Below are 46,029 nucleotides of genomic sequence, written 5' to 3'. Positions count from 1 at the left end.
GTCGTGGGCCGCTGCTGCTCTAATTTCGCAAGCTGATTTTTTAATTGTTCCAGTTGGACGCGACTTTGCTCCAGCGCCAATTCGCGCTTCTGATTTTCTTGAGCACTGAATAGGCTGACAATCGCTAGTAAAACTATAAACGCGACCAATCCCCAAAGCATTTGAACACTGCGCAGTGGCTCGCGATTAGGCTGAAACTCAGGTAGATATAAATTGATCTGCTGCATATCAACCCTGCCCCACTTGATCTTGGCGCAATGCGGCGCCTATCGCGTGTAGTGACAACGAAAGAATATGCTCAGGGATTGACTCATCGATTTGCACACCGGAATTGAGATCCAATACATTTATCGTCACAGCTAATGCATCGCGGATATCCGGTGTTAATTTATCGGGAGTTACGTTTTCACCGCAGAGATAAATATTACTCGGTGGAACCTGACGCATTTGCCGCTCGAAATAATCCAGCGAGCGCTGCAGTTCAAGCACGAGCGCTTCGCCGGGTAGATCATCCAATAAGCCAGCGTTGTATGAGAGGGAAAACTGACGCGATAAATACAAATTGCCGTCGCGGATAATTTGCAAGCTACCGCCGCCTTGCTGCAATTTGACTAAAGCGACGCCGCGTTTAGTGTCGCAGCATGCTTCAGCGACATTGCGCAAAACCAACTCGGGAATATCGATATTTTTTAAAGTAAGTCCAGTGATTTTGGTTGACGCAACCAGCGCCTCAACATTCTTACGCTGAGTGGCAACAGCGTAAGCCATACGATTAGTGCCGCGTGCACTGTCTTCCGGCAGTAAGAACGCATCAACCACCGCTTCGCTGATTGGAAATTGCACCAGATCTTTTATCCGCCACCGCAGGGCTTCGGCCAACTCTTCTGCGGGAACCTTCGGGGCTTCACCCAAAATGAGTTGATAGTTACCAGCACCCATTACCAGATTGCAGGGAGCGCCAGTCAGCCCTTGTTTAACCAAACGAGCACGCAACAATTCAGCGACATCAATGCCCGTTTCGGCGGGAATAAAATCGCAACTGACAAGATAAGGTTGTTGGGTCGCAGGACGACGGATGTGGGCAAACGCAACTCCTGCGGTGCTGAAATCCACACCGACAATTTCATTTTGGCGTTTACCACCGCGCAAGACGTTGGTTACTTTTTCAACAAGCTGTTTCAAGTCTGGGCTCTCGAATCCTGGTTTCTGAGATAATTTTGTCGCTATAGATTCCTAGCGGACTAAAAATATTTTGCAGAACAGCTAATAACTCTTGCTTATAATTGCCGCCAGAAACATAACCGTTCACAAAAACATAGACCATAAAGGTGCAAAACGCCAAATGCTGCACATAGTTCTTTTTGAGCCTGAAATCCCACCCAATACCGGGAACATTATTCGGCTGGCGGCAAATACCGGCTGCCAGCTTCATTTGATCGAACCACTGGGTTTTAAATTGGATGAAAAGAGCGTAAACCGCGCAGGCATGGACTATGCGGAATTGCAGGATTTACGCCTGCATCCCAATTGGGAGACGTTTTTGGAGAGTGAAAAACCCGCGCGGATATTCGCCCTGAGCACCAAAGGCACCCAATGCCACAGCGAGGCAAAATTTGAAGCGGGAGATTACTTATTGTTCGGCCCGGAAACGCGCGGCCTGCCTGCGTCGATTAGGGAGTCATTACCCAATGGACAGGTCTTGCGCATTCCTATGGCACCTAATAGTAGAAGCATGAACTTATCCAATGCGGTGGCGGTAATGGTTTATGAAGCCTGGCGCCAATTGGGGTATGCTGGCGCGCTTTAGATTCAGGCAAATCGCACGTCGGACAAGGGGCATCCTATGAGCAAAATCCAGATTTTTATCGGCACCGTGTATGGCGGAGCCGAGCAAGTAGCCGAAATCCTCAAGGATGAGCTGGAAAAGCTCGGTCAAGAGGTCAGTTTGAACACCTACGCTCGCGCGGAAGATCTGGCACGGGACACGGATGAAATCATCCTGCTGTGCCATTCCAATACCGGCTCAGGCGAATTACCGGACAATATCCAACCACTTTATCTTCACCTGACCCGCGACTACCCGCGCATTGCCGGCCGCCGTTATGGCGTAGTGAATCTGGCCGATAGCAGCTACACCACCTTCAATGAAGGTGGAAAGATGTTGGATGCGGCGTTTGAAGACTTGGGCGCTGTACGCGTTGGTGAGCCATTGGTGCTGGATGCCTGCACCGGTGACGACGAAGATGCAATGTCGCGCGAGTGGGCGCAGCAATGGGTGAAATTGCTGTAACAGGACTCGCGTTCAGTTACTCCACGATTAACTGCTTTATCCAAATACCCGAACACCAATATCCGAACAGTAAGTACCGCTTATGACCGACGCAAAAACCATCGGCCTGTTTTATGGCAGCTCCACTTGTTACACCGAAATGGCGGGCGAAAAGATTCGCCAAACAATCGGTGAAGCGCGTGTGGACTTTTTCAATATCGCCGATACCCCATTAGTCCAAACCCAATTTTATGACTACCTGATTTTTGGTATTCCCACTTGGGACTACGGCGAGTTGCAAGAAAATTGGGAAGAGGTTTGGGAGGAATTGGACACACTGGATTTAAGCGGCAAAAAAATTGCCGTTTACGGCCTCGGCGACCAGATCGGATACCCTGAATGGTTTTTGGATGCGATGGGTTATTTGCACAGCAAGCTTGTACATCGCGGCGCGACACCATGCGGTTATTGGCCGCGCGCGGGTTATCAATTTGAAGCATCAAAAGCACTCACACCGGATGGCAATTATTTTGTCGGTCTCGCATTAGATGACGAAAATGAATTCCAACTGACTGATGCACGCATCCAACAGTGGTGCGCGCAAGTACTGCAAGAATTTGGCTGTGAGTGACTCCCCTTCAATTGATCACGCCCAATTACAATGGGATGAAGATGGTCAACCGGTTTCCAGCGTATTTGGCGATGTGTATTTCTCCCGCGCAAACGGACTGGAAGAGACTCGCCATGTGTTTTTGCAGCACAACCAACTCGCTGAACGCTGGCAACAATTAGTATCAGGCGAGCATTTCACCATTGCCGAAACAGGTTTTGGCTCAGGCCTGAATTTTTTAGCCGCATGGCAACTTTGGTTGAAGATCGCACCGGTAGATGCGCAATTGCATTTTGTCAGCGTCGAAAAATTTCCGCTGACCAAAACCGATTTGCAACGCGCGCTAGCACTGTGGCCTGAACTTCATGAATTGGCGACAGAATTAATAAGCGCTTATCCGGTTTTTGTTGGCACTGGTTTTTATCGCTTGGGTTTTATGGACAACCGCATTCAACTTACCCTGATTATCGATGACGCCGCCGCAGGTTTTGCACAACTGCTTGCCACCTCACATCCCGCATTCGCTCATCACTGTGCAAAAGTAGATGCCTGGTTTTTAGATGGATTTGCCCCTTCCAAAAATCCGCAAATGTGGAGCGACCAATTATTTACCGCCATTCGCCAACTTAGTCATGTAAACACCACAGCTGCAACATTTAGTGCAGCAGGAATCGTTAAACAAGGATTAAAACTGGCAGGATTTACGATCCAAAAAGTACCTGGCTTTGGGCGCAAACGCGAAATGGTAAAAGCGCATATGGCGCAAGAACCAAGCATAGATAATGAAGATCTCTCGCAATATCGCAGTTACTCCCCCCACCCTGTTCCTTGGACAATTAATAACTCCGCGATTATTCCCGCAGAAAAACATGCATTAATTATTGGCGGCGGTTTAGCCGGCTGCACCAGCGCGCGGGCACTTGCCGAGCGCGGCTGGAAAGTGACATTAGTGGAGCGTCATGCTGCACTTGCGCAAGAAGCATCGGGCAATCCACAGGGTGTGCTTTACGCCAAGTTATCGCCAAAAAATGAAGCGCAAGCGGAATTTAATTTACATGCATTGCAATTTGCACAGCAGTTTTATCGCGCGCGCTGGAATCAGATAGGTGAAGCTTGCGGTGTATTACAACTAGCGCACAGTGAATCCGAGCAACAACTCCACGAACAATTACGCGAAAAATTTTCTTCCGCTGATGAGTTAGTGCAATTTGTATCCACTGAACAGGCAAGCGAGATTGCCGGAATAAAACTGAATCACACCGGGTTATATTTTCCGCAAGCTGGCTGGATTAATCCGCGTCGACTTTGCGAACATTTAACAAATCATTCCGCCATCAAGGTGATTACCCATTGCGACGTAGTGGCACTGGAAAAAATAGCAGATACATGGCAAATCAATAACGACGAAAATCTGCGTGCACCGGTCGTGATTATTGCCAGCGCGCAGGACGCAAAAAAACTCACTCTTACCAACCACCTACCAATTAAATCGATTCGCGGGCAAATTACTTATCTTCCCGAAACTGAGCGAAGCCGTAATTTGAAAACACTGGTATGCAGTGAGGGATACATCGGGCCAGCAGTCGATGGCCAACATTGCACTGGCGCGACTTTTAATTTGAAAGATGACGACCGGACTGTGCGCGTAGAAGATCACCGTACCAACCTCCATAATTTGCGTGCGCCCATGCCAGAGCTGGCACAAGAATGGGATCAAATCGATCTGGAAACCCTGCAAGGTCGCGTTGCCTTTCGCTGCACCCTGCCCGATTATTTACCTTTGGTAGGTGCAGTGCCGGATGAACAAGTGATGCTGACCGATTTCGCCCCACTGCGAAAAAACGCACGCGCAGCCATTTCAAAAACAGGAACTTATCACCCAGGCCTGTTTATCAATATCGGCCACGGCTCACGCGGCCTCGCCTACACACCCGTGTGTGCGGAATTGCTTGCAGCGCAAATTAACCAGGAAATCCAGCCACTACCACGCGAATTGGCAAATGCGCTAAACCCCGCCCGCTTTTTAATCCGCGATCTGATTAAAAATAAACGCTGAGACTATTGTTTCAGCATTCGCGCAGCGCTTTGCCAACAATTGTCTATACTCCAAGGCATTCCATGAAAAGAGGTAATGCCATGCTGACCAACCGCACCTATGTTTTGGCCGATGAAGTCGACTTTCTGCACAATTATTATGAGCGTCTGGTGGTGCAGGAAGTGCATGACCAAAGTGAACGCGTCCAGCAGGGCGACCGGGATTTCCTCGCGGATGTAGCCTGTGTTGCATTGAACCGGTTGCCGCCGCGCTATATCCGCCACGATGTGGATATGACTTTTTTCATGTCCCCGCAAGATATGGTGGAGATCGAGCGCAAAGTTAGCCAAGCCGTGACCGATGCGCTGAGTTATGTGGAGAGTCGCGAGCGTGGCGAAACACCTCGCTTGCCGCCGGTTGAGGTTTCACTGATCTCCACTCGCGGTGATAAACCGGCAAAAGCGGCCAAGGCAGAAAAAGCTGCTGAAGAACCAAAACCCGCCAAAGCTGCCGCCAAAACAAAAGCGCCCAAGAAAAAATCCTGAGCGCTTTAAAGGCAGATCCAAATCGATCCAATAAAAGAGGCCAGCAATGGCCTTTTTTATTTTATTTTTTGGCAGTTGTACCTGTTGGCGGGATTTCGGAAATAACCTGCGAGCCGCTACCGCAGGCGATTACCGTACGCATCGCCTCTTCCACACTGACATGGGGCAAGAGATCCACACACTCGGCGGATAAGTGATACACGAAACCTGACGTTGGTATAGGGGCGGTGGGTGCATAAACGGTGTAATCGCCGTTGGAATGTTTTGCAGTGACAATCGCGGTTACCGACACGCCGGCTGCACGCCCCATCAAATACGCGCGACAAACATCCCCTTTTAGCAGTGAAGTATTGCCCTCACCACCCAACAATTGCGACACCACTTCGCGGATAGTCTTATAGCCCGGAGCAAGGCGCGTCAGCCATGCATCCAGTTGGTCGTGAACCCACTCACCGACCGTAGTTTTGATAAATAGGCCGATCATAAAACAGCCGGTCAGCAACAAGAACACGCCCAATAAATCGGCCATGATATTGGTGAATGCCGTTTGCTCGATCAACCAATGGCTGAGCGGTTGGATCATCGCGCGCACCAGTCCCAGCAGCCATTCCACCAACCACAGGAAAATCGCAATCGGCAGGATTACCATAAATCCACCGAGCAAGGTAATACTGACAAACGAACGCAAACGCTTCATGATGACGGCCTTTCAAAATAAAGATGGACAGACAGAGTGAACCAGTTTCTTTACGCACTATTGTGCACCAGCTTGGTATTTATAGCGAACCTCTCGCCAGCACCGGCACAAGCTGCTGCGCCTATCACATACAAAGTGCTCGCGGAGCGCACGCACAAACCAACCTTGTTTACCCAGGGTTTATTGGTCGATGGCGATCATTTTTATGAAAGCAGCGGGCTATACAACAAATCACTGCTGGTGAGCTATCCCATCGCTGAACCAGAAAGTAAGTGGGCAAAAATTTCTGCACCATTTACCAAAAAACAAACAGTTCCTGCACGCTATTTTGCTGAAGGGTTGGCACTACATAACGACAAACTTTATCTGCTGACCTGGCAAGAAAAAACCTTGCTGATTTACGACAAAGCCACGCTGAATTTTCAAAAAAGTATTAGTTATGAAGGCGAAGGCTGGGGCTTAACCAGCGATGGTAAACAACTCATCCGCAGCGATGGCAGCGACAGCTTGTACTTTCACAATCCTGATAGCTTTGCCGTCACCAAAACACTGAAAATCACGCTTGGCGACGCTCCCCTATCCAAGCTTAATGAGCTGGAGTTTGCGCAGGGTTTTATCTGGGCCAATATTTGGTACGACGATCGAATCGTTAAAATCGATCCGGCAACCGGCAAGGTAGTTGGCGAACTCAATCTTGCGCCGCTCAAACAACAGCTAAAGCTCAATGACAGCGAGCAAGTGTTGAACGGTATCGCCTGGGATGAAAAACAGCAGGCTTTCTGGATTACCGGCAAAAACTGGCCAACGATGTTTTTGATTCGCTTAGCCCAACAATAATCCTCCCTCTCCTTACCTTCCGATAATTGCCTGCAGTTCTGCTGCGGGCACAGCTCTCTACTGCCTTTCCCACGCGTTTTTCCCGCCGTTCTTACCCAAAATTGTCGCAACCCAACTCTGTGACATCAGTCTCACTACGCCTTCTCGATCCCGTTAATTGCACTTTATGTATTACCTATTCGTTGACACACCACCCTCAAAAATCTATATTTGGTAAAAATACTACCAAATATAGAAATTAACCATCAAAGTCAGAAAAGAGGTAACGACTATGAACTACGCAAAAATCTCTCCTTTAATGCTCAGCCTGCTGTTAGCCGCATGCGGTGGCGGCGGAGGTAGCGATAAATCATCCGGTAGCCCAACTGGCACCAATAACAGCAGCAGTAGCGCAATCGCCGCTAAAACCGAGGTGACACAAGGTATGGTGACCGGCTTTGGCAGCGTGATCGTCAACGGGATTCACTACGATATGGCGGGTGCGGATATCAATGTCGATGGTAAAGCGAGCCTGGAATCGGACCTGAAAGTGGGCCAGATCGTGCGTATCACCGGCACCGTAAATGCCGATGGCAAAACCGGTAAAGCCACCAAGCTGGAAAGCGAGTCCCAACTTGAAGGGCCAATCAGCAGTATTGATCTCGCCAGCGGCACTCTGGTCGCACTGGGCCAAACACTGCTGCTGACAGCAGACACTTTCTATGACGACAACCTGACCGCTGCACAATTGAAAGTGGGCGATGTGATCGAGGTAAGCAGCTATCTCAACAGCAACGGCGTGCAAGTCGTAACGCGTATTGATCTGGAAGATGACAAAGACGAAAAATTCCAGCTCGCTGGCAACATCAGCAATCTCGATACCACCAACCGCACCTTCTCCATCAACGGCACCCTGGTGAATTACAGTGGTTCAAATCTGGCGGCGTTAACCCTCAGCAATGGCCTGAGAGTACGTGTAGTCGGCAATTACGATGGCAGCGTTTTTACCGCCCAGGGTAATTTGCACGCGAGTAATCTCGGCTTTAAACATAATGATGACGATGATTTCGAAATCGAATTGAGCGGCACCGTTGCCAATCTGGTTGCTGGTACCAGCTTTACGCTGGATGGCATTACTGTATTGATCAACAACCGCACTGAGTACGACGATGGCGTTGCCGCTAATCTCGTCGATGGCATTCAAGTGAAAGTAGAAGGCCGTTTGGACGCAAACCAAAATCTGGTCGCGGAAGAAATTGACCTCAACCATCAAGCCAAAATCAGCAATAAAGGCCTGCTCGAATCAGTCAATCTCACCACCAATACCATTGTTGTAAACGGCCTGACTTTTGAAGTTGATGCCAACACCAGCTTCAACGACCGCAGCAAAGCCAAGGTACGTTATTTCGATATCGCCGATTTAACCACCGGCGATACCTTGCACGTTCGCGGCTACAAAGTTGCTGCCACTGCCAGCTCACCCGAGCGCAACATCGCAACGCGCATCGAACGCCACAACCCCCATGCATTTGGCAACGATGACTGGAAACTGGAAGTGGAAGGTTTTGTTGAAGCCATTGGTACCGGCACCATTACCGTCGCTGGCCAAGTTGTGCAAGTAAACGAACTCACGCGCATTGAAGGTGTCAAGACACTGGATGCATTCCTGGCAATCGCCCTGGGATTGGAAGTTGAAGTGAAAGCCGTAACTCAAAATGGCGTAGCTACCGCCGTTGAGATTGAAATCGAAGACGACCGCTACGACGATTAATTGTTGCGCAGCCCTCTGCCCCATTAACAAGTTGCAGAGGGTTTTTTCCGCCTGATTCTGGTAGATTTCGCAGCCGCACACGAACCCGACTGTTAACAACTACCCAGTAGAGCAATTATGAGCACACCAAAAGACACAGCCTTATCTGCGTGTCGGCAACTAATGGAGCCGATCATAGGAATACTGCTGCGCAACGGTGTGACACACAAAGACCTCGCACTGATTTGCAAACAGCTTTATGTGCAAGTCGCCACCGACGAATTTGGCATTCGCGGGCGCGATACCAACCTTTCCCGCGTTGCAATGCTCACAGGGATTGACCGCAAAGAAGTTGCGCGGATTAAAGAATCGCTGCAACGCAACGAACAAAGTGAGCAGAGCCAACAACATCAGGATCGCCTGACCCGACTCCTGTCGGCTTGGCATCAGGATAGCGACTTTTGCACTGCCGACAACCAACCACTGCCACTCGCCATCGAAGGTGAACAAAGTTTTGCATTGCTGGTGCGCCGCTACGGCGGTGATTTTCCGGCCAGTGCTTTATTGAAAGAATTAAAGTTGGCGGGTGTAGTTGAAACACTTGAGGGCAACCGTGTGATTGCCACCAAACGTTATTTTGTTCCCGCCCAATCTGACCCGGGCGCGCTGCTGCGTGCAGGCAGCGTGTTGCAAGATATTGGCAGCACCTTGCATCACAATATTTACAAAGCCAATACCGAAAAATTATCTGCACGTGCGCCAGCGCCTTTGCGCGCGCAGCAAGCCTTGCGTTTTGAACGACGTGCAAGCAACACACGCATGCCGTTAGAAACCGCTGCTGCGTTTCAACAATTTGTTGAACAGCAAGGTCAATCTTTTCTTGAGCTTGTCGATGCCTGGCTCAGCCAACACGAACAAGCCGATCTCGCTGCCGATGCGCCTCACTGGCGCCTCGGTGTGGGCGCTTATTTATTTAGCAATCTCATCGCTCCCGAGCCGCCAATAGAAGGCGCACCTAACGATGAAGGAGAAAAACCATGATGCGAACCACAATGATACAAACAACACTCTCCCGTTTATTCGCCCCGCTTTTTGCGCTGATTACTGCCGCAATCCTGATCGGCTGCGGTGGTACAGGTGGATCACAAACAGCCGGCATTGACGGCAGCGGCGCGCCCGTTGCAGGCAACAATAGCAACGGCACCATTAGCGGTTTTGGAAGCGTGATCGTTAACGGTGTGAAATATGAATCCGATAAAGCGCAAATTCTTATCAATGGCCAAACGGCAACTGAAGATGACCTGCGCGTGGGCTATCAAGTCAGCATTACCGGTAGCATCGCCAACGATGGAAAAACAACCGCAGAAAAAATTGAATTTGTGCCGACACTCATCGGCGAAATTACAGCGATTGATGTCGATAACAAACGGGTCACCGTATTGGGTCAAACCGTATTGATTACTAACAACACTATTTTTGATTCGGCGATCAAACCATCCAACATAAATGGCTTGGCGGTTGGACAGCGTATATTAGTAAGCGGGGCTGTAGCGAGCGACGGAACCATCAGCGCCACACGCATTGAACTCGCCACCGATAAAGCGCAACAAATCATGGGGCAAGTTGCTCACCTCACCAGCAACAGTTTTACTTTGAATGGCACTACGGTCGTTTACAGCGGCGCACAGCTAATTAATCTGGATAACAACCGTTTAATCAATGGCGCCACAGTGACAGCTATTGGCGCGCTGACTGACAATCAATTGCAGGCGACCCAGGTTATCGGCGTTAATAAAACCCTGCGCAATCGCGATAAAGTGGATATCGAAGGTTTTGTAACCCGCTTTGTATCTGCTACGGATTTTGATGTAGCCGGTATCAGCGCTACCACAACCAACCAAACCAAATTTGAAGATGGAACAATCGCTGATTTGCGTTTGGGTGCGCAAATTGAAATTGAAGGCAGTGTTAACGCGAGCGGAATTCTGGTGGCAAATGCCATCGAATTCGAGCAAGACGTCAACAATAAAATTAGCGGTCTAGTCAGCAGCATTAACCTCACCAATACCACTGGCATTATCAGCGGTGTAATTACTATTGATGGTATTGCCATCACCACCAATCACCAGACACGCTACGAAGACAAAAAACTCGATTTGAAACGCTTCAACCTAAGCAGCTTGGTGCAAGGGGATTTGGTGGAAGTTACCGGTTACTCAACTGCAGCGGGTTTTATCGCCACGAAAATTGAACGTGAGGGAGAAGATGACGATGATGAGTCGGACGAACGCGAATTTGAGGGTGTCATCAGTGCCATTGGTGTAGATCATTTCATCCTGTTCGGACGAAAAATCTACGTCACCGAATCCACTGAAATTAAAAATGAAGACGATGAATCTATTTCGCTCGCCGCCTTCTATTTACTCGCCGCTAATCGACAAATAGAAGTGGAAGCGCTTGAAATTAACGGCGAGCTCTATGCAACAAAAATCGAGCTGGAAGATGAAGACGACTAATTAGCGCGAGCTATGACAAAACATTGATCCATACAAGCTAATGAACCTGAAAAAGCCCTGCATAGTATGCGGGGCTTTTTATTTACCGTTTATTTACTGACAAACACTCCCTGCCACAACCGGCACACTCGCCGTTGCTGCAGTTTTGCTTCCCTGAAAACCAAATTCTATCGTCTGACCGGGCTGAATCACTGCATTCCAATCCAAATTACCGGCTGCATAACTTCCTGGAATTCCACTATCCCAAAGCTGGGCATTCCACAAATTAGTCACTTTAGAACCATCGCTATATTGCCAATTGATCGACCAACGATTAATCGCGCGAACACCGGTGTTTTTAATGCGAATCGCTGCCGTAAAACCGTTATACCATTGGCTATTCACAACGTAACTGCAAACTGCAGTAGGTACCAGAGAGCTTGAAGAGCTGCGCGAAGAACTGGAGAGACTGGAAGATCTTATCGAACTCGATGAAACGACGGACGGCACAGATGAGCTGGATGACCTTATCGATGAGCTTGAACTTGAACTGATGCAATTATCGGAATATGAGTGCGACAATTGTTTTGTTGCCGTACTGGTTCCACCTTTACCGTCATCAATATACAAAGAGAATGAATAATCGATAACTGGACTCATGTAAAAATTAATTTCTTTACCGTATTGATACTCATAAGTGTAATTTCTCGAATTATATATCTCCCATTTATAGGTCAATGTATCGCCGTCGGCATCCGTCGATTCTGCACCGCTGAGTTGTGCGTACACAGAGCCACAGCGTTCTTGAATTACGCGCGACGAAATAATCGCATAGGGTGCACGATTTTGTTGGCTACTGGAGCTACTACTATTTGAACTGGCGTTGGATGAGCTGCTGGCAGAAGAATAATGTGTTGCCAATTTTGCCGTAGCCTTGACACCATTTTCGCTGTGGATAAATTTATTGCCCCAAGAGGTTACCTGGTCGGGATTAAAATCGGTCACTATATTTAAATCAGTGAAATTGGTCGGAGCGCCGCTCCAAGTCCAACCTAGATAACCCACTCCCAACTCCTGGCTGATTTGCATAATCGCATCTTCATCAACCTCTTTATTTAGATAGGGTGAGCGTGTTTCGTTAAGGCGATTTCTACGGACGGGGGCAAATTCACCGATGATAATCGGTAAATTACGATCAATATAAGAATTGAGATAATTACGGATTACAGCAGGCTCATTGTAGGCTTCGTACATATGCACGGAGAAAACGAGATTTCTGAGCGGGTCTTGTGTCTGTAAATACTCCGCATTCGTGCGCATGGTATTTTCCCAATCCTGTCCCCAATTTGCACCACTAATAATCAACTGGTTTTTTATTCCTACAGTGCGCAAAATGAAAATGCCGGTCGCGGTAAATGCCAAATAATTACTCGTAGCCACATTACCTGTCGGTGCACTGGTAATATCAATCACTGCAAAATCTTCATTTCCTTTCAAGACATCAGCAAGGCCCGCCCAGCTTTGCCAAGGATCAGAATAAGTATAAGCACCAACATTGTCGCCATAACCATAGGTGCTTACATCAGTCAGCACACACAATAAATTGTACTGCTTACACAATGATATATACCTTTGAACACGTTCTTTAGAACTGAAAATCGGGACGGGAATGCGGACCGCATTTGCGCCGGTGGCCGCAATATCGCGCATGACAAATGGCAATGAAGCATCTGCCGGTAAAACCCCCAAGTTCACACCGCGATAAACAAACGGAGCACCATTGGGGTCCAGTATCTGGCTGCCCTGTACACTCCAGTCACAAAATGCAGGTTGAGCAACAGCGAAAGTAGCGACGCCGAAACCAATACATTTCAGTATTTGTAATGACTTTTTTAATGAAAAGTTCATGAGCTATCTCCTTTAATTACTACAGACAAAAAAGCCCTGCTTATGCAGAGCTCAACTAAACCTACGCGATTATTTATTGGCAAATATTTCCGGTCACTAGTGGTACTGAAGCCGCACCCGCCGACTTGCTGCCCTGGAATCCAAACTCCACTGTTTGTCCTGGTTGAATCGTGGAATTCCACGATAGGTTTTTAGCGTTATACGGATTGCTGCCCGTGAGTGAAGCATTCCAAAGATTAGTCACTTTTGAACCATCAACATATTGCCAGTCTACATTCCAACCATTAATCGGCTGCGCACCCGTATTTTTGATACGAATCACTGCTGTAAAACCATTATTCCATTGGCTATTCACTACATAACTACAGGATGCTGTAGTCGCTTGGGAGCTGGAAGAACGAACTGAAGATGAGCTTGATGGAACTGAACTTGGAGGCACTGAAGAACTGGAAGAACGAATGATTGGTGTGCTCGAAGAAGATCTTGAACTGGAACTCACACAATAATCGGAATAGGAGTGACTTAACGTTGTACTGGTGGTAGCTATGCCTCCTTTGCCATCACTTACGATCAATTTCACCGTGTAAATACGCACAGCCTCCATACCAAACCTCAACGATGGGCCAGATGCTGTAAAAATATAACTATTACTAAAATTATTTGTAACCTCCCAGTTATAAGTTAATACATCACCATCTGGATCACTCGCCCCTTCTGCAGAAGCAACACCATCAACTATTCCACAACGCTGATAATTGACCGATGCGGTTAACGCAGCAATTGGAGGAAAATTTGATGTTGAAGAACTACTGCTCGAACTACTGTTTGAAACACTGCTAGCACTGGAGCTAAAAATGCTGGCAATCTTTGCAGTTGCCTTGATGCCATTAGCGTCGTTAAAAAGCAGATTACCCCACTGGGTTAAACTATTTATATCCCAGTTATTTACTACATCAAGTGCAGGGTTTTGGTTTCCACTCCAGCTCCAACCAAAATAACCTGCACCATATTGCTCAGCATATTGCATTATCGATTGCGCGGGTAAGTTGAGTACAACCGTTGGGCGAGGCACAATGTTATGCGTATGATAATAAGTGCTAGGAGCAAAACCACCCACAACCAATGGCGCCCCCACTTGAGCAAAGCTAGCGATATAGTCGCGAGCCTTTACCGGGTCCGTGTAGGCATCAAACATGTCGATGGAATAAATAAGGTTGCTAGTCAGATAACTGTTGGACGCTTTATTCTTTTGTGCAAATTGAAGCATGGCGTTATCGGTATCCTGCCCCCACTTGTTGCCATCCATCATAAGTATGAATCCCGCAGGCAGTGCATCCTTTAGCTGCCACACATAAGTATTCATGCGCACATCATAATCAGAGCTAGTGTAATTTGAATCAAATATTTGATTGCTAAAACCAATAATAATATGTGATTGCGAGCCATGCAGTACGTCAAGCATATCTGGCAGCCCCCAGTAAGAGGCAATAACACTGGGATTTAGCGAGCCAGCTGCCTGGGAGTAGCCGCCAACATCATTTGCCTCTAGCACACAAACAAGATTGTTATCTTTACAAGCTTTAATAATGTCGCGAATTTCCAATGCGATTTTTCGCGGAAACTCACCCGCTACCCAGACGGGTTTTATTGAAAATTCAATCTGTGCCGAATTCGCTCCCAATGCGGCAATGTCTTTAAGAGACTGAAGGGTTTTTTCAGGTGCCAATGAGTGATCTATGGTTACACCGCGAAACACAAATGGATTACCGTTAGGGTCTAATAACTTTCCGCCCTCAACTTTCCACAGCGGATATGATATTGGCGACAACGCGAAGGCCGATGATGCAAGCATACAGCTACAGACTATGGCGAGGGACTTCCTGAACAATCGAATTATTTTTGACGTAGATTTTTTCATAACATTTCCTTTTGATAAAAAATAACGGTAGACGGAAAATAACGGCAGATAGAGGATTAATTATTTATAAAACAATTAATCACCTGCAAAAACGCAGTTGCACAAATGAACGGTGCGAACACAGCAATGACTGTGTACGTCGCCAGCTCACATTCGAATAAAACAACTGTTGGTGATGGAATAGAATATTGAATAAATTATTGGAATATAAAAACTAAACACGCTGCATCTGGTTTTTATTATTGTTGATACGCAGCTTGCATGGATAAGCGTGAAGACACAATTGGTTTACAGTTGATTCGACCGACAGAATTGCGAAACAGTTAGCAATTCCTGCCGGTGAGCTTGTGGAAATTTTGCCTATGGAAAATGCATTACATATCTATTTTTGTTTTGGCATGGATTTTAACATTTCAGCCAATCCCGCCCCAACCACAGCTGCCCCGCCCTGCGCCCAACCACCATCAACCGGAATGACTGCACCAGTGATGTAGGACGCAAAATCTGAACCTAAAAATAAACACGCATTGGCGATATCGTCAGTTGAACCCATGCGTTGTAAAGGCACAGATTTGGTCACGGCTACACGCATCCCTTCAGTAGGAGCTAAACGTTTCATACCCTCGGTGTTATCAATCGGCCCAGGGATAATCGAATTGATGCGTACACCTTCTGCGCCCCACTCCAAACATAACGTGCGAGTAATCATATCTACACCGGCCTTTGCAGCGCATACATGGCTCTGCCCTGCCATCGGAATTTCAGCTTGTGGGGCAGAAATATTAATAATGGATGCACCCGGTTTTTGCAGATGCGGATAAACCGCTTGCATTACATGGAAAGTACCGAGCAAATCAATTTCAATAACCGAGCGAAATCCGTTGGCCGACATTCCTGTCGCAAACGCCGGGAAATTTCCCGCTGCGCCGGAAACCACTACATCCAACTTTCCCCAAGCCGCAGCAATATCGGCAATGCCGTTTTTAATCGCTTCCGGCTCGCGCACATCGGCAGCAAATCCGCGTGCGTCAGCTGCGCCGAATTTTTTAAGCGATGCAACGGTATCGTCTACTTTTTCCTGTGCGCGACTAACAACCGCAACACGTGCGCCTGCTTTGGCAAAAGTTTCTGCAATACCGCGATTAATTCCGCTGGTGCCGCCAACAACAAGAACATTCTTATTCTGAAAATTAAAAGGTGTACTCATAATATTGTTCCAAATTAAAAGCGTGAGAAATCCGGTGCACGCTTTTCAAAAAAAGCAGTGACTGATTCTTTGCATTCTTCTGAAGCCAAACCTTGCGCAAAACCGGCGTATTCAGCTTGCAATGAAGCATCTACTGCGGATTGTGTCGCTGCGCGTAAAAGTGCTTTTGAACGGCGCACCGCTGCTGGAGGCTGTTGCGCAAGGCGATTAATTTTTGCAGCCGAATAGGCAGCTAATTCTGCTTTCGGCATCGACTTGGTGACAAGACCAAGGCTTGCTGCTTCGGCGCCGGAAAAAGGCTCGCCCAATAAAAACAATTCCGCCGCTTTCTGCTGCCCAACCAAACGTGGCACCAAATAACTACTCGCATATTCCGGGCACAGGCCCAAATTAACAAATGGCAACTGCAAACGCGCATCATCGGCGGCATATACCAAATCACAATGCAACAATAAGGTAGTACCGATCCCCACCGCATGGCCACTCACCACCGCAACCACCGGTTTTGCGCAACCGCGCAGGGCATTCATAAAACGCACCACCGGGTGCTGGTCATGGATCTGCGGCTCATTCATAAAGTCCAGCAAATCATTGCCGCTGGTGAAGAACTCATCCGTTCCGGTAAGCACCAGAACACGCACTTCCGCATCAGCATCCGCACTGCCGACCAAATCGGCCAAGGCCGCGTACATCGCCAGTGAGAGCGCATTTTTACGGTCGGGACGGTTCATGCTCAGGGTAAGAACCCGGTTATCAAGCCGGGCAACTACTTGGGGGATAGGGCTGGTTATCATTATAGAATCCTTGTTAGGCATAAGTGGAATGAGTATAGACAAATCGCCCGCCCCTGCGCAGACCACCATCACAGGTGCGGCAATAGCCCATAACAGATGGCATCCCCCACCCCGCGCGGGTACAATTCGCAGCCGAAATATTAAACCGTATATTAAGTATTCAATAAGCTGACCCAACCCTATGAATATCCGCGAATTACTGAACGAAAAAGTCCTCAATGCCATGGCTGCTGTGGGCGTACCTGCCGACCTGCCCGCCCTGATTGCCCCCGGTAAAAAAGCCGGTTTTGGCGATTACCAAGCCAACTGCGCCATGGGCGCCGCCAAAGCCATGGGCACCAATCCGCGCGAATTGGCCGCCAAAATTGTTGCGGCATTGGATCTGGCCGGAATCGCTGAAAAAGTAGAAATCGCTGGCCCGGGTTTTATCAATATCGACCTCAAATCCGAATGGCTGGGTGAGCAGATAGCCAAAGCGCAAACCGATGCCCGCTTGCAAGTAGAACAAGTTGCTGCACCGCAAAATGTGGTGATCGACTACTCAGGCCCTAACCTCGCCAAAGAAATGCACGTCGGCCACCTGCGCTCCACCATCATTGGCGATTCACTCGCGCGCTTGCTGGAATTCCAGGGCCACAACGTCATTCGCCAAAACCACGTAGGCGATTGGGGTACACAATTCGGAATGTTGATCGCCGAATTGGAAGAACAATTGGGAGCTAAAGGCGATGAAGCCATGGCCCTCAAAGATCTGGAAGTGTTTTACCAACAAGCCAAAAAACATTTTGACGATGATGAAGCCTTCGCCAATAAAGCGCGCGACTACGTTGTGCGTTTGCAATCCGGCGATGCACAAATGCTCAAACTCTGGGAGCAATTCAAAACTATTTCACTGCACCACAGCACCGAAATTTATCAGCAGCTGAATGTCACATTAAAAGACACAGACGTGCGCGGCGAAAGTTTTTATAACAACGATTTAGCGCCCGTCGTAAAAGAATTACAGGATCAAGGCCTCGCGGTAGAAAGCGACGGCGCGCAAGTGGTATTTCTGCAAGAACTCGCCGACAAAGAAGGCAATCCATCGCCGATGATTATCCAAAAACAAGGCGGCGGATTTTTGTATGCCACAACCGATCTGGCCGCACTGCGCTATCGCGTTAACACATTGAAAGCCAATCGCATTATGTATTTCATCGATGCGCGTCAATCGCTACACATGCAACAAGTATTCACCCTTTCACGCAAAGCAAAATTTGTTGGTGAATCGGTAAGCCTTGAGCACCTGGCGTTCGGCACCATGATGGGTAGCGATGGCAAACCTTTCAAAACCCGCACCGGCGGCACCGTTAAATTGGCTGAGCTACTAACCGAAGCCGTTGAACGCGCAACTACCTTGGTAGGCGAAAAGAATTCTGAATTAACCAGCGATGAAGTTGCCGAAATTGGCCGCAAGGTTGGCATAGGCTCAGTGAAATACGCTGATCTCTGTAAAACCCGCACCAACGATTACGTATTCAGCTGGGAATCCATGCTCAGCTTTGAAGGTAACACCGCGCCCTATTTGCAATACGCCTACACCCGCGTACAAAGTATTTTCCGCAAAGCCGGTATCGCGCCTGAATCACTGCAAAATGCCATAGTAATCGGCACCGAGCAGGAAAAAACGCTCGCAATCAAATTGCTGCAATTTAGCGAAGTGTTAGACCAAGTAACCCGCGAAGCAATGCCACACCTGCTCTGCACCTACCTCTACGAAATCGCCAGCCTTTACATGACCTTCTACGAAGCCTGCCCGATTTTAAAAGAAGGCGTAGAACCCGAAATCCGCGACAGCCGCTTACGCTTGTGTCACCTTGTAGCCAGAACGCTTGAGCAAGGTTTGGATTTGTTGGGGATTGAGGTTATGGAGAAGATGTAACCTAACAGGAAAAGCCACGCACAAATGCGTGGCATTTTTTGCACGAAAACCGACTTTTCATACAGGCTGATGCAAATATTCAAATACTCCTTCACTCGCATCAGGCTTCCAACCTAGATCAATAGCATTTTTAATACACAGCTCAATCAACTTCGGCGTTACAGATCCAACTACAAAATTAATAGCTGAGTCGGGCCGAGAAAATGTGAACGTAATATGCAATATGGAACCGTTTGAATCGAGCAACTCGACTGCAGCCGTCATATTTGAACCTAAACAATCCTGAGAGTATGTAGGTTTTGCTCTAACGAACCATAAGAATTCAGATCCATTAACAATAATTTTTCTACTTCCTTTCTTGGGTAAGCTCATTTTTAATTTTCCAAATACTCTGATGAAAAATTCTTACAATTCTCATCATTTTTAATTAAAAGTAGTTAAAGCAACTTCATCGTCAGGATAATTATTGTTTAAGGAAAGACGACTAGTTAGTGTTGAAAATTGATTTTCAAGAGCCTCTATTTTGTTGATCAATATCGCAACCACACAGATAGCACTTTTTAGTTGGGATCCTGAGATCAAAAAAGCTATCACCCCGAAAAACTTGTTTCGCTCGACAAACGGGACATTTTAAAAGGTACGCATACCCTATGGTGAAGATACCGAAACCCAGCCCCATAACAAAATGCCATGTCAAAAAATCTGTGCTCTGATCATTGTCAGAATCCAGGATGTTGTGAATAACCCCAAAAGCGAACATTACTGAAATCAGAAAAATTAGCTTATTCCTTTTTGTAAATTTCATAAATTCTTCCATTCAAAAAACCAGTAAAAATTAGTTAACTGATACATTTTATTTATTATTCGAATTAAATTTTAAACTTACGACATCACCAATAACCCTTCTTAATAACGTCGGCTTATAGCTCTTAAAAGCATCAGCAATGGGAGTTATGTCTCGATCAGATCCTTCTGAATTTTCCGGCCCAATCCAGTATCTACTGCTGTCTCCATAAGGTTCCCATATAATAAATTTTACATCTTCATATTCGAACCAGATTAATGCATCATCTGACTTTGAAAATGCCTTTCTATTTTTTATATTTGTAACATCCTTAACTGAAAATAGTATATTGGCCATTACAGCCTTGTTGAGATAGATATTATCAATTTCAAATGCTATTAACTTACAACCTTCACTGGTTTTACAAGGATAAATTTTCATAAAGCTTGCCCATTAACCTACCAAGTCATTACCATCCCCCCACGAATCAAGCCATGATCAACTAGCAAGCCACATCAGGTAATGGTCATCCAAATTCCCAATTTTAGTTATTCTTAACACTCCCAAAGCTTGAACCCGCTGGGAAAATGTAATCTAATCCCAGCTTATAAGCGATTGGCTACCGCACAATCCATAATTATTAGTTAGATACATTTCGGCACTGCTCGGTCATATTTACCTTAATTCATAATAATGATCCGTATTTACGGAGGTAAAGATGAAACTACTCAGCATTTTCCTCACAGCCGCACTCATCCTGCTTGGCATTCGTTATGGCGTGCTGTATCTGGACAACCAGACGCTGCAGCAACAACTGGCCCAGCAACAAGCTGATTTTGACAACCGTTTGCTGCAAGAACGCACGACCTACCAGAAGAAAATTGACAGTCTGCAAGACTTTATCAGTTTTGGGCAAAATGCCTTGCCTGCGATAAACAACACGACTGCTGCAAATTCCACTACACCATCAACCAAGATGAATGAGTTTGCCAGTATCCAGCAAGAAAACCTGAATCGTACCCTGGAAAAAAAATATGCACTGCTGATGTCAAAACTTGCATTAGCAGGTCAAGCGCGTAATGAGCTACAGGATTTACTACTGCAACGCGAGCAAATATTAGGTGCGAGTAGCATTGGCTATTACTCGTCGCAAGCTGATACCGAAGAGGCAATCCGCAAACAGCAGGATAGCCTGTTGGAGATTGACCGCCAAATTGCACTCCTGCTGCACTCACCAGAAGACAGGAAAACCTATGAGCTGCTTAAAGATTCAGCCTACGAACAATATCAAATGAATAACTTCTTCGATCAGGTACAAGCGGACATACCTATTCCAGCCGATAAACGTGAAACACTCCTGCTCAGCAAGCTGGAGCAAAAGCAGGAATTTAACCGCTACCTTGAGGCTGCAGGGGAAAGCATCAATAAAGCTTCAGCAGAAGAAAAACCTGTTTTAATCGAGAAGGCACAGGAAGCTCTGGTTTCTTACAAAGATAATTATTTAGCTATCGCGCGCACAAATTTAAACGAGGCGCAATTTGATGCGCTGAGTGAACATGAACAAAAGCACTTTAATGAAATGTGGGAGAGTTTAAAAGCGGGATGGGTAACGCAATAGCCACTCCTAAGTGAATGCCTTTTGCTTGTTATCATTAAAAAGTTTGAGAGAGATAATCAGGAAAAACCATGAGAAAAAATATTTTTAGAAACCAATCTGTTTTTACTATTGCTGTATCAACATTAGCACTAACGCTATCTGCAACATTGATAAGTTGCCAACATATTTCACCCTCTGCGCAACTCACCGGTTTGGCATTCGAGCAGAAACCATTGGCAAATGCGCAAATTCGACTGATCGATACCAATGGCAAGCGGCTACAGACGACCACAGATGCAGAGGGCAGATATCAACTAGCATTGGACGGAATTAAATCTCCCCTACTCCTTTCTGTAGTGGCCGACGGAAAACCGGAAGACTGTGTACAGAACGCGAAGTTGCGTCCTATCTGTATGGCAGCAATAATTGAAAAAGTTAGCGATTCAAAACAACAGATCGGAAATATTAACCCGCTCACTGACCGCATAGTATCCGATGTCGCCGTTGCTCAAGGTTATATTGGCCCGCAACAATGGGTTAACAGCGGAAAAGTGCCGTCCACTATCGCCAACCAAATTGATACTGCGCGCAGTGAGGTTCGCAAAGGTTTTGCACAAGCGTTGCAATTATCAGGCGTTAGCGATCTGGCAAACTTTGATCCAACGACTTATCCAATCGCTGCAAATGATAAGATCACTAACATTTTTTCCCTGATCCATCACAATCGCAATTACGACAGCAACAGTGGTGAGACTGGGCACACAACTCTAACTGATATCAGCTTCCGCCCGATTACCGGACTACTCCCCAATGGGGCCTATGAGAGCTTTGATCTGGCTCGCGCGCAGCAAGAGTTACAGCAAATTAAAACTGCGTACAAACGTATTTTTATTGTGGGCGATTCGACATCCGCTGTGTATGAGCAATTGCGCTTTCCACGTATGGGTTGGGGCCAGGCACTTGCTGCGCAATTTAAAGCAGATAGCAGTGTTGCGGTGATTGTAGGTTCCCGTGCAGGTCGCAGCTCACGCGATTTTTATAATGGCCGCTGGTTTGCACAAATGGAATCGCTAATCCAACCGGGTGATTATGTTTTTATCAATCACGGCCACAATGACCAAAACTGCGATTCAATCCGCGAGCTACGCGGCACTGCAGATGTAAAAAACCTTTGCACTTATCCCAACAATACTGAAGGACAACCGCAATTTCCCGATGACCAGCAAGAGTTATCATTTCAACATTCGCTGGAGCGGTATATAAAAATTACGCGGCAACACAAGGCAATCCCGATCCTGTTTACACCGACTGCGCGCATTAAAAATGCTCAAGGCCAGCAAGCAACACCAATAGCACATAGCCACTTTATTAGCCAAAACCCGCAGCGCCGTTATTTATTTGTGGGTGATTACACCCAAACCATTCGCAATACCGCTACTGCCAATGCAGTCCCGTTGATTGACTTGGAAGGCGCTAGCATCCAGTTTGCAAACAACCTGAAAGGAGAAGATTGGAAAAATTATTGGTTAGTCGTTGATCAAGCGGTAAACAGTTTTTACTCCAATGGTGTTGCGGGTAGCACCCAAGCGCCTGATGGCACTCACTTTCAACAACGCGGTGCAGAAGCTATGGCAGGATTGGTAGCGAAAGAAATTAAAAACAATGCGGAGTTAAAAGAGCTTGGAAAGTTATTGAAATAGATATGTGCGGGCACAGGGAGATTTCCTTGTGCCTGTTATTGCTCTGTTAGCAATCTGTCTATTCTTCGTAAATGACCGATCAATGGTGATGAGTTAAGGTTAAGCACAGAAAAATATTGCTCGGCCATAGGTGCAACACCGCAATTATTGGGCAGCTGCAATTGTTGTTCGATCATAAAATACAGGCGCGGCAAAAAAATAAACTGCAGCCATTGCGGAAATGTCATGGTATCCACAGCGAATGGCTGCTCACTAGCAAGCGCCTCTTCGGAGATCATATCAGCATCCCACAGCTGCAACTCGCGTAGTTCTTTTTCGATATCCATCAGGATTTCAGCAGCAGTGACCTGAATGTTGTTCATGATGTTAACCAATGAATATTTATAGATTCTGTTGGGGTTCGCAAGCTCACCGCCAACCTACGATAGCACCCTGTAGGTTGGTGCTGAGCGTAGCGATGCCCAACACATTTATTTATGAATGACGTGCGTAAACGGAGGCAATGAATTTAAAATCGCTTTGCCATAACGCTTCGTCACAATCCGGCGATCCAGCAAACTGATCTTTCCGTTATCCGTTTCGGTACGCAACAAACGACCGCAGGCCTGGATTAATTTGAGCGATGCATCAGGCACAGTGATTTCCATAAAGGCATTGCCGCCGCGAGCTTCAATCCATTCCGACAAAGCGGCTTCAATCGGATCATCCGGCACAGCAAAAGGTAATTTGGCGATAATTACGTGAGTGCAATATTTGCCGGGCAAATCCACACCTTCCGCAAAGCTCGCCAAACCAAACAGCACACTGCCCTGCCCGTCATCGATTTTCTTTTTATGCTGCACCAGCATTTCCTGCTTGGAGTTATCGCCTTGCACCAAAATAATATCGCGCAAGTCTTGCGGCATATCTTCAAAAACATCGAGCATTTGTTTGCGCGATGAAAACAACACCAGCGTGCCCGCATCAGGATCAATCAAATTCGGCAAGTCATCAATAATCGCCAGCGTGTGCGCATCGGCATTAGTTGCTTCTACAGCTGCAGCGGGAATCTCCAAGGTTGCCTGTTGGAAATTAAAGGGGCTTGGTACAACTTGATAGTGCGAATCGTTAGGTGTGCCCGCACGCATTTGGAAGCGATGAAAGTTGCCCAGCGCCGTTAAAGTTGCCGAAGTGATCACCGCACCGCAGGCTTTTTCCCACAAACTGTATTCCAATGTTTTGGAAGCGAGTATCGGGCTGGAGCAAACTTCAAGATCCATATTACCACTTGCATCCACTGGCGTTAACCAGCGCGCTTTTGGTACTGATGAGGGAGTATCGGGTGTTGCAAAACTTGCCCACAAATCACGGTTTGCTTCGGAGCGCGCTTGCCAGGTGCCAAGAATTGGATAATGGTTTTCCAAATCGATTTTCGGAACCGGGCAATGAGCATCCTCCATCGCCTCGTTTATTTCATCGCACATTTTTTTGAGCAATTCACTCAGACGATCAAATCCTTTGTAAAGCTCAACACAGGAAATAACTAAATCTTGCGGCACTACACCGTTATCAAAACGGTAATGCGATTGGCGATCATCAAACGCGATGGATTGAGCGAGCTGTTCGAATACAGGATACAACTGATCAAGGCGCTGCTTGCAATCGATTAAGGCTGCAGGCAATTGCTCACCATAGCGATCTACATTGCCTGCACCGCTGATAACACCGAGCATAGCGCCAAGGGATTTATTGCACTGATCCAACCATTTACTGGTCGATAACATACGGCTGTGATGCGCAAAATGATTAAGCGCTTTTTGCGGCAGGTGATGGCCCTCGTCGAACACATAAATTGTATCTTCCGGCGCAGGCAAAATCGCACCGCCACCAAGCGCCAAATCAGCAAGCACCAGATCATGGTTGGTAACTATGCAATCGACTGAATGCATTGAATCGCGCGCTTTAAAAAAGCTGCAGGCCGTTACATTTGAACAGCGGCGCCCGGTGCACTGGCGATGATCTGTGGTAATAATTTGCCACTCGTTTTGTTCGAGTGCTTGTGGCCAAGTATCGCGCTCACCATTCCAGCGATTACCGGCAAGAGCTTCCATCATTGATTGATAAAGTTTAATTCCCTGGGCAGAAACACTGGGGAATTCATCTTCATAAAGCGCACGGGTTGGATTGGTGCCGCTTTCGTATTCAGCAATCACATTATCGAGCTTGCTCAAACACAAATAACGCCCACGGCCTTTGGCGAGGGTAAACGAAAAAGATAATCCGCTATTACGATGTAATTCAGGCAGGTCTTTATTAACAATTTGTTCTTGCAGCGCAACGGTCGCGGTGGACACCACCAGCTTTTTGCCCAGCGCTTTTGCCATCACAATAGCAGGCAGCAAATACGCGATAGTTTTTCCCGTACCAGTGCCGGCTTCCACTACACAAATGTGACCACCAGCGCGCTCAACAATTTCACGATGATTTTCATCATCCAGCTCAATGCTGCCGAGTGTTTTCGCAATTTCGGCAATCATCAATTTTTGGCCGTAACGGGACTTTAACCCTTTGTTTTCCAAAAATTGGCTGTAAGCACCTTGAATCTGTTTTTTGAGCGCATCAGTTAGCATTCAGCGAGCTTACTCACAACCGGATTGGCATAGATACCCAATGCAATTTCACGCTGGCCTTCCGGGATCGCATTCATACGCGCTTCAAATTCGGCGCGCTCAGCGGCGAGTGCAGCAGGATTGTAAGGCTGATTTTTTGCACCGTAGTTAACTGCAGGTACTTTGCCGTGCAGAATTTCGTAAGCGAAACAGTTAGTCGCATGCAATACATAATTGCTCAGGATTTGATGATCCAAGGCTGCAACCAACTCATCAGTATCGGCGTAGTTACCATCGAGTACATCGCCAAATGCCAAGTGCACATTACCTTTGTGACCCGCAATGCCCATCGCAATACTTTTCACATCTTCATGCTCTTCTTTTTGATAGCTGCCTTCAGTGCGCTGTAAATATAATTCGCGCGCTTTGGCTGCATCGCAAGGATCAATCTCGTAAGAAATCGATACGGGTACGATGCGCAATTGGCGAATGTAATCCGCCAGCTCTTCAGTTTTGGGTTTATTCAGCGCGATCATTCCCAGCACTGCAGAATTGGTTTTATCGCAGCCGTCTTTTGCACGGCCTTCGCGCTGGGCAATCCAGATACTGGAGTGCTCGTTGCAAATGGAGTGGTAGATATAGCTCGACAAATATTTAGCTGCTTTTAATTTTTCACGCGGCGCTTTGGCGGAGCGGTTGACGATAAAACTTTTGTTCAAGCGCATTAAATCCGAAACGAAAGGCTTGGTGAGCAAGTTGTCACCAATCGCGATGCGCAAGGTGTTGCTATCGTTGTGGTACAACGTCCAGTTAACAAATGCCGGGTCCATCGCGATATCGCGGTGGTTGCTGATAAATAAATACGCGGTGTTTTTATCCAGCTTATCCAGACCTGATGAGGTGAGCGCTTTGACGCGAGTGGTAATCATCGCCGCCATGTATTTCTCAACAACGTCCTGAAATCCTTTTACATCAGTAATGCCCGAGAGTTGCTGCTTCAGCTTGGCGCGCACCACTGGTTTTAATAACCATCCCAACCAACCGTTAAGCGACGGAAACCGGAGACGGGTTACAGCATCGACCAATTCGGGATCGGCCAACATGCGATCCAATGTCGGGCGCACTTCGTCATCGCGGTAAGGACGGATATCATCAAATTCATTCATAGCGGAAGGTCATCACTCGGAGATCAACTAACGTTAGGTCTGGCATAAGTCGCTATTAAGTCTGGCACAAGATTACAAAACCGAATTAGCGACTATGATGGCGCTGGAGGCTTGGCTAATTGGCGCTACCCAGCGAAAATAGGCGCACAAAATACCGAAAAGAGCCACAAAATGCCACCAAAAACGCTGCTATCCGATACCAATGCCACCTGCCCCTGCGGCTCGCAAAAAACACTGGGCGCCTGCTGCCGGCCCTTCATTGAGGGTAAATCTGCGGCCGCCACCGCCGAGCAACTAATGCGCTCGCGTTACAGTGCCCACGCGCTGCTCGCGATTGATTACCTATGGGAAACCTGGAGCCCTGAACAGCGCCTGCGCTCATCACAAGCGGATATTCGCACCTGGGCCGAAAGCTGCGACTGGCTGGGGTTGCAGATCCTCTCAACTCAACAGGGCCAAGCTAGTGACAGCCAGGGCATAGTGGAGTTCATCGCGCTCTATCGCCAGAACGGGAAATTGCAACAGCACCACGAAGTGTCACAATTCAAAAAGGTGCTGGGTAAATGGCTTTACGTTGATCACCAACCATAAAACTGAAAAATATCCTTGGCAAAATGTGACTTATCCGCCGATATGGATAAAAAACCACCGTTTGTGCCGCTATATATTCGACTCATCGACTTTCGCTGCTTAAACTGCGCCGCACGTCATAAGCTACAAAAGTAATAAAAGCAGCTACACTCGTTTTGTCCCTATAGATCAAAGTGCCATTCACGCCAACGCTATGAAAATTCTTCTGGTTGAAGACAGCGCAACACTCCGCTTTGCCATGCGCAATTACATTATTGACGCGGGTCACGAACCCTTGCTCGCGCGCAGTGGTGAAGAAGCATTGCAGCTGCTGGAAAACACGCCGGTCGATATGATCATTATGGATGTGGAGATGCCTGGCCTGAACGGTTTTGAAACCACACGTTTGATTCGCGAATGGCTCGCCGGTCACTGGATTCCGATTATTTTCGTCACCGGATTAAATGAAGATGAAAATTATCGCGAAGGTATCGAAGCGGGCGGCGATGATTATTTAATCAAGCCTGTTAGCTTTATGATCATTAAGGCGAAAATTCGCGCAATGGAGCGCATCGCCGAAATGCGCGATCAACTTCATCGCCTCAATTCCGAATTGGAAGCATTAAGCCAACTCGATAGCCTCACCCACATTTACAACCGCCGCACCTTTAATGAACTGGCGCAACAACAATGGTCGCTCGCCAAGCGTCATCAACAGCCAATCAGTGCGCTGATGATCGATGTTGATCATTTCAAATTATTCAACGATCACTACGGCCACCCGGCGGGCGATGCCTGTTTAAAGAAAGTCACCCAGGCGATTAAAAGTTGCTTGCACCGCAGCGCGGATATTTTAGGCCGCTACGGTGGTGAAGAATTTATTGTGCTCTTGCCCGAAACAGATGCCAAAGGCGCAATGCGCGTTGCGCAAGCGATCAGCGAAGCAATTGAAAGTATCCAGATGCGTCACGATGTATCGCCCTCCAGCAATTTGGTTACCGCCAGTATTGGCGGCGCGACTTGTTTGCGCACCACTGGACACGATTTGGAAGAGTTAATTAAGAACGCCGACCGCGCACTCTATAAAGCAAAACGCGCGGGGCGCAACCGCAGCTGGGTTGATGAAGTTGCCACCCACAAGACATTGCTGCTGGTAGATTCCAATCAGGAATTGGTTCGCCACTTCAGCGCATTGCTGCAACCGCATTTCAATTTGTTAACCGCTGAATCGCACAAAGAATGTTTGGAGCTGGCGGTTGATTTGCATCCGGATTTGATTTTGCTTGGCAGCAATATTGTGAACACTGAAGTGGGAACAGAGCTGTGCAAAATTCTGGCGCGCACGCCAAAGACTGCAGGAATAACGCTTGCCCAAGTGAGCGAATCATCTGACGACAGTAAACTGGAACAAGCAAAAGAACTCGGTATTAGAGGAAGTTTTGATAAATCCCTCAGTGGCCCTGCGCTGCTGAATAAAATCATCCAGTTAATTCACTAACTGTTTTTCGTCCGCACAAATTAAAAAATCCGCGCAAGTACTGCTTGCGCGGATTTTTTATTTAATCGATTACTGCCAATAAATCAGCAGATTAATTCGAGCGCAATGAATTGTACCAATTTACTTCGCGCGAAAATTTATCCACTTGATCAGCCACATCCAACACCAGCGCGAATAATGCCATACGCACTAACACACCGTTATCGGTTTGACGGAAGATGGCGAGGTTTGGATTTGCATTCAAATCGTTATCCAATTCATTGGCGTCAGCGCGCGAATCACGCGGCAGCGGATGCATGATGACAGTGTTAGGTTCGCAGAATTGGGTGTAGATAGATTGATTCAATCGGAAGCGACCGCGATATTGATCCGCCTCTTCTTTGCTCGCAAAACGCTCCTCCTGGATACGGGTGGAATAAGCGATATCGATGTGCGAAATGCTCGCAGTCAAATCGTCAGTCACTGACACTTTGTGGCCAGCATTGCGCAGATCTTCAACGATATATTCCGGCATCGCCAATTCTTTGGGTGATACCAATGTAACGCTGATGTTGTCGAACACACATAAGAGTTTACATAGCGAGTGCACCGTACGGCCGTGTTTCAAATCGCCGATCATGGCGATACGCAAACCATCAATAGTGCGATTTTTGGAGCGCAACTCTTTGCGGATAGTGTACAGATCCAGCAGCGCTTGCGTTGGATGTTCGTTGGCGCCATCGCCGCCATTCAGTACCGGTACCCGGCTACCTTCGGCGAACTCAGCCACCGATCCCGCTTGCGGATGGCGCATACAGATCACGTCGCTATAACCGGACAGCACTCGCGCCGTATCAAACAGCGATTCACCTTTGGTCAGTGATGAGCTTTCAAAACCGGTGGTTTCGCGCACATTGCCGCCCAACAGGTTGAATGCAGAACCAAAACTCACCCGTGTACGCGTGCTCGGCTCGAAAAACATATTGCCCAGAATTGCTCCCTCCAACACCCGCGTCACCTTGCGGCGTAAGGCGTAGGGTTCCATGGAGTCGGCCACGTCGAAAATGCGCTGGATATCAGCACGTTCAAATTGTTTGATGGAGAGAATGTGCGCGCCGGTAAAGTTCACAAGAGTTCCTTAGCGGAAACCGCTGGCAAGGAAGGCATTAGCCCGGAAGAGTGAGATTGAAAACGGGCGCCATTTTAGCGGCAGCAAGGCTCGGATACCAACGGCATCGGCGAAAAATATTGCCTCAGATCAATTCCCGGTAGCGAGTTAATCTACCGGGATCAAACTGACCAGCGCCGTATCCGCGCGCCGCTCTTTGGTCGGCAGCGACGGCGCAAGGCGCAACATCGCCTCCTGCGCAGTCGCGCGATAGGTAGTCAATTTACCACCCATAATCGATAACACCCGTGGGCGAGCTTCATCATCCACCGCAAACATCACCTCACGCGGGCGGGCGAAGGCATTTTTGTCGCTCCGGGGTAAGACACGCAAACCGGCCATTGTTTCCACCGCGCCTGCTTCGGGAAGCACAAGGTTCGGGAAGTAGTGGCGCAAGGTCGCCAGCAGATAATCCCGCTCCTCCGGCGAACATGTCGCCTTTTCGGGTGCATCCTTGTGGACTTTTTCAGTCGTACCGACCAACAAACGCCCTTCCCACGGCAACACAAATACTGCGCGTTTATCCTGCGGAGCTTCCAGATAAAAATACTGATCCAACACTGGTGGCAGCAACAAATGACTGCCCTGCACTAGCTCAATCGACGGTGATGACAAAGCCGGTGTGATGCGCGCCAAAACATCGCCAGCCCAAGGCCCCGCGCAATTAACCAATACACGGCAACTGATCGATTCATGACCTTTGGCGGTTTCGATATCCACTTTGCAGCACTGCCCGTTGCGCTCAGCACCAACAAAACGCGCTGGCATCAGCAGGTCTGCCCCCAATATCACTGCCGATTGCAACACCGAACGGGTCAAGGCGGCATCGTCAGTCTGGGCTTCGTAATAGCGAAACACAGCTTTGAGTTTATCCTGCCGCAAACCGGTCAATGACGACCAATTGTCGCGCCCCAACTGGGTAAACAGCGAATCTTTGTTCAGACCCGCCAACAGCGAATAAAGGCTGAGCCCGGCACGGATGGTTAGCGGGGAACGGGTTGAATCTTCATAAAGGGGAATATGCAGCGGTCGTAATTTCACCAGCTCAGGCGCCAAGCGCAACAACAGCGCCCGCTCATGCAGGCTTTCACGCACCAGACCGAATTGGGCTGTTTCCAAATAACGCAGACCGCCATGGATCAACTTGGATGACTTACTCGACGTACCCGCCGCTGGCGCAGTTTGTTCTACCACCAGAACCGAATACCCGGCAGCCGCAGCCGCTTGCGCAACTCCAGCCCCCTGGATTCCAGCCCCAATGACGACAATGTCATATTTCATTCTTATACTTCCCGCATCAATAACAGGGGAAGTATAGAACAGGGATGTAAAAATGTTCGACGGCAGAACGGTGCTTTTATATTAGGGTGTTTTAAGAACGCCCGGTGATATGTTCGATATGCAACATTCCTGCGCAGCCCGCGAATTTCACACAGTGAAAATCAAATCCTTCACCCACGCAACGCGGCCTCAATTTTGGCGACGTCGATTTTTTTCATGGTCATCATCGCGTTAAAAACGCGCTTGGCTACAGCGGGATCAGGATCTGCGATGCCCTTGCTGAGTATGACGGGAGTGATTTGCCAGGACACGCCCCATTTATCCTTGCACCATCCGCATTCGCTTTCTGCGCCGCCGTTGTTGACGATTGCATTCCAGTAACGATCCGTCTCAGCTTGATCGTCTGTTGCAATCTGGAATGAAAAAGATTCGCTTTGCTTGAAGACATCACCGCCGTTTAATCCAATGCATGGAATTCCAAACACGGTAAATTCCACCGTCAGCACATCGCCTTCTTTACCGGATGGATAATCACCCGGCGCGCGGAATACCGCACCTACCGATGAATTGGGAAATGTTTTGGCGTAAAAACGCGCAGCGTCTTCGGCTTCACGATCAAACCAAAGGCAAATTGTATTTTTTGCTTGCGTGGCCATATCAGGCCTCCATCGTAAAATTATTTATGCGTGGCGAAATAATCTGGAAAGAGTCCAGGCCTAAAGCCTGACCGATCCCTCGATTGAATCATCCATCGTTTTACCCGTGATCGCACCAATCACCATTTTAATACCGGCAACAGCGAAACCGTGTTTGGTATCCCAGTAATATCCTTCACGTGGTGCAACTTTCACAACGGAAATACGCGGATCATTTTCACCTTCGGTAAACCAGGTTTTAAAAATGGGCTGCCACAATTCCTGAATTTTTTGTTGATCGCGAGATGCGGTAGCAGTGCCTTTCAATACTAAAAAATCAGAATGTGCGGAACCTTGGAAATACAAAGTCACATCAGGATTAATCGCAATTTCCTGATTCTTGTGGCTATCACTCGCACTGAGGAACCACAGGTTTCCTTCTTCATCAACCTGTTGCACACCCATAGGGCGAGTCCCACTTGATCCTGCAACCGCAACAACAGTGCTAAAGAAACAACTTTCTGCTTTATCAATAATATGTCTAATTTTTTCGACTGCTGCTGCGCCGTTTAAATCTTCGTGGTTGTGTTCAGTTTGATTTTTGTTGATCGAATCCATATAAACCTCGGCATGATGACGTTATAAAAGTGAAACAACAGGTAGGATATTTCCTGCACCCTACACCCACTTTTATTAAGCGAACCGTGCGGTAAAGAACCAAGGGCGGTTATTGCAGCAGATGATTTTTTCTAACCACAACAACCAGACTCTTTTTTCACACCGTATTCATCGTGCAATTTCCACCAGATATAAGGTTCAGATTGCGGCCAACCGGCGGGAGAATCCTCCCAATTTTCCTGCCGTCCCAGCGGAGTTAAATCAAGGAAAGTCCACACACTTCCCAAGTGTTCAATACCGCGATCAACACCTAAATAGGTGTGATAAATATTGCCGGAGTCCTGTAAGAAAACCGTTATACCGTGGCTTTGTTCGCCAAGAAAATCAGGATTAAAACTGTCAGTAGTGGAATACCAGGGAATATCCCAACCCATACGTTTTTTGAGTTGGACGATTTCATCAATCGGCGCGCTGGCAATTATTACAAACGTTGTGTCGCGCGCATTCAAATGCGCAAGGTGCCCTACCATATCGGTAAACATGCAACATCCCGGGCAAGGTGATTCATCCGCAGGCTTGAGCATATGGTGATAAATAATTAATTGGCGGCGCCCATCAAATAACGCATGTAAATCAACCTCGCCTTGCTCGCCGGTAAACACATAAGGTTTTGTGACCGCGACCATCGGCTGACGTCTGCGCTCAGCAGCCAATGCATCACTTGCGTGCGTGAGCGCTTTTTCTTTTGCGAGCAATTCCTCATGGGCTTTTTGCCATTCCGCCTGGCTTACCACCGGCGGCAAGGCTTTTAAGGGCGCGGGCGTTTTTTGGGGATTCGACATGACAATCTCCTTTGTTGGTATGGATATAGCTTATTAAAACGTTGGACAATCAGACTGCTCAAGAACTCACAGATCTGACCATCTTTTAAGGTTAGTCGAATGGGAAGTCTATTTATCGACAGCCGTTAACCAAAAAAAGATAAAAAGTTTGTCACGTAGATGTACCAGTGACGATATTTACTCGTATCGGGCCGCGATCACTCACCCAAGAGTCAAGAGATAGCATATGCCGCTCGCAAAATTTGATTATTCGCTCGATTACAAAAACCTGAACCTTCGCGATCAGCCAGAGCTTTACCGCACAGGAATTGGCGAGCAAGGTGTGTTGTTGGTCGAACCCTACAAAAGCGAAATACTCCCGCACTGGAAATTCAAAACACCAGAACTCGCTGAAAAATCTGCGCAGAAAATTTATGCGCTGTTTAGAGAATATGTAAAAGAGGAGGATTTCATCGGCGCCGATATGGCTCGGAAATTTCTGCAAATGGGTTACACGCGCAGCCGCCGTTATGCAAACCACAAAAGCGGCAAAAAATACGATGGCCCGGTACCAGATGATAAAAAAGGCCAAAGTGGTGCACACGGCAGAGAGGTTTTACCCAACACACCGGATGAAGAAAAGGCCCGTAGTGCGGAGATTTTTTATGAGGTCTGGCAGAAAGCTAAAAATAATAAGAAGTACCAAGCGATGCTGGTTGCGCATAAAGACACATGGAAAGAATAAAAGCACTCACAAAATACTGAGTTGCGTGCCAAATAGTTTTGATTGAATCCCACGAATTACCAGATGAACTACCGGACACTACTAAATACTTATTGAGACTGTTAGTTTGCACCAGTTGTATGATCTTTACGCCACCAATTCATCACACGCGAGAAGGAGTCGATTATGAAAGTGTCAGGATTCTATTCCGTATTTGCCAAATATCTTCTTTGTATTCTTTGTACCGCATGGGCATCCAGCGCATTTGCTTATTTAAAAGTTAGTTACGATAGCGGTGACCTCACATGGCAGAGCGAAGAACTCCGATTTGGGGACGAGGATTATGTCTATTACGGAGATTTCTTTATCGATCAAACGATCAGCTTCAATGTTGATTTTATTATTCCGGAATTTTCCGCTACCGAGCCAACGCATTTAATTTTCGATGACGTTATCAGTAATATAAGCACCTCCACTATATTTACTTCTCCGCTAATCACTAACAGTCGGTTTGAACTAACACCCGATCTCCCGCTGTACACTGCATGGAGCCTCACATTTGATGTTATTGATAACGCTCCCTTGGCAAACGGAACAGCAAGCGGCGGATCATTTTCGGTGGGCGGCTTAATTGAATTAAATCCAGACGGCTCAGGAGTTAGCTGGGGCAGTGCTAATTTTTTATATTATTGGAACAACTGGGTTTACAGAAGACATGATATGGAGTGGATATTAAATACGGATGTTCACTTCGCAAACTTTGAAAGCCCATTAACTATTGAAAAAATCTCCGTATCCGAACCCTTATCACTTGGATTGTTACTAACCGGATTAAGCCTGATTGCTTTTACCCGTCGAAAAACTAAAAGAATAAGTTAATTTCATCAACGACATCAGACAGATCTGTGCTGCCTGATGTCACTACCCTGTTGTATCCGCTTGTTCACTAAAATTTAAGGATTGAAAAATGAAAACTAAGAAATATCTTTTATCCACGCTATCCGCACTATTTCTGCTTGCTTTCGCACAAACAGCTTCGGCGCATATCTTATTTAATTATTCAACCTCTGAAATGAATTGGGCAAGCGAAAAAAGTTATCATCAAGATGGTAGCTCATTCGGCATGGACATTCTTTGGGGAACAAAATTTCAGTTTGATGTTAGCTTTATCACTCCCGATCTGGATTTTGATTTGGAAGAAATGGAAGTGAGAGCTTGGCAGTTTGAAAATCCTGTAATTAGTGTTAGTCCTTCGTATCCCTTCGAGACAATAGATATTGGAAGTAGTAGTTTTTGGCTTGAGGCATTCAAGATAGATGGCAACATCTACACAGAGTGGTGGCTAACGTTTGATATTGTTGGTACGAATGTGGTGAATGGTAAAGTCAGCGCCTCAATTGATTCTCGCGGCCAATGGGATTACATGGCGCTCCATGTAGAAGACATTCATTACACGAGATATCCATTCGATGGAATACTTGATATTGACGCAAAATATGAAGGTGAATATAACGGCGAATACTCAAGTGAATATCCCTACTTCGGCCGACTATTCGCTAAACACGTTTCCGTTCCCGAACCTTTAACTCCAGTCCTTCTTTTAACCGGCCTACTCGGTCTTTTTATTACACGCAAAATAAAGAAAAATCTCTCCATGCAAAAGGTGTCAACGCGAAGAGACGCTGTTACTCAAGCAGGTAGCTTTGCATCGCTTGATTTTGCCTGTATCAGGTCAAGTATTCTTCACTAATATTTAGGGATTGAAAAATGAAAGCTAAAAAATATTTTTTACCTGCAATTTCCGCATTGCTTCTGCTTACTTTTGTGCAAAGCGCCTCTGCGCATATGTTACTTACTTATGAAACAGCGGTGATGAAATGGACTGGCGAAAAGTCGCAGCTTCAAGATGGCACGCCACTATATCTTGATCTTTATTCAGGCGAGACGTTCCAATTTGAAATCAGCTTTGCACTTCCTGACATCGACTTTGATTCAATGAATGAACTGGAGGTGATAGAAAGAAGAATTAATAATGTAGCAACTAATGTCAGGTCTTCGGGGGTTTTCGAGACAAATACAATTGTGCACAGCACGTTTTGGTTTTTGGCATATAAATTTGAGGGGCAAATATACTCAGAGTGGAAGTCAATAGTTGATTTTGTGAATAACGATTTGCCAAATGGCACTACGGCACGGGCTTTTATTTACTCTGGTGGCAATACGGATTCCATGGGTCTGGTTGTGGATAATTTACACTACAGCAGATCAGGCTTTGACGAAGTTATTGATCTTGAAGCCGGATTCTACGGAGACTACCAAGGCGAATATCCAAATGATATTCCCGAATTCCCCAGATTCTCCGTTAAACATGTGTCTGTACCCGAACCGTTAACCCCAGCGCTTCTTTTGACTGGCCTGCTCGGTATTTTCGCAGCACGCAAAATAAAATCAAAAACCCTTTCAAGCAAGTAATCGCAAGGGCGCTGCTTGCTCTTGCTGCGCCCTACTCTAATTTTGTTAACTTAAATAACCCCACACCTGCTTTGTGCCAATGGCATAAAGCAGGCCAAACGTTAAACACACACCTGAGCTTACCAGCCAAAACGTTAGCGAGTTTTCCGGAAACATTGGCATTAACGGAATGAAGGCGACTCCACGCAGAAGGTAAATTACTGCAATCAAACATAACGCTGTGCGCAGCAAAGGTAGCTTTCTAATAACGCCAGCGCCGGACAAACCATAAAGAGTCCAAACCGTTAATATCGCCACGATGATAGAAGTAACAATAGTAGGATAAACATACCCTGCCTCCGCCATTAACGCCATCTGCTCACCCGCACCAAAAGCGCGATACCAATCACCACCAAAAACAATACAACCAAGATGAAGTAACGCAGCGAAGCCACTGCATATTGAGGCAAGAATCAGGAGAGAGTTTTTTTGCATGTTAGATCTCGCGTTTTTAATCAAACAAATTCGGAGCAGATTCTTACAAACTTTATTGACCAAAGAATAGACGACAGCACAACTAATTGAAACCGCAGCATATTTCATCAAATTGACAGCGCCACCCTCTTCCACTAATCTGCCCCCGCAGCAGCAAAATCTGCTGCCGGGTCTCTCAACCCCGACTACAAGACTGGCACAGAGCGTAATGCGCTTCGTGTCCTCGTTCAGCTATGCCTTTTGTTATGGCGGCTGGGCGGGGCCACCTTCGGGTGGGCCGGTGTTAGTCTTGACCGGTGTTGAGAACCCCGTTCAGTCGCCTCCATGATTCTCAACTCGTGGTGGCGGTTTCGCAATCAAGACTGTGAGACTCTATTATGGATAATATTACCCCTCTGGTGCCCAGCACCGACTCCAATTGCGTCGTTACTCTAAATCCCTTTCAAAATGCGTTTTACCAACAAAGCTGCGTAGAAATTCATTCGCCCGATGGCGATCACCTGGAAACCATCGGCTGCGATATCCAAAAAGAAAACCTCCGCAATAACGATATTCAATTACGCGACCAAATATGTTTGGTCGAATCGCTGTTAGGTCATCTTAATCAGGATATTGAATTGCCTGCGCAAGCTGTATGTGGCTTGGCAGAATTGTTTTATCGAATGCAAGAATTTTGTGAGAGGAAGATTAAGTAGATTTTTTGAAAGGCGGTCTGTTGACCGCCTTGATTTTAAATCGAGAACAAGCCACTTACATTTAAGCGTGGTAGATACACCAATTTAAGCACCAATTTTTTCTATTTCTGATTCCATTTTTTTTAACCAATCATGCGGCAACTCAAAGTTGATCTCTTTGCGTACAACCTTTGGATTTTCCACAGTCCCACCATGATCAGTCCTCATCATCGACACGAATTCGTCCAAGAACATAGGTAATGTTTTAAGTTTTTCAACTTGTGATGATAAACAATTTTTCAGCAATTCAATCGCCCTTTTTGCTTTATCGGGGACACTGGAAAAGTATAGGGATTCTTCATATTTAACGGCTTCTGCAATATAGTCTTTAATCAGACTACAAATATGATGAATTTCCTGTAAGTCACCAGGCTCACCAGGCTTTCCAAAACTTAAGACCAATCTAGGCAGTAGTTTTTCAATCGGCTTAGCAGTATTTACTGCCTCCCCCATGCGCTGACTAATCCAATTCAATACATTGGACTCTTCTATGTAAACTCTAGGTTTAACATAGTACCCATCTTGTAAATCCCGAATTCTTCTGAAGTATGGAGCATTAAAATACCTAAGCAGTTCTGCAGCTAACCGATATTCCCAACCATCGGGTTTATCAAGCACAATTCGATGAATAATTGAAGGGTAACCATTAAATGCGGATAGCAACTCACCTTTTTGCTCCAACATGATCTTATCTGTGGCACTTCCTAACTCTGATAAAATAAAATTCTCATGCAATTCTCGCCAAGCAAATAGCATATTGCCGGTATATGTAACATCGTCTGTATCAATCAATTTATGGCAATTTCTACAGAGCCAGATTCCATTTGTTATTTCAGCTCTAGCTGCATCTGTCATAGTAGATACATAACGTTTTGATTGAGGTCTGGCACCATGAATATGAGCAGCCTCTCCTATAAGGGTAGACTTTGACGGATCTGCATTTGGACCAACAGTGGATATTCTGCAGTCTGGATTAGAGCATTTATATGATGCTCTCTTCGCCAGAGTATCAACAGTTTTCTGATTAAAGTCTGGTGTATGTGACATTATTGTTATTCTATCCGCTTAATTTTCGAACCAATTATCTAACTAGAGCTAATAGAAAGTAATTAACTCCAGTTAGAGATGAAAAATTAGTCAGAACCAAAAGTATTGTCATTTTTGAGATCGGCAAACTTTGCAGCCATAGTTGGATTACCTCTCGTCAACTTCTTAACTGTTAAATCATCGGCCTTATTATTAGCAAGACGGAGATTATTTTCAGAGCCTAGCAAGGCTTCTTTTGTCTTCTGCAGATGATCGATAGTTTTATCGATTTCATCAATAGCAGTTTTAAATTTCTTGGATGCCAATTCATAATTTCGAGCAAAGCCTGTTTTGAATTCATCAAGCTCATTCTCAAAGTTTGTAATATCAATGTTCTGAGCTTTAACCAATGCCAGCTCTGACTTGAATTTAAGTGAGTTTTGAGCTGCATTGCGAAGCAATGTAATAATTGGAATGAAAAACTGAGGGCGCACAACATACATTTTCGGGAAACGATGAGAAACATCAACAATACCAGAGTTGTACAGCTCACTTTCAGGCTCCAGAAGTGAAACAAGAATGGCGTACTCACAATGCTTTTCATTTCTGTCCTTATCTAGCTCCTTAAGAAAGTCTTCGTTCTTTTTCTTGGTAGCAGTTTCGTCATTTTCGTTCTTCATTTCAAACATGATTGAAACGATCTCTGTGCCAGATTCATCTAAATCCCGGAAGATGAAATCGCCTTTGCTGCCCCCTCGTGCATCATTGTCTTTCTCAAAATATGCTTTGGGAAATGCTGTAGCTCGGATACGGTTGAACTCAATTTCACAATGCTGCTCAAGAGTTTCGCCGACCATCTTGGTTGAAAGGCGAGCTTTCATATCACGCAAACGCTCAATCGCATCATCACGGTCTTTAATCTGGGTTTCATACTTGTCTTTAAGCGACTTTTCCTCAAGCTGCTTTTCAAGCTGAACCCGCTCAAGCCCACTTCTTAACTCATCACGTTCTTTTTCAATCGCATTAACTGCGTTAGTAATGGCAAGTTTTTGTGTAAGCTCAATAGAATCAAGTTTAGTTTTTAGTGCTTGTATTTCTGCATCCTTTGCAGCAGCTGTTTTCTGAAGTTCACTCATAAGCTTTGCTTCTGCAAGCTGCAACTCTGTCTGCTTAGCCAACCTAGTTTGATTAAGCTCATTCACTAGAGAGTCACGCTCTTTTTCTACCACACCTAAAGCCTCAGTCACAGCGAGTTTTTGGTTAACCTCACCAGCTTCCAACTTAGCTTTTAACTCTTTAATCTCCGAGTCCTTGGCCGATGCTGCTTTTTCTAACTCACTGGTGACTTTAGTTGTCGCAAGCTCAATCGCACTTAGTTTATCCCTCTCCGCCAATTCAAGTCGCTCGTGAAGCTGCTGATCAAAAGCAGCATCCCGGACCTGCTTAACAATATCTGCATATCCCGCCTCATCAACCTTGAATGCCTTATTACAATGTGGACAGATGATTTCATGCATGTAATTTTATCCCTCGCATTTACATATTTGATAGCTACTGTCGAATTAAACAGTAGTTGAAGTTATTCATTACATTTAATCTAAAAAACATGCTAAGAATATTAAATTTATATTCCGCGCATATATACTTCTCTCACCCTTCTTTCCGCCATCGTTCGACAATTTTTTCAAATGTAATGTCCTTCCAATTCTCAGACCATTCCGTAAAGACATCAACACTTGCAGATTTAGGCTCAGGGTTCGGCCTTGGTAATTGCACTAAGCTTGGAATAATAACCGAATCACCAACTACAAATGCCTCCCCTTGATTTAAGGAGGGCAGCATGTCAATCAAATTGCTGGAGCTATCAGGCAGCAAAGCTTTTATATAATTTTGATCCACCTTATTGGTTAATCTCAATGCCAGAAAATTATTGCATTGTGAAAATATTGTTTCAGATACTTCGGATGGGCGCTGACTTACGACCATCAAGCTAAGACCATACTTTCTACCTTCTTTTGCAATTCTTTCAATAGACTTTCTTGAAGCTTTAAACTCAGTTCCACCCGTCTTAGGAATATAGTTATGCGCTTCCTCACATACAATCAAAAAAGGAATATCATTTGTCTGCCCTGAAGCATGCATAATTTTTGAGTAGTGAAATGCAAAATCAAACATTAACCTAGAGATAAGACTTACAGTTATACTTAAAACTTCGAAAGGAATACCACTTAAGTCAACAATTGTAACATTAGACTTGTCTATGTAACCTAGAAACTGCTTGATAACATCATTGAAGTCATGAGTTCCATATAGATCCCCATTATTTTTTGTAGGATTAAGTAAAAAATTTAACCTTCTATCACTTAGCTTTGTTTCCAATCGAGAAATAAATCTGTCAAATTCACCATGAAAACCACCCTCCTTTGATACCTTTGCGTCAAACTCTTTATGCTTTGAATTGCCCGTTGATGGAACGAAATTAATCTTTTCCCAAAGCTCATCTTCATTAAACTCAATCTGCTCACCCAATATAGCAAAGTATATTTTGGAATCTTTTTCGTAAACTGTCATACTATTTTTATTGAAAATATAGTTGTAGACCTCTTGAATACTGAAAAACACAGGAGAATCATATGTGATTTTTTCTATACCTTTATTGTGTCTCTCTTTATTTAGAATAACAGCCTGTTTAAACTGTGAAATTTGATTATGCGAACTCTGATCACCACCCTCAATAAAAATCGACTCCAATTCCTCAGCATTCATCAACCAGTAAGGAAGTCTTATACTCTCTACGTCAAGTCTATTTAGATTAAAATTTTCACTTTCATGCACTAAAAAAGCAGATGAATATTCATCATGAATATCAAACATAACAACATGAGAATTTTTCTGCACCTCTCTATTTTTATTCTTCGCTTTAGATATACCTACTGCACTTTGAATCAAACTTGCTACCGCGCAAGACTTTCCAGAACCCGTCGAACCGACCACACCAATATGCTTTCCAAAAAACCTATCACCATCAACAAAAAATGGGACATTTGAATTACCTGATAACTTTCCAATCTCAAACCGATAATTACCATTATCAGAAAATATGGTAGATAAATCACCTGCATCAAACGTATGCGCAATCTCTGTTGGGACAGGTAACACTTGGATACCTCTTTTAAACTGGAACTTGTTATCGCTGTAAATTAACGCACCAACAGGAGATACCTCCATAATAAAAGTCCATTTAACATCCTCCTCAACCTCTACTTTTTGAGCCGAAATATTATTTATAATGGCAACCGCAAAACTATGATTGCCATCTTCAATTTTTATAAACCTTCCAACCTGAAGATCATTTTTATTCTCTTCAAATGTCTTGAGATCACCAATTTCTATAGTTACCTTATCAGGAGCGCTAGATAAGACGTGCCCAACTCTACTCATGGCTATTCCTCATTCCAATTACATATTCAAGCTCACTAAAGTTATTAGTCCCAACCTGATATAAATTTATATCATTAAAATCAATATCAATTGGAATACTGCTGCAAACTATATAAAAATCATCACCTTTTTTGTGATTGATAGCATCGGGGGCAGATTTCAGAGCAAGCAATCTGATATTAAAATCAATATCAACAATTTTATTACGTACTATTTTTCTTATTGGCTCTTTAAAAAAATACTCAATCTCGAAAGAGTTACCAACCACACCAGTATTAGCTTTTATATTTTTCTTATACAAACGGTGCTCAAGGTCTTTAATACCTTCAAAATCGTCATTGATGACAAATGTTGGAACTTTAAGATGAGTAGGTTTTGAATAATACATACCTACATAGTTTGAAATAAAAACCACTATTTTTTCAGAATAGTCCTTAATTTCATTCTTATTAATATAAAAATATCTATCTCTACTATTTTTACCAAACGACACAGAAAGCTGTTGTTTTATTTTTCTTAATATCTCAGATCTATTTTTAAGTGAAAGCGTCCACACAGATGCTGCGGTGTATGTGGCAGAAGAAAGATAATCAAAAAGCTGTTTTTTTGTTATTTTTCTTAATGATTCATCTTTTAAACTAGATATTTTCGAAACTTTCTCTATTGAATTAGGGTACAGCAAGGTATCAACATCACCCCCTTCTATCTTTAATGAAGCAATCGCATTTTTCACTTCAATTTCAAGATCATCCAAGGATGGACCAAACACTAAACTTATATTTTCCAAGAACTTATTTTTATCAAATTTTTTAGATATTCTATTAACTATTTTTATAAGATTTTTATCTGTAGTTTCTAAAGCCGCATTTAAATCCGAAATTTCTATTTTTCTAACCTCATTCACTGAAGAAGGAATATGAATATATATTGTATATTTTATATTGGATGAAGGCGTCTTATCATAAGCTTCAGCCATTTGCAGGAGAGGTTTAAATATTACACTAGGTACAAACTTATCTATTCCTTCGTGGTATTTACATTGAATAGCCTCCATCTCACCATTGGCAGAGAGAATATCAACATCTTCCAATACCCCCTCAATCGTAATCAGATCATCATCATCTGACATAATTATCTCAAGAATCGACTTATTGAATTGATATAAAAAACCTTTGATAGTGCTATCGGCGACTCTATCTGTCATACATTTTTCCTTTTAATTTCTATCATTTTTACAGGTGATCGGCTATCGCTAGTCACAACATTTAGAATTAACAAAAAATTTGTGCCTAATTATTGGTATGCATGAATCATATTCTGAGCGGAATACCCCAGAGGATCTTGACCAGATAGGCTGCTATGGAAATGAAAATAGCCGAATTTATCTGTTCTGCCACCGTGGGCAGATACGAGTGAGGGGATTAATAGCAGGCAAAGGAGTAGTGCTTTATTAATATCCATAATTCCATAGCAGCCAAGTCAGGGCTTATCCAAATTCCGTAGTGCAATCCCTGCCCTGCTGATACTGCGATGGTCGTTCCTGTGACGTAGGCCACAAAGGCTATGCGACTTAAAGTGCCAAAAATATTACAGCATATTACACGTAACAAAATGAGCGCATCGGGAACACTGGTTGTTCTGTATTTAGGGAGCAGCTTTTTATTGATAAAAAATTTGTCATCAAATTCAAGACTCCGCTTAAAAAAGCCAAACCACTTCAAGTTTTATCTGCCGCGTTAACCTAAGCCACCCTTTATTTGTAAGATAATATTCCAATATCATTCTCAGTCATCACAGCAACCATTTCAGAGTTGCTGATAATAAAAACAGGCATGGGAATCAAAGTGCGGTTGCGCCTTGCCCTTGACCTGAATCGTCAATGCGTTGCAGCTCCGGTCGTGTTACCTCCCTTCTTTTTTAATTTATCGCGAGGAAAACATGAAACATTTTAATTTTAAAATTGCTGCGCTGTTCGGCGTTGGTTTGCTGTGTGCAAATCAAGCTGCTGTGGCGGCGTGCAGCTACAAAGTCACCAATAATTGGGGCGCAGGTTTAATTGCAGAAATAACGGTTACCAATAGTGGAACCAGTGCGATTAACGGTTGGAATGTGGGATGGCAATATGCGAATAACCGCGTGAGCAGTTCATGGAATGCAACTGTTGGCGGAAGTAACCCTTACACTGCGAGTAATGTTGCCTGGAATGGTAATTTACAGCCCGGCCAAAGCGCTGTATTTGGTGTTCAGGTAGAAACAAACGGAGCAGCGGAAATACCGCAATTAACCGGTAGCCTGTGTGGCAATACTCCGGCATCCAGCTCTGTTCCGTCGAGTGTCGCACCATCAAGCTCAGCTCGATCATCAACAACGCCCTCTTCTGTTGCATCATCTACTCCATCATCGATTATTTCTTCTTCACGCTCATCTATTGCGCCTTCAAGTTCGAGTTCATCACTATCGAATAATGTAAATATTTTGATAGAGGAAAACCAAACCGGTTTTTGCTCAGTCGAAGGCACTATTGATAGCAATAACGCTGGATTTAGCGGTGCAGGTTTTGCGAACTCGACTAATGCCACTGGTGCAGGAGTTGAGTGGTCAGTTAACGTAAAAACCAGCGGCACCTATAGTTTTAAATGGCGTTACGCCTCCATTACTGCTCGCAATGCGGATGTGATTATCGACGGCAATATTCACACGTCTAACCTCGCGTTTCCTGCAACCAGTAGCTGGACAACCTGGAGCAATAGCGGAACGGTAAATGTTTCGCTGAATGCAGGTACACACAAAATTCGCTTGCAAGCGACTGGTAGCGATGGATTAAGCAACATCGATAACCTGACGGTTTCAGGTGCAAGTGTTACTGCTGCAAATTGCGATACTCCATCAACACCGATCAGTTTGGTGAATCCAACCTTTACTAATATCGCGGTGCACGATCCATCGGTTATTTTTGCCAATAATCAATATTATGTTTTTGGTTCGCATCTTTCCGTTGCCAAGTCACCTGACTTGATGCGCTGGTCACGGGTAGCCGAAGGCGTGAACTCGAATAATAAAATTTTTAATAATGTGAATGGTGAACTGTCTGAAGCTTTGTCCTGGGCACAAACCACAACACTGTGGGCACCGGACGTTGTGCAGGTAAATGGTCGATACTTGATGTATTACAACGCTTGCAAAGGTGATTCGCCTTTATCGGCATTGGGTATTGCATCCTCATCAAATATTGAAGGCCCCTATTCCGATCAAGGTTTGATTTTACGCTCCGGCATGTGGGGTCAAATCAGTGAAGATGGAACTGTTTATAACGCGCAGGTGCATCCGAATGTTGTCGACCCGACAGTTTTCTTTGATAAAAATAATCGCCTGTGGATGATTTATGGTTCTTACTCGGGTGGTATTTTTATTATGGAATTAAATACCTCCACCGGATTCCCACTGAGTGGCCAAGGGTATGGCAAACACTTAATGGGCGGGAATCATTCAGTAATTGAAGGCGCTTATGTGATTTACAGCCCCGAAACCAATTACTACTACATGTTTGTCAGCTTTGGTGGATTGGATGCAGCGGGCGGGTACAACATTCGCGTTTCCCGTTCACGCAACCCTAACGGCCCTTATGTTGATGCGTTGGGCACTGACATGCGCAATGTGAAATCCAATCCTAATTTGCCGTTGTTTGATACCGCGAGCCTTGCACCGCACGGCGTAAAACTGTTGGGTAACCATGTGTTCGCCGGAACCAACAATCAACTAGGTTATGTGTCGCCCGGGCACAATTCTGC

The 46,029-nt window shown here is 45.6% G+C and carries 42 protein-coding genes and 1 pseudogene; 20 read left to right on the top strand and 23 right to left on the bottom strand.

What is annotated here, in order from left to right:
* Together AAGC78_RS18495 and pilM are read right to left on the bottom strand one after the other, a co-directional pair.
* Positions 1-227: pseudogene (locus AAGC78_RS18495) on the bottom strand (MSHA biogenesis protein MshI); the annotation flags it as partial.
* A 1-nt stretch (position 228) separates the two neighbouring features.
* Positions 229-1,182, bottom strand: a complete 954-nt coding sequence (gene pilM, locus AAGC78_RS18490; protein WP_435785586.1) for a type IV pilus biogenesis protein PilM — start codon at positions 1,180-1,182, stop codon at positions 229-231.
* 160 nt (positions 1,183-1,342) lie between these two features.
* Between pilM and trmL the strand changes: the two genes are divergently transcribed.
* The 5 genes from trmL to AAGC78_RS18465 all read left to right on the top strand — a co-directional run bounded on the left by trmL (position 1,343) and on the right by AAGC78_RS18465 (position 5,459).
* On the top strand, positions 1,343-1,807 hold the full coding sequence (gene trmL, locus AAGC78_RS18485; protein WP_435785585.1) for a tRNA (uridine(34)/cytosine(34)/5-carboxymethylaminomethyluridine(34)-2'-O)-methyltransferase TrmL: 465 nt from the start codon (positions 1,343-1,345) through the stop codon (positions 1,805-1,807).
* A gap of 36 nt (positions 1,808-1,843) precedes the next feature.
* Positions 1,844-2,290: a flavodoxin domain-containing protein gene (locus AAGC78_RS18480; RefSeq protein WP_435785584.1), complete on the top strand. Its 447-nt coding sequence runs from the start codon at positions 1,844-1,846 to the stop codon at positions 2,288-2,290.
* 82 nt (positions 2,291-2,372) lie between these two features.
* On the top strand, positions 2,373-2,900 hold the full coding sequence (gene fldB, locus AAGC78_RS18475; RefSeq protein WP_435785583.1) for a flavodoxin FldB: 528 nt from the start codon (positions 2,373-2,375) through the stop codon (positions 2,898-2,900).
* Positions 2,893-4,935, top strand: a complete 2,043-nt coding sequence (mnmC, locus tag AAGC78_RS18470) for a bifunctional tRNA (5-methylaminomethyl-2-thiouridine)(34)-methyltransferase MnmD/FAD-dependent 5-carboxymethylaminomethyl-2-thiouridine(34) oxidoreductase MnmC (protein WP_435785582.1) — start codon at positions 2,893-2,895, stop codon at positions 4,933-4,935. Before fldB ends, mnmC begins: the two co-directional genes overlap by 8 nt.
* Before the next feature lie 62 nt (positions 4,936-4,997).
* Positions 4,998-5,459: a late competence development ComFB family protein gene (locus tag AAGC78_RS18465; protein WP_435785581.1), complete on the top strand. Its 462-nt coding sequence runs from the start codon at positions 4,998-5,000 to the stop codon at positions 5,457-5,459.
* A gap of 61 nt (positions 5,460-5,520) precedes the next feature.
* Here AAGC78_RS18465 and AAGC78_RS18460 read toward each other — a convergent pair whose 3' ends face one another.
* Positions 5,521-6,156, bottom strand: coding sequence for a DUF502 domain-containing protein (locus AAGC78_RS18460; RefSeq protein WP_435785580.1), 636 nt, complete (start codon positions 6,154-6,156; stop codon positions 5,521-5,523).
* Between the two features lie 36 nt (positions 6,157-6,192).
* On the opposite strand from AAGC78_RS18460, the gene AAGC78_RS18455 reads away from it, so the two are divergent.
* From AAGC78_RS18455 to AAGC78_RS18440, 4 genes are all read left to right on the top strand, one after another.
* The gene (locus tag AAGC78_RS18455; RefSeq protein WP_435785579.1) at positions 6,193-6,993 is read left to right on the top strand and encodes a glutaminyl-peptide cyclotransferase; all 801 of its coding nucleotides are present in this window, start codon (positions 6,193-6,195) and stop codon (positions 6,991-6,993) included.
* Between the two features lie 271 nt (positions 6,994-7,264).
* Positions 7,265-8,743, top strand: a complete 1,479-nt coding sequence (locus AAGC78_RS18450) for a DUF5666 domain-containing protein (protein WP_435785578.1) — start codon at positions 7,265-7,267, stop codon at positions 8,741-8,743.
* A 117-nt stretch (positions 8,744-8,860) separates the two neighbouring features.
* Entirely contained in the window at positions 8,861-9,763 is a 903-nt protein-coding gene (locus AAGC78_RS18445; protein WP_435785577.1) for a DUF6502 family protein, read from the top strand.
* Entirely contained in the window at positions 9,760-11,238 is a 1,479-nt protein-coding gene (locus AAGC78_RS18440) for a DUF5666 domain-containing protein (protein ID WP_435785576.1), read from the top strand. Before AAGC78_RS18445 ends, AAGC78_RS18440 begins: the two co-directional genes overlap by 4 nt.
* Positions 11,239-11,331: 93 nt before the next feature.
* Here AAGC78_RS18440 and AAGC78_RS18435 read toward each other — a convergent pair whose 3' ends face one another.
* The 4 genes from AAGC78_RS18435 to AAGC78_RS18420 form a co-directional block, all read right to left on the bottom strand.
* Positions 11,332-13,125, bottom strand: a complete 1,794-nt coding sequence (locus AAGC78_RS18435; RefSeq protein ID WP_435785575.1) for a cellulose binding domain-containing protein — start codon at positions 13,123-13,125, stop codon at positions 11,332-11,334.
* 73 nt (positions 13,126-13,198) lie between these two features.
* Entirely contained in the window at positions 13,199-15,043 is a 1,845-nt protein-coding gene (locus tag AAGC78_RS18430) for a cellulose binding domain-containing protein (RefSeq protein ID WP_435785574.1), read from the bottom strand.
* A gap of 382 nt (positions 15,044-15,425) precedes the next feature.
* Positions 15,426-16,250, bottom strand: coding sequence for an SDR family oxidoreductase (locus AAGC78_RS18425; RefSeq protein ID WP_435785573.1), 825 nt, complete (start codon positions 16,248-16,250; stop codon positions 15,426-15,428).
* 14 nt (positions 16,251-16,264) lie between these two features.
* Positions 16,265-17,044 carry an enoyl-CoA hydratase gene (locus AAGC78_RS18420; protein WP_435785572.1) on the bottom strand — a complete coding sequence of 260 codons (780 nt, stop codon included), beginning with the start codon at positions 17,042-17,044 and terminating at the stop codon, positions 16,265-16,267.
* Positions 17,045-17,225: 181 nt separating this feature from the next.
* Here AAGC78_RS18420 and argS point away from each other — a divergent pair, with 181 nt between their 5' ends.
* The gene (gene argS / locus AAGC78_RS18415; protein ID WP_435785571.1) at positions 17,226-18,965 is read left to right on the top strand and encodes an arginine--tRNA ligase; all 1,740 of its coding nucleotides are present in this window, start codon (positions 17,226-17,228) and stop codon (positions 18,963-18,965) included.
* Between the two features lie 57 nt (positions 18,966-19,022).
* On the opposite strand, the gene AAGC78_RS18410 is transcribed toward argS, so the two are convergent.
* Both AAGC78_RS18410 and AAGC78_RS18405 read right to left on the bottom strand, forming a co-directional pair.
* Positions 19,023-19,337, bottom strand: coding sequence for a hypothetical protein (locus AAGC78_RS18410; protein WP_435785570.1), 315 nt, complete (start codon positions 19,335-19,337; stop codon positions 19,023-19,025).
* A 481-nt stretch (positions 19,338-19,818) separates the two neighbouring features.
* On the bottom strand, positions 19,819-20,190 hold the full coding sequence (locus AAGC78_RS18405) for a hypothetical protein (protein ID WP_435785569.1): 372 nt from the start codon (positions 20,188-20,190) through the stop codon (positions 19,819-19,821).
* 277 nt (positions 20,191-20,467) lie between these two features.
* Between AAGC78_RS18405 and AAGC78_RS18400 the strand changes: the two genes are divergently transcribed.
* Positions 20,468-21,367 (top strand): hypothetical protein, encoded by a 900-nt coding sequence (locus tag AAGC78_RS18400; protein WP_435785568.1) that lies wholly within the window; start codon positions 20,468-20,470, stop codon positions 21,365-21,367.
* A gap of 68 nt (positions 21,368-21,435) precedes the next feature.
* The gene (locus tag AAGC78_RS18395; protein WP_435785567.1) at positions 21,436-23,046 is read left to right on the top strand and encodes an SGNH/GDSL hydrolase family protein; all 1,611 of its coding nucleotides are present in this window, start codon (positions 21,436-21,438) and stop codon (positions 23,044-23,046) included.
* 35 nt (positions 23,047-23,081) lie between these two features.
* Here AAGC78_RS18395 and AAGC78_RS18390 read toward each other — a convergent pair whose 3' ends face one another.
* From AAGC78_RS18390 to AAGC78_RS18380, 3 genes are all read right to left on the bottom strand, one after another.
* Entirely contained in the window at positions 23,082-23,408 is a 327-nt protein-coding gene (locus AAGC78_RS18390) for a YqcC family protein (protein WP_435785566.1), read from the bottom strand.
* A 108-nt stretch (positions 23,409-23,516) separates the two neighbouring features.
* Complete coding sequence (gene dinG, locus AAGC78_RS18385; protein ID WP_435785565.1) at positions 23,517-25,655, bottom strand: ATP-dependent DNA helicase DinG; 2,139 nt, start codon at positions 25,653-25,655, stop codon at positions 23,517-23,519.
* Positions 25,649-26,800: a 1-acyl-sn-glycerol-3-phosphate acyltransferase gene (locus tag AAGC78_RS18380; RefSeq protein WP_435785564.1), complete on the bottom strand. Its 1,152-nt coding sequence runs from the start codon at positions 26,798-26,800 to the stop codon at positions 25,649-25,651. Before AAGC78_RS18380 ends, dinG begins: the two co-directional genes overlap by 7 nt.
* A gap of 171 nt (positions 26,801-26,971) precedes the next feature.
* Between AAGC78_RS18380 and AAGC78_RS18375 the strand changes: the two genes are divergently transcribed.
* Positions 26,972-27,391 carry a YchJ family protein gene (locus AAGC78_RS18375; RefSeq protein WP_435785563.1) on the top strand — a complete coding sequence of 140 codons (420 nt, stop codon included), beginning with the start codon at positions 26,972-26,974 and terminating at the stop codon, positions 27,389-27,391.
* 193 nt (positions 27,392-27,584) lie between these two features.
* Positions 27,585-28,868 carry a diguanylate cyclase gene (locus AAGC78_RS18370; RefSeq protein WP_435785562.1) on the top strand — a complete coding sequence of 428 codons (1,284 nt, stop codon included), beginning with the start codon at positions 27,585-27,587 and terminating at the stop codon, positions 28,866-28,868.
* Between the two features lie 91 nt (positions 28,869-28,959).
* On the opposite strand, the gene AAGC78_RS18365 is transcribed toward AAGC78_RS18370, so the two are convergent.
* The 5 genes from AAGC78_RS18365 to AAGC78_RS18345 all read right to left on the bottom strand — a co-directional run bounded on the left by AAGC78_RS18365 (position 28,960) and on the right by AAGC78_RS18345 (position 33,391).
* Complete coding sequence (locus AAGC78_RS18365) at positions 28,960-29,976, bottom strand: aspartate carbamoyltransferase (RefSeq protein ID WP_435785561.1); 1,017 nt, start codon at positions 29,974-29,976, stop codon at positions 28,960-28,962.
* Positions 29,977-30,123: 147 nt separating this feature from the next.
* On the bottom strand, positions 30,124-31,296 hold the full coding sequence (locus tag AAGC78_RS18360; protein WP_435785560.1) for a glycerol-3-phosphate dehydrogenase/oxidase: 1,173 nt from the start codon (positions 31,294-31,296) through the stop codon (positions 30,124-30,126).
* 170 nt (positions 31,297-31,466) lie between these two features.
* A complete protein-coding gene (locus AAGC78_RS18355) occupies positions 31,467-31,952 on the bottom strand; it encodes a VOC family protein (protein WP_435785559.1) in 486 nt (161 codons plus the stop codon).
* Positions 31,953-32,012: 60 nt separating this feature from the next.
* Positions 32,013-32,549 carry a pyridoxamine 5'-phosphate oxidase family protein gene (locus AAGC78_RS18350; RefSeq protein ID WP_435785558.1) on the bottom strand — a complete coding sequence of 179 codons (537 nt, stop codon included), beginning with the start codon at positions 32,547-32,549 and terminating at the stop codon, positions 32,013-32,015.
* Between the two features lie 131 nt (positions 32,550-32,680).
* Positions 32,681-33,391: a DUF899 domain-containing protein gene (locus tag AAGC78_RS18345; RefSeq protein ID WP_435785557.1), complete on the bottom strand. Its 711-nt coding sequence runs from the start codon at positions 33,389-33,391 to the stop codon at positions 32,681-32,683.
* Positions 33,392-33,617: 226 nt separating this feature from the next.
* Between AAGC78_RS18345 and AAGC78_RS18340 the strand changes: the two genes are divergently transcribed.
* The 4 genes from AAGC78_RS18340 to AAGC78_RS18325 all read left to right on the top strand — a co-directional run bounded on the left by AAGC78_RS18340 (position 33,618) and on the right by AAGC78_RS18325 (position 36,566).
* Entirely contained in the window at positions 33,618-34,115 is a 498-nt protein-coding gene (locus AAGC78_RS18340; RefSeq protein ID WP_435785556.1) for a DUF4385 domain-containing protein, read from the top strand.
* Between the two features lie 165 nt (positions 34,116-34,280).
* Positions 34,281-34,973 carry a PEP-CTERM sorting domain-containing protein gene (locus AAGC78_RS18335; RefSeq protein WP_435785555.1) on the top strand — a complete coding sequence of 231 codons (693 nt, stop codon included), beginning with the start codon at positions 34,281-34,283 and terminating at the stop codon, positions 34,971-34,973.
* An 88-nt stretch (positions 34,974-35,061) separates the two neighbouring features.
* Complete coding sequence (locus AAGC78_RS18330) at positions 35,062-35,844, top strand: PEP-CTERM sorting domain-containing protein (RefSeq protein ID WP_435785554.1); 783 nt, start codon at positions 35,062-35,064, stop codon at positions 35,842-35,844.
* A gap of 17 nt (positions 35,845-35,861) precedes the next feature.
* Positions 35,862-36,566 (top strand): PEP-CTERM sorting domain-containing protein, encoded by a 705-nt coding sequence (locus tag AAGC78_RS18325; protein WP_435785553.1) that lies wholly within the window; start codon positions 35,862-35,864, stop codon positions 36,564-36,566.
* Positions 36,567-36,611: 45 nt separating this feature from the next.
* Here AAGC78_RS18325 and AAGC78_RS18320 read toward each other — a convergent pair whose 3' ends face one another.
* Complete coding sequence (locus AAGC78_RS18320; RefSeq protein ID WP_435785552.1) at positions 36,612-37,175, bottom strand: hypothetical protein; 564 nt, start codon at positions 37,173-37,175, stop codon at positions 36,612-36,614.
* Positions 37,176-37,417: 242 nt separating this feature from the next.
* On the opposite strand from AAGC78_RS18320, the gene AAGC78_RS18315 reads away from it, so the two are divergent.
* Positions 37,418-37,735, top strand: a complete 318-nt coding sequence (locus AAGC78_RS18315) for a hypothetical protein (protein WP_435785551.1) — start codon at positions 37,418-37,420, stop codon at positions 37,733-37,735.
* A gap of 84 nt (positions 37,736-37,819) precedes the next feature.
* On the opposite strand, the gene AAGC78_RS18310 is transcribed toward AAGC78_RS18315, so the two are convergent.
* From AAGC78_RS18310 to AAGC78_RS18290, 5 genes are all read right to left on the bottom strand, one after another.
* Complete coding sequence (locus AAGC78_RS18310) at positions 37,820-38,821, bottom strand: hypothetical protein (protein ID WP_435785550.1); 1,002 nt, start codon at positions 38,819-38,821, stop codon at positions 37,820-37,822.
* Between the two features lie 86 nt (positions 38,822-38,907).
* Positions 38,908-40,317: a DUF2130 domain-containing protein gene (locus AAGC78_RS18305; protein ID WP_435785549.1), complete on the bottom strand. Its 1,410-nt coding sequence runs from the start codon at positions 40,315-40,317 to the stop codon at positions 38,908-38,910.
* Between the two features lie 133 nt (positions 40,318-40,450).
* Complete coding sequence (locus tag AAGC78_RS18300; RefSeq protein WP_435785548.1) at positions 40,451-42,241, bottom strand: ATP-binding protein; 1,791 nt, start codon at positions 42,239-42,241, stop codon at positions 40,451-40,453.
* Entirely contained in the window at positions 42,234-43,445 is a 1,212-nt protein-coding gene (locus tag AAGC78_RS18295; RefSeq protein WP_435785547.1) for a hypothetical protein, read from the bottom strand. The genes AAGC78_RS18300 and AAGC78_RS18295 overlap by 8 nt, the downstream gene beginning before the upstream one ends.
* Positions 43,446-43,662: 217 nt before the next feature.
* The gene (locus tag AAGC78_RS18290; RefSeq protein ID WP_435785546.1) at positions 43,663-43,962 is read right to left on the bottom strand and encodes a hypothetical protein; all 300 of its coding nucleotides are present in this window, start codon (positions 43,960-43,962) and stop codon (positions 43,663-43,665) included.
* Between the two features lie 217 nt (positions 43,963-44,179).
* On the opposite strand from AAGC78_RS18290, the gene AAGC78_RS18285 reads away from it, so the two are divergent.
* Positions 44,180-46,029 (top strand): family 43 glycosylhydrolase (locus AAGC78_RS18285; protein ID WP_435785545.1); only part of this gene is annotated, 1,850 nt, incomplete at its 3' end.

It is taken from the genome of Cellvibrio sp., assembly GCF_039207905.1.
Classification (GTDB): domain Bacteria; phylum Pseudomonadota; class Gammaproteobacteria; order Pseudomonadales; family Cellvibrionaceae; genus Cellvibrio.
This window is presented reverse-complemented; position numbering and strand designations above follow the sequence as displayed.

What these genes read in the sequence shown, in the direction of transcription:
- trmL (WP_435785585.1), top strand. Translation starts at nt 1,343, where the DNA reads ATGCTGCACATAGTTCTTTTTGAGCCTGAAATCCCACCCAATACCGGG.
- AAGC78_RS18350 (WP_435785558.1), bottom strand. Translation starts at nt 32,549, where the DNA reads ATGGATTCGATCAACAAAAATCAAACTGAACACAACCACGAAGATTTA.
- AAGC78_RS18395 (WP_435785567.1), top strand. Translation starts at nt 21,436, where the DNA reads ATGAGAAAAAATATTTTTAGAAACCAATCTGTTTTTACTATTGCTGTA.
- AAGC78_RS18480 (WP_435785584.1), top strand. Translation starts at nt 1,844, where the DNA reads ATGAGCAAAATCCAGATTTTTATCGGCACCGTGTATGGCGGAGCCGAG.
- AAGC78_RS18460 (WP_435785580.1), bottom strand. Translation starts at nt 6,156, where the DNA reads ATGAAGCGTTTGCGTTCGTTTGTCAGTATTACCTTGCTCGGTGGATTT.
- AAGC78_RS18355 (WP_435785559.1), bottom strand. Translation starts at nt 31,952, where the DNA reads ATGGCCACGCAAGCAAAAAATACAATTTGCCTTTGGTTTGATCGTGAA.
- AAGC78_RS18340 (WP_435785556.1), top strand. Translation starts at nt 33,618, where the DNA reads ATGCCGCTCGCAAAATTTGATTATTCGCTCGATTACAAAAACCTGAAC.
- AAGC78_RS18390 (WP_435785566.1), bottom strand. Translation starts at nt 23,408, where the DNA reads ATGAACAACATTCAGGTCACTGCTGCTGAAATCCTGATGGATATCGAA.
- AAGC78_RS18330 (WP_435785554.1), top strand. Translation starts at nt 35,062, where the DNA reads ATGAAAACTAAGAAATATCTTTTATCCACGCTATCCGCACTATTTCTG.
- AAGC78_RS18295 (WP_435785547.1), bottom strand. Translation starts at nt 43,445, where the DNA reads ATGACAGATAGAGTCGCCGATAGCACTATCAAAGGTTTTTTATATCAA.
- AAGC78_RS18400 (WP_435785568.1), top strand. Translation starts at nt 20,468, where the DNA reads ATGAAACTACTCAGCATTTTCCTCACAGCCGCACTCATCCTGCTTGGC.
- AAGC78_RS18345 (WP_435785557.1), bottom strand. Translation starts at nt 33,391, where the DNA reads ATGTCGAATCCCCAAAAAACGCCCGCGCCCTTAAAAGCCTTGCCGCCG.
- AAGC78_RS18325 (WP_435785553.1), top strand. Translation starts at nt 35,862, where the DNA reads ATGAAAGCTAAAAAATATTTTTTACCTGCAATTTCCGCATTGCTTCTG.
- AAGC78_RS18410 (WP_435785570.1), bottom strand. Translation starts at nt 19,337, where the DNA reads ATGAGCTTACCCAAGAAAGGAAGTAGAAAAATTATTGTTAATGGATCT.
- AAGC78_RS18435 (WP_435785575.1), bottom strand. Translation starts at nt 13,125, where the DNA reads ATGAACTTTTCATTAAAAAAGTCATTACAAATACTGAAATGTATTGGT.
- AAGC78_RS18335 (WP_435785555.1), top strand. Translation starts at nt 34,281, where the DNA reads ATGAAAGTGTCAGGATTCTATTCCGTATTTGCCAAATATCTTCTTTGT.
- AAGC78_RS18380 (WP_435785564.1), bottom strand. Translation starts at nt 26,800, where the DNA reads ATGAATGAATTTGATGATATCCGTCCTTACCGCGATGACGAAGTGCGC.
- dinG (WP_435785565.1), bottom strand. Translation starts at nt 25,655, where the DNA reads ATGCTAACTGATGCGCTCAAAAAACAGATTCAAGGTGCTTACAGCCAA.
- AAGC78_RS18370 (WP_435785562.1), top strand. Translation starts at nt 27,585, where the DNA reads ATGAAAATTCTTCTGGTTGAAGACAGCGCAACACTCCGCTTTGCCATG.
- AAGC78_RS18405 (WP_435785569.1), bottom strand. Translation starts at nt 20,190, where the DNA reads ATGAAAATTTATCCTTGTAAAACCAGTGAAGGTTGTAAGTTAATAGCA.
- AAGC78_RS18430 (WP_435785574.1), bottom strand. Translation starts at nt 15,043, where the DNA reads ATGAAAAAATCTACGTCAAAAATAATTCGATTGTTCAGGAAGTCCCTC.
- AAGC78_RS18300 (WP_435785548.1), bottom strand. Translation starts at nt 42,241, where the DNA reads ATGAGTAGAGTTGGGCACGTCTTATCTAGCGCTCCTGATAAGGTAACT.
- AAGC78_RS18420 (WP_435785572.1), bottom strand. Translation starts at nt 17,044, where the DNA reads ATGATAACCAGCCCTATCCCCCAAGTAGTTGCCCGGCTTGATAACCGG.
- AAGC78_RS18360 (WP_435785560.1), bottom strand. Translation starts at nt 31,296, where the DNA reads ATGAAATATGACATTGTCGTCATTGGGGCTGGAATCCAGGGGGCTGGA.
- AAGC78_RS18425 (WP_435785573.1), bottom strand. Translation starts at nt 16,250, where the DNA reads ATGAGTACACCTTTTAATTTTCAGAATAAGAATGTTCTTGTTGTTGGC.
- AAGC78_RS18305 (WP_435785549.1), bottom strand. Translation starts at nt 40,317, where the DNA reads ATGCATGAAATCATCTGTCCACATTGTAATAAGGCATTCAAGGTTGAT.
- argS (WP_435785571.1), top strand. Translation starts at nt 17,226, where the DNA reads ATGAATATCCGCGAATTACTGAACGAAAAAGTCCTCAATGCCATGGCT.
- AAGC78_RS18440 (WP_435785576.1), top strand. Translation starts at nt 9,760, where the DNA reads ATGATGCGAACCACAATGATACAAACAACACTCTCCCGTTTATTCGCC.
- fldB (WP_435785583.1), top strand. Translation starts at nt 2,373, where the DNA reads ATGACCGACGCAAAAACCATCGGCCTGTTTTATGGCAGCTCCACTTGT.
- AAGC78_RS18450 (WP_435785578.1), top strand. Translation starts at nt 7,265, where the DNA reads ATGAACTACGCAAAAATCTCTCCTTTAATGCTCAGCCTGCTGTTAGCC.
- AAGC78_RS18310 (WP_435785550.1), bottom strand. Translation starts at nt 38,821, where the DNA reads ATGTCACATACACCAGACTTTAATCAGAAAACTGTTGATACTCTGGCG.
- AAGC78_RS18445 (WP_435785577.1), top strand. Translation starts at nt 8,861, where the DNA reads ATGAGCACACCAAAAGACACAGCCTTATCTGCGTGTCGGCAACTAATG.
- AAGC78_RS18465 (WP_435785581.1), top strand. Translation starts at nt 4,998, where the DNA reads ATGAAAAGAGGTAATGCCATGCTGACCAACCGCACCTATGTTTTGGCC.
- AAGC78_RS18375 (WP_435785563.1), top strand. Translation starts at nt 26,972, where the DNA reads ATGCCACCAAAAACGCTGCTATCCGATACCAATGCCACCTGCCCCTGC.
- AAGC78_RS18315 (WP_435785551.1), top strand. Translation starts at nt 37,418, where the DNA reads ATGGATAATATTACCCCTCTGGTGCCCAGCACCGACTCCAATTGCGTC.